Source organism: Pseudomonas frederiksbergensis (assembly GCF_900105495.1).
Taxonomy (GTDB): Bacteria; Pseudomonadota; Gammaproteobacteria; order Pseudomonadales; family Pseudomonadaceae; genus Aquipseudomonas; species Aquipseudomonas frederiksbergensis.
In genome coordinates this window covers 3,795,000-3,852,670 of record NZ_FNTF01000002.1, presented here as the reverse complement: position 1 = coordinate 3,852,670, position 57,671 = coordinate 3,795,000, and the positions used below count along the sequence as shown (strand labels likewise).

Annotated in this window: 50 protein-coding genes and 1 pseudogene (2 of these 51 cut by a window edge); 21 read left to right on the top strand and 30 right to left on the bottom strand. The window is 59.9% G+C overall.

Features of this window, described 5'->3' with window-relative positions:
• Positions 1 to 418, bottom strand: the 5' portion of a protein-coding gene (locus tag BLW70_RS18270) for a winged helix-turn-helix domain-containing protein (RefSeq protein ID WP_074876242.1). The gene continues 290 nt to the left of window position 1, outside the view; only the first 418 of its 708 coding nucleotides appear in the window; its start codon is at positions 416 to 418; its stop codon lies off the left edge, out of view.
• 154 nt (positions 419 to 572) lie between these two features.
• Positions 573 to 1,181 (bottom strand): MiaE family protein, encoded by a 609-nt coding sequence (locus BLW70_RS18265; protein WP_074876240.1) that lies wholly within the window; start codon positions 1,179 to 1,181, stop codon positions 573 to 575.
• A gap of 160 nt (positions 1,182 to 1,341) precedes the next feature.
• Here BLW70_RS18265 and BLW70_RS18260 point away from each other — a divergent pair, with 160 nt between their 5' ends.
• On the top strand, positions 1,342 to 2,205 hold the full coding sequence (locus tag BLW70_RS18260) for a universal stress protein (RefSeq protein ID WP_074876238.1): 864 nt from the start codon (positions 1,342 to 1,344) through the stop codon (positions 2,203 to 2,205).
• Positions 2,206 to 2,326: 121 nt separating this feature from the next.
• Here BLW70_RS18260 and BLW70_RS18255 read toward each other — a convergent pair whose 3' ends face one another.
• Positions 2,327 to 2,797 (bottom strand): DUF1289 domain-containing protein, encoded by a 471-nt coding sequence (locus BLW70_RS18255; protein WP_008149863.1) that lies wholly within the window; start codon positions 2,795 to 2,797, stop codon positions 2,327 to 2,329.
• A 409-nt stretch (positions 2,798 to 3,206) separates the two neighbouring features.
• Here BLW70_RS18255 and acnB point away from each other — a divergent pair, with 409 nt between their 5' ends.
• Positions 3,207 to 5,816 carry a bifunctional aconitate hydratase 2/2-methylisocitrate dehydratase gene (acnB, locus tag BLW70_RS18250; RefSeq protein WP_074876236.1) on the top strand — a complete coding sequence of 870 codons (2,610 nt, stop codon included), beginning with the start codon at positions 3,207 to 3,209 and terminating at the stop codon, positions 5,814 to 5,816.
• Between the two features lie 219 nt (positions 5,817 to 6,035).
• On the opposite strand, the gene BLW70_RS18245 is transcribed toward acnB, so the two are convergent.
• Complete coding sequence (locus tag BLW70_RS18245; protein ID WP_074876234.1) at positions 6,036 to 7,316, bottom strand: serine/threonine transporter; 1,281 nt, start codon at positions 7,314 to 7,316, stop codon at positions 6,036 to 6,038.
• Positions 7,317 to 7,587: 271 nt separating this feature from the next.
• On the opposite strand from BLW70_RS18245, the gene BLW70_RS18240 reads away from it, so the two are divergent.
• The 6 genes and pseudogenes from BLW70_RS18240 to BLW70_RS18215 all read left to right on the top strand — a co-directional run bounded on the left by BLW70_RS18240 (position 7,588) and on the right by BLW70_RS18215 (position 12,730).
• The gene (locus tag BLW70_RS18240; RefSeq protein WP_074876231.1) at positions 7,588 to 7,971 is read left to right on the top strand and encodes a tautomerase family protein; all 384 of its coding nucleotides are present in this window, start codon (positions 7,588 to 7,590) and stop codon (positions 7,969 to 7,971) included.
• 83 nt (positions 7,972 to 8,054) lie between these two features.
• Positions 8,055 to 8,219 (top strand): annotated as a pseudogene (locus BLW70_RS31315) (isochorismatase family protein); the annotation flags it as partial.
• A gap of 163 nt (positions 8,220 to 8,382) precedes the next feature.
• Complete coding sequence (locus BLW70_RS18230; RefSeq protein ID WP_074876229.1) at positions 8,383 to 9,342, top strand: 2-hydroxyacid dehydrogenase; 960 nt, start codon at positions 8,383 to 8,385, stop codon at positions 9,340 to 9,342.
• A 145-nt stretch (positions 9,343 to 9,487) separates the two neighbouring features.
• Positions 9,488 to 10,555, top strand: coding sequence for a phosphotransferase family protein (locus BLW70_RS18225; protein WP_074876227.1), 1,068 nt, complete (start codon positions 9,488 to 9,490; stop codon positions 10,553 to 10,555).
• Between the two features lie 33 nt (positions 10,556 to 10,588).
• Positions 10,589 to 11,356: an SDR family oxidoreductase gene (locus BLW70_RS18220; RefSeq protein ID WP_008149805.1), complete on the top strand. Its 768-nt coding sequence runs from the start codon at positions 10,589 to 10,591 to the stop codon at positions 11,354 to 11,356.
• A gap of 258 nt (positions 11,357 to 11,614) precedes the next feature.
• Complete coding sequence (locus tag BLW70_RS18215; RefSeq protein ID WP_074876225.1) at positions 11,615 to 12,730, top strand: Gfo/Idh/MocA family protein; 1,116 nt, start codon at positions 11,615 to 11,617, stop codon at positions 12,728 to 12,730.
• A gap of 414 nt (positions 12,731 to 13,144) precedes the next feature.
• On the opposite strand, the gene BLW70_RS18210 is transcribed toward BLW70_RS18215, so the two are convergent.
• On the bottom strand, positions 13,145 to 13,393 hold the full coding sequence (locus BLW70_RS18210; RefSeq protein ID WP_074876224.1) for a DUF1652 domain-containing protein: 249 nt from the start codon (positions 13,391 to 13,393) through the stop codon (positions 13,145 to 13,147).
• 129 nt (positions 13,394 to 13,522) lie between these two features.
• Positions 13,523 to 15,019: a helix-turn-helix transcriptional regulator gene (locus BLW70_RS18205; RefSeq protein WP_074876222.1), complete on the bottom strand. Its 1,497-nt coding sequence runs from the start codon at positions 15,017 to 15,019 to the stop codon at positions 13,523 to 13,525.
• Positions 15,020 to 15,323: 304 nt separating this feature from the next.
• Between BLW70_RS18205 and BLW70_RS18200 the strand changes: the two genes are divergently transcribed.
• The 3 genes from BLW70_RS18200 to BLW70_RS18190 all read left to right on the top strand — a co-directional run bounded on the left by BLW70_RS18200 (position 15,324) and on the right by BLW70_RS18190 (position 16,836).
• Complete coding sequence (locus BLW70_RS18200) at positions 15,324 to 15,782, top strand: hemerythrin domain-containing protein (RefSeq protein WP_074876220.1); 459 nt, start codon at positions 15,324 to 15,326, stop codon at positions 15,780 to 15,782.
• Positions 15,783 to 15,985: 203 nt separating this feature from the next.
• Positions 15,986 to 16,420, top strand: a complete 435-nt coding sequence (locus tag BLW70_RS18195) for a YeeE/YedE family protein (RefSeq protein WP_074876218.1) — start codon at positions 15,986 to 15,988, stop codon at positions 16,418 to 16,420.
• 2 nt (positions 16,421 to 16,422) lie between these two features.
• The gene (locus BLW70_RS18190; protein WP_074876216.1) at positions 16,423 to 16,836 is read left to right on the top strand and encodes a DUF6691 family protein; all 414 of its coding nucleotides are present in this window, start codon (positions 16,423 to 16,425) and stop codon (positions 16,834 to 16,836) included.
• Between the two features lie 79 nt (positions 16,837 to 16,915).
• On the opposite strand, the gene BLW70_RS18185 is transcribed toward BLW70_RS18190, so the two are convergent.
• Complete coding sequence (locus BLW70_RS18185) at positions 16,916 to 18,199, bottom strand: Zn-dependent hydrolase (protein ID WP_074876214.1); 1,284 nt, start codon at positions 18,197 to 18,199, stop codon at positions 16,916 to 16,918.
• A gap of 129 nt (positions 18,200 to 18,328) precedes the next feature.
• Complete coding sequence (locus tag BLW70_RS18175) at positions 18,329 to 19,813, bottom strand: NCS1 family nucleobase:cation symporter-1 (RefSeq protein ID WP_074876210.1); 1,485 nt, start codon at positions 19,811 to 19,813, stop codon at positions 18,329 to 18,331.
• A gap of 550 nt (positions 19,814 to 20,363) precedes the next feature.
• On the opposite strand from BLW70_RS18175, the gene hydA reads away from it, so the two are divergent.
• The 3 genes from hydA to preA all read left to right on the top strand — a co-directional run bounded on the left by hydA (position 20,364) and on the right by preA (position 24,603).
• Entirely contained in the window at positions 20,364 to 21,803 is a 1,440-nt protein-coding gene (hydA, locus tag BLW70_RS18170; RefSeq protein WP_074876208.1) for a dihydropyrimidinase, read from the top strand.
• Positions 21,804 to 21,960: 157 nt separating this feature from the next.
• On the top strand, positions 21,961 to 23,328 hold the full coding sequence (locus tag BLW70_RS18165) for an NAD(P)-dependent oxidoreductase (RefSeq protein ID WP_074880661.1): 1,368 nt from the start codon (positions 21,961 to 21,963) through the stop codon (positions 23,326 to 23,328).
• On the top strand, positions 23,329 to 24,603 hold the full coding sequence (gene preA, locus BLW70_RS18160; RefSeq protein WP_074876206.1) for an NAD-dependent dihydropyrimidine dehydrogenase subunit PreA: 1,275 nt from the start codon (positions 23,329 to 23,331) through the stop codon (positions 24,601 to 24,603).
• A 125-nt stretch (positions 24,604 to 24,728) separates the two neighbouring features.
• Here preA and BLW70_RS18155 read toward each other — a convergent pair whose 3' ends face one another.
• Positions 24,729 to 25,349 (bottom strand): TetR/AcrR family transcriptional regulator, encoded by a 621-nt coding sequence (locus BLW70_RS18155; protein WP_008149783.1) that lies wholly within the window; start codon positions 25,347 to 25,349, stop codon positions 24,729 to 24,731.
• A 140-nt stretch (positions 25,350 to 25,489) separates the two neighbouring features.
• On the opposite strand from BLW70_RS18155, the gene copC reads away from it, so the two are divergent.
• From copC to BLW70_RS18130, 5 genes are all read left to right on the top strand, one after another.
• On the top strand, positions 25,490 to 25,855 hold the full coding sequence (gene copC / locus BLW70_RS18150; protein WP_074876204.1) for a copper homeostasis periplasmic binding protein CopC: 366 nt from the start codon (positions 25,490 to 25,492) through the stop codon (positions 25,853 to 25,855).
• 3 nt (positions 25,856 to 25,858) lie between these two features.
• Positions 25,859 to 26,719: a copper homeostasis membrane protein CopD gene (copD, locus tag BLW70_RS18145; RefSeq protein ID WP_074876202.1), complete on the top strand. Its 861-nt coding sequence runs from the start codon at positions 25,859 to 25,861 to the stop codon at positions 26,717 to 26,719.
• Between the two features lie 278 nt (positions 26,720 to 26,997).
• Complete coding sequence (locus BLW70_RS18140; protein ID WP_074876200.1) at positions 26,998 to 28,296, top strand: OprD family porin; 1,299 nt, start codon at positions 26,998 to 27,000, stop codon at positions 28,294 to 28,296.
• A 280-nt stretch (positions 28,297 to 28,576) separates the two neighbouring features.
• Positions 28,577 to 29,395, top strand: coding sequence for an NAD-dependent epimerase/dehydratase family protein (locus tag BLW70_RS18135; RefSeq protein WP_074876198.1), 819 nt, complete (start codon positions 28,577 to 28,579; stop codon positions 29,393 to 29,395).
• 52 nt (positions 29,396 to 29,447) lie between these two features.
• Positions 29,448 to 30,338: an SMP-30/gluconolactonase/LRE family protein gene (locus BLW70_RS18130; RefSeq protein ID WP_074876197.1), complete on the top strand. Its 891-nt coding sequence runs from the start codon at positions 29,448 to 29,450 to the stop codon at positions 30,336 to 30,338.
• A 371-nt stretch (positions 30,339 to 30,709) separates the two neighbouring features.
• On the opposite strand, the gene BLW70_RS18125 is transcribed toward BLW70_RS18130, so the two are convergent.
• From BLW70_RS18125 to pedF, 13 genes are all read right to left on the bottom strand, one after another.
• Complete coding sequence (locus BLW70_RS18125) at positions 30,710 to 32,437, bottom strand: PAS domain-containing hybrid sensor histidine kinase/response regulator (RefSeq protein WP_074876195.1); 1,728 nt, start codon at positions 32,435 to 32,437, stop codon at positions 30,710 to 30,712.
• Positions 32,421 to 33,584 (bottom strand): alcohol dehydrogenase-like regulatory protein ErcA, encoded by a 1,164-nt coding sequence (ercA, locus tag BLW70_RS18120; protein ID WP_074876193.1) that lies wholly within the window; start codon positions 33,582 to 33,584, stop codon positions 32,421 to 32,423. Before ercA ends, BLW70_RS18125 begins: the two co-directional genes overlap by 17 nt.
• A 234-nt stretch (positions 33,585 to 33,818) precedes the next feature.
• Positions 33,819 to 34,961, bottom strand: a complete 1,143-nt coding sequence (pqqE, locus tag BLW70_RS18115) for a pyrroloquinoline quinone biosynthesis protein PqqE (RefSeq protein WP_074876192.1) — start codon at positions 34,959 to 34,961, stop codon at positions 33,819 to 33,821.
• Positions 34,939 to 35,211, bottom strand: a complete 273-nt coding sequence (gene pqqD, locus BLW70_RS18110) for a pyrroloquinoline quinone biosynthesis peptide chaperone PqqD (protein WP_074876190.1) — start codon at positions 35,209 to 35,211, stop codon at positions 34,939 to 34,941. Before pqqD ends, pqqE begins: the two co-directional genes overlap by 23 nt.
• Positions 35,208 to 35,960, bottom strand: coding sequence for a pyrroloquinoline-quinone synthase PqqC (pqqC, locus tag BLW70_RS18105; protein ID WP_074876187.1), 753 nt, complete (start codon positions 35,958 to 35,960; stop codon positions 35,208 to 35,210). Before pqqC ends, pqqD begins: the two co-directional genes overlap by 4 nt.
• A 143-nt stretch (positions 35,961 to 36,103) precedes the next feature.
• Positions 36,104 to 37,018, bottom strand: a complete 915-nt coding sequence (pqqB, locus tag BLW70_RS18100) for a pyrroloquinoline quinone biosynthesis protein PqqB (protein WP_074876185.1) — start codon at positions 37,016 to 37,018, stop codon at positions 36,104 to 36,106.
• A 55-nt stretch (positions 37,019 to 37,073) separates the two neighbouring features.
• A complete protein-coding gene (gene pqqA, locus BLW70_RS18095; protein ID WP_003253598.1) occupies positions 37,074 to 37,145 on the bottom strand; it encodes a pyrroloquinoline quinone precursor peptide PqqA in 72 nt (23 codons plus the stop codon).
• 289 nt (positions 37,146 to 37,434) lie between these two features.
• Positions 37,435 to 38,955 (bottom strand): acetaldehyde dehydrogenase ExaC, encoded by a 1,521-nt coding sequence (gene exaC, locus BLW70_RS18090; protein WP_074876184.1) that lies wholly within the window; start codon positions 38,953 to 38,955, stop codon positions 37,435 to 37,437.
• 275 nt (positions 38,956 to 39,230) lie between these two features.
• The gene (locus tag BLW70_RS18085) at positions 39,231 to 41,006 is read right to left on the bottom strand and encodes a PQQ-dependent methanol/ethanol family dehydrogenase (protein WP_074876182.1); all 1,776 of its coding nucleotides are present in this window, start codon (positions 41,004 to 41,006) and stop codon (positions 39,231 to 39,233) included.
• A gap of 259 nt (positions 41,007 to 41,265) precedes the next feature.
• Positions 41,266 to 42,207, bottom strand: coding sequence for a quinoprotein relay system zinc metallohydrolase 1 (locus tag BLW70_RS18080; RefSeq protein WP_074876181.1), 942 nt, complete (start codon positions 42,205 to 42,207; stop codon positions 41,266 to 41,268).
• 16 nt (positions 42,208 to 42,223) lie between these two features.
• Complete coding sequence (locus BLW70_RS18075; RefSeq protein WP_074876180.1) at positions 42,224 to 42,985, bottom strand: quinoprotein dehydrogenase-associated SoxYZ-like carrier; 762 nt, start codon at positions 42,983 to 42,985, stop codon at positions 42,224 to 42,226.
• Positions 42,982 to 43,860 (bottom strand): substrate-binding periplasmic protein, encoded by an 879-nt coding sequence (locus BLW70_RS18070; RefSeq protein ID WP_074876178.1) that lies wholly within the window; start codon positions 43,858 to 43,860, stop codon positions 42,982 to 42,984. Before BLW70_RS18070 ends, BLW70_RS18075 begins: the two co-directional genes overlap by 4 nt.
• A gap of 3 nt (positions 43,861 to 43,863) precedes the next feature.
• Positions 43,864 to 44,325, bottom strand: coding sequence for a cytochrome c-550 PedF (gene pedF / locus BLW70_RS18065; protein WP_074876176.1), 462 nt, complete (start codon positions 44,323 to 44,325; stop codon positions 43,864 to 43,866).
• Positions 44,326 to 44,579: 254 nt separating this feature from the next.
• On the opposite strand from pedF, the gene exaA reads away from it, so the two are divergent.
• Together exaA and BLW70_RS18055 are read left to right on the top strand one after the other, a co-directional pair.
• A complete protein-coding gene (gene exaA / locus BLW70_RS18060) occupies positions 44,580 to 46,472 on the top strand; it encodes a quinoprotein ethanol dehydrogenase (RefSeq protein ID WP_074876174.1) in 1,893 nt (630 codons plus the stop codon).
• 227 nt (positions 46,473 to 46,699) lie between these two features.
• Positions 46,700 to 47,350, top strand: a complete 651-nt coding sequence (locus tag BLW70_RS18055; RefSeq protein WP_074876172.1) for a pentapeptide repeat-containing protein — start codon at positions 46,700 to 46,702, stop codon at positions 47,348 to 47,350.
• Between the two features lie 488 nt (positions 47,351 to 47,838).
• On the opposite strand, the gene BLW70_RS18050 is transcribed toward BLW70_RS18055, so the two are convergent.
• The 8 genes from BLW70_RS18050 to hemN form a co-directional block, all read right to left on the bottom strand.
• Positions 47,839 to 48,582: an SDR family NAD(P)-dependent oxidoreductase gene (locus BLW70_RS18050; RefSeq protein WP_074876170.1), complete on the bottom strand. Its 744-nt coding sequence runs from the start codon at positions 48,580 to 48,582 to the stop codon at positions 47,839 to 47,841.
• A gap of 110 nt (positions 48,583 to 48,692) precedes the next feature.
• Positions 48,693 to 49,196, bottom strand: a complete 504-nt coding sequence (locus BLW70_RS18045) for a nitrous oxide reductase accessory protein NosL (RefSeq protein WP_074876168.1) — start codon at positions 49,194 to 49,196, stop codon at positions 48,693 to 48,695.
• A gap of 33 nt (positions 49,197 to 49,229) precedes the next feature.
• Positions 49,230 to 50,060, bottom strand: a complete 831-nt coding sequence (locus tag BLW70_RS18040) for an ABC transporter permease (RefSeq protein ID WP_033062172.1) — start codon at positions 50,058 to 50,060, stop codon at positions 49,230 to 49,232.
• Positions 50,057 to 50,980 carry an ABC transporter ATP-binding protein gene (locus tag BLW70_RS18035; protein WP_074876166.1) on the bottom strand — a complete coding sequence of 308 codons (924 nt, stop codon included), beginning with the start codon at positions 50,978 to 50,980 and terminating at the stop codon, positions 50,057 to 50,059. Before BLW70_RS18035 ends, BLW70_RS18040 begins: the two co-directional genes overlap by 4 nt.
• Positions 50,977 to 52,266 (bottom strand): nitrous oxide reductase family maturation protein NosD, encoded by a 1,290-nt coding sequence (locus BLW70_RS18030; RefSeq protein WP_074876163.1) that lies wholly within the window; start codon positions 52,264 to 52,266, stop codon positions 50,977 to 50,979. Before BLW70_RS18030 ends, BLW70_RS18035 begins: the two co-directional genes overlap by 4 nt.
• Before the next feature lie 27 nt (positions 52,267 to 52,293).
• Positions 52,294 to 54,216 carry a TAT-dependent nitrous-oxide reductase gene (gene nosZ / locus BLW70_RS18025; protein ID WP_413037962.1) on the bottom strand — a complete coding sequence of 641 codons (1,923 nt, stop codon included), beginning with the start codon at positions 54,214 to 54,216 and terminating at the stop codon, positions 52,294 to 52,296.
• 53 nt (positions 54,217 to 54,269) lie between these two features.
• Positions 54,270 to 56,450 (bottom strand): transcriptional regulator NosR, encoded by a 2,181-nt coding sequence (gene nosR / locus BLW70_RS18020; RefSeq protein WP_174553767.1) that lies wholly within the window; start codon positions 56,448 to 56,450, stop codon positions 54,270 to 54,272.
• A 299-nt stretch (positions 56,451 to 56,749) separates the two neighbouring features.
• A protein-coding gene (gene hemN / locus BLW70_RS18015) for an oxygen-independent coproporphyrinogen III oxidase (protein ID WP_074876157.1) crosses the window boundary here: on the bottom strand, positions 56,750 to 57,671 show its 3' portion. It continues 467 nt past the right edge of the window; the window shows 922 of its 1,389 coding nt (coding positions 468–1,389); its start codon lies beyond the right edge, outside the window — the gene reads right to left on this strand; the stop codon is at positions 56,750 to 56,752.

Below are 57,671 nucleotides of genomic sequence, written 5' to 3'. Positions count from 1 at the left end.
TCAGATGGCCGAATTCCAGAGCGCTGCACACGCCGCTGTCCGGCATCTGGCGGCGTTGCAAGGCGCGTAACCGGGCGAGCAGAACCGGCGGCTTGATCGGTTTGATCACGTAGTCATCGGCACCGGACTCCAGGCCGAGGATGTGGTCAAGGTCGTCTTCCTTGGCGGTAAGAATGACGATCGGCGTGTCGGACACGCTACGGATCTCGCGGCACACGTGCAGGCCGCTCTGGCCCGGCAGCATCAGGTCGAGCACGACGACTTTCGGTTTGAATTCGAGGAACGCGGCCAATGCGAGGTCGCCGCGGTGCACCTGCCGGACTTCAAAACCATGTTGCGACAGGAAATGCGCGATCAGCCCGGCGAGCTTCTCGTCGTCTTCCACCAGCAGTACTTTGCCAAAACCCAGGCTATCCATAACGACCGTCTGCCAACCCTTGTGAGAAGTGGCCGGCATTATGGCGCCAATCGGTGACCGGACGGTTATCGCAGGCAGCAAAAACCGGCCTCGGGGGCCGGTTTTCGGAGATGTTTCATACTTTTAAGAGTTTTTTACATTTGCCGTCGAAGCGTCAGGCGGCCGCTGGCACACCGCTGTGGAAACGAAACTCCACGTCCGGCGACTCGATCAGCTCTTGCTCGGCGGTGCGAACCCTGTCGATCACCTGGGCGATGTCCTTGGCGTCACCGTACTGGTAGGCCAGTTTCAGGTAACCCTGGAAATGCCGGGCCTCGCTTTTCAGCAGGCCGAAATAGAACTTGCCCAAATCTTCATCCAGGTGCGGCACCAGCGCTTCAAAGCGCTCGCAGCTACGGGCTTCGATAAAGGCGCCGACCACCAGGGTGTCCACCAGTTTGACCGGCTCGTGGCTGCGCACCACTTTGCGCAGGCCCGAAGCGTAGCGCCCGGCGGACAGCTGACGCAGCTCGATCTTGCGCTTTTTCATCAGGCGCATGACCTGTTCATGGTGAACCAGCTCTTCCCGGGCCAGTCGCGACATCAGGTTGATCAGATCGACGTGGGAGTGATACTTGGCAATCAGGCTCAACGCGGTACTGGCGGCCTTGAATTCACAGTTTTTGTGATCGATCAGCAGGGTTTCCTGATCAGCCAGCGCGGCCTGAACCCAGCCATCGGGGGTGCGGCAGCCGAGGAACTCGTGAATTTCGGGAAGGATCATGGGGCTCACGGACAAGAGGTTCAAAATCGAAGGGCGCCGATTATACCGGCCTGCCAGCAGACCACCAGTCGCGACCGTTGATATACATCAAGTCCCGAATGGCCAGCCAGCAACTATAGTTGTCCAACGCAGTATTTTTTACTTCATGGAGATCCCGATCATGCAAGCCATTCGCAGCATTCTGGTGGTCCTCGAACCTGAACACTCGGAAAGCCTGGCGCTCAAACGGGCCAAGCTAATTGCCGGCGTGACCCAGGCTCATCTGCATCTGCTGGTCTGCGACCGCAAGCATGACCACAGCGGCATGTTGGGCGTGCTCAAGGCCGCGCTGATAGAGGACGGCTACAGCGTCACCACCGAGCAGGCGTGGAACGAAAGCCTGCACGAAACCATTGTCGATGTGCAGCAGGCTGAAGGCTGCGGACTGGTGATCAAACAACATTACCCCGACAGCCCGCTGAAAAAAGCCCTGCTGACCCCGGCGGACTGGAAACTGCTGCGTTACTGCCCGACGCCGGTGCTGCTGGTCAAAACCTCGAAACCCTGGACTGGCGGGGTCATTCTGGCGGCAATCGATGTCGGTAATACCGATGCCGAACACCGCACCTTGCACGCTTGTATCGTCGATCACGGTTACGACATCGCCAGCCTGGCGAAGGCCCATTTGCACGTGGTCAGCGCCCATCCATCGCCGATGCTGTCGGCGGCCGACCCGACGTTACAGCTCAGCGAAACCATCGAGGCGCGCTATCGCGAACAGTGCAAATCGTTTCAGGCCGAATTCGATATTGATGACGAGCACCTGCATATCGAGGAAGGCCCGGCGGATGTGTTGATTCCGTTCATGGTCCACAAGCTGCAAGCGGCGGTGACGGTGATTGGTACCGTGGCGCGGTCCGGTTTGTCAGGGGCGTTGATCGGCAATACGGCGGAAGTGGTGCTCGATGCGGTGGAGAGCGATGTGCTGGTGCTGAAGCCGGACACGATCATGGACCATCTGGAGGAGATCGTGACCCAGCATTGATATAGGCAGCGCCAATAAGGACGCCTTCGCGGGCAAGCCACGCTCCCACAGGGTTCGTGTCGATCACAACCATTGTGCACGACACAAACCCTGTGGGAGCGTGGCTTGCCCGCGATGCTTTTCAGCCGCCGAACGCGTCTTTGAGGAAACCGGGCGCAATGTAGCGCTGGTAATGCGCCTCGGAGAGCAAAAAGAATTCCCGATCAATGGCATCCCGCAGTTCCGGCAGGTTCCAGTCGCGAAACTCCGGCATCAGCACCATCCCGTAGGCTTCCAGGTTGTTGATGACCCGCGCGCCCCGGGCGATCAACTGATACGCCCAGCAATATTCCGACTGATGCGGCACAAAGCGGATCTTGCGCTGCTCCAGCTGCAGACGCAGGCGCTGGGGATCGAAAACTTCAAGCTTGCTGGCCATCACCTGGGACAGCAATAGCTCAAGACGCAGCCACACCGCGCGCTTTTCCTCCTCGTTGTAACCATTCCAGTTGATCACTTCATGGTGGAAACGCTTGCAGCCTCGGCACACCAAATCACCGTAAACAGTGGAGCAGAGGCCGACGCAGGGGGTCTTGATGGTCTGATTGGGCATAGGTTGGGAGAGCACGGGAAAGCAGAACAGGTCGGCATGTTAGCCCTTTGTCTAACATTCATCACCCCTCAAAGTTCGAGGGCCAACTTACCTTTAAATTTTTTTTGCCGTAGAATCAGCCAGCCTTTTAAGGCGCCAATGTCCGTTAGAAGCTGTTTTCAAAGCGTCACGAGCACAGTCGTTCCTTCAGAGCGGTGTTGGCGAAGGGTTTTTCCAGCGGGGAAAAGCCCAACGCCAACCCTCATCAGCTCCCCCGTTCTGCAGGCGTAAAACTTTGAAAGCAGCTTCTGTAAGGAATTGTCGGTAATTCTGGCTAAGCGGCCCACAACGCCACGCAGCGCATGAGTACGGCAATTTCGGGATGAGCGTCCCGGACACCCATTTGGGACCACTGATGAGGGTAATAACTGTGCTTGAAGCCTACCGCAAACATATCGAAGAGCGTGCAGCACTGGGTATCGTTCCCCAGCCGCTAAACGCCGAACAAACTGCAGGCCTGGTCGAGCTGCTGAAGAATCCCCCGGCGGGCGAAGAAGCTTTCCTCGTTGACCTGATCACCAATCGCATTCCGCCAGGTGTGGACGAAGCAGCCTATGTAAAGGCCGGTTTCCTGTCTGCCCTCGCCAAAGGCGAAGCAAAATCCCCTCTGATCGACAAGAAACGCGCTGTTGAACTGCTCGGCACCATGCAGGGCGGCTACAACATCGTGACGCTGGTCAATCTGCTGGAAGACGCCGAACTGGCGCCAGTCGCTGCCGAAGAACTCAAGCACACCCTGCTGATGTTCGACGCTTTCCACGACGTCGCTGAAAAAGCCAAGAACGGCAACGTTCACGCTAAAGGCGTGCTGCAATCCTGGGCTGACGGCGAGTGGTTCAAGAACCGCCCTGTCCTGGCCGACAAGATCAGCCTTCGCGTGTTCAAGGTCACCGGCGAAACCAACACCGACGACCTGTCCCCTGCTCCGGACGCCTGGTCCCGCCCGGACATCCCGCTGCACGCCCTCGCCATGCTGAAAATGGCCCGTGAAGGCATCGTGCCTGACGTCCAGGGCGTCACCGGCCCGATGAAGCAGATCGAAGAAATGCGCAACTCCGGCTTCCCGATCGCCTACGTCGGTGACGTGGTCGGTACCGGTTCTTCGCGTAAATCCGCCACCAACTCGGTGCTGTGGTTCTTCGGCGACGACGTTCCTTTCGTACCGAACAAGCGTGCCGGTGGTTTCTGCTTCGGCAGCAAAATCGCTCCGATCTTCTACAACACCATGGAAGACGCGGGCGCACTGCCAATCGAATTCGACGTTACCAACATGCACATGGGCGACGTGATCGACCTGTACCCGCATGCTGGCAAAGTCTGCAAGCACGGCACTGACGAAGTCCTGACCACCTTCGAAATGAAGACTCCGGTGCTGTTGGACGAAGTTCGCGCTGGCGGCCGGATTCCGCTGATCATCGGTCGCGGCCTGACCGATAAGGCCCGTGCCGAATTGGGCCTGGGCCCTACCGACCTGTTCAAGCTGCCTGAAGCACCTGTCGACACCGGCAAAGGCTTCACCCTGGCACAGAAAATGGTCGGCAAGGCGTGCGGCCTGCCAGAAGGCAAAGGCGTTCGTCCTGGCACCTACTGCGAACCGAAGATGACCACCGTCGGCTCCCAGGACACCACCGGTCCGATGACCCGTGACGAACTGAAAGACCTGGCGTGCCTGGGCTTCTCGACCGATCTGGTGATGCAGTCCTTCTGCCACACCGCGGCTTACCCTAAGCCGATCGACGTGACCACCCACCACACCCTGCCAGACTTCATCATGACCCGCGGCGGCGTTTCCCTGCGTCCGGGCGACGGCATCATCCACAGCTGGCTGAACCGTATGCTGCTGCCGGACACCGTCGGTACCGGTGGTGACTCGCACACCCGTTTCCCGATGGGCATTTCGTTCCCGGCCGGTTCCGGTCTGGTCGCGTTTGCCGCAGCCACTGGCGTTATGCCGCTGGACATGCCGGAATCGATCCTGGTGCGCTTCAAAGGCAAAATGCAACCGGGCGTCACCCTGCGTGACCTGGTTCACGCCATTCCTTACTTCGCGATTCAGGCTGGCCTGCTGACCGTCGAGAAGAAAGGCAAGAAGAACGCCTTCTCCGGCCGCATCCTGGAAATCGAAGGCCTGGACAACCTGAGCATCGAGCAAGCGTTCGAGCTGTCCGACGCCTCGGCCGAACGTTCGGCTGCCGGTTGCACCATCAAGCTGTCGAAAGAGTCGATCACCGAGTACCTGAGCTCCAACGTCACCCTGCTGCGCTGGATGATCGGCGAAGGCTACGGCGATGCGCGCACCCTGGAACGTCGTGCTCAAGCGATGGAAGCCTGGATCGCCAACCCTGAGTTGATGGTTGCCGATGCTGACGCCGAATACGCTGAAATCATCGAAATCGACCTGGCCGACATCAAGGAGCCTGTGCTCTGCGCGCCAAACGATCCGGACGACGCCCGTCTGCTGTCCAGCGTTGCTGGCGAGAAAATCGACGAAGTGTTCATCGGTTCGTGCATGACCAACATCGGCCACTTCCGCGCTGCCGGCAAGTTGCTGGAACAGGTCAAAGGCCAGCTGCCAACCCGTCTGTGGCTATCGCCGCCGACCAAAATGGACGCTCACCAGCTGACCGAAGAAGGCTACTACGGCATCTACGGCAAGGCCGGCGCACGCATGGAAATGCCGGGCTGCTCGCTGTGCATGGGTAACCAGGCACGTGTAGAACCGAACTCCACTGTTGTGTCGACGTCGACCCGTAACTTCCCGAACCGTCTGGGTGACGGCGCGAACGTCTACCTGGCTTCGGCCGAGCTGGCGTCTGTTGCTTCCATCCTGGGTCGCCTGCCGACCGTCGAGGAGTACATGGAATACGCTGGCAAGATCGACAGCATGGCGGCCGATGTCTACCGCTACCTGTCCTTCGACCAGATCGCCGAGTTCCGTGAAGCTGCTGCGAACGCCAACATCCCGGTCGTTCAAGCCTAACGCTGCAACGCAATAAAAAACGCCGCCCATCGTGAGATGAGCGGCGTTTTTTTATGCCTGAAGAAATATGGGGCCCACTGCCTGGCTTACCTGAAGAACGAGGCGCCCCCCATCGCGAGCAGGCTCGCTCCCACAGGAACGGGTGCAGAACCTGTGGGAGTGAGCCTGCTCGCGATAGCGGACTCACAGCCCCATAGAAACGTCAGTGGTCGCTCAAATTCAAGCTGTCAGCGAATAGATCAACGCCGAAATCGCCACCAGGCCCACCGCCGTCACGAAGACGTTGGAAGCCTGACCGCGATAACGCGCCATGGCCGGAACCTTGCGGATTGCGTACATCGGCATCAGGAACAGGATCGCGGCGATGATCGGACCACCGAGGGTTTCGATCATCCCCAGAATGCTCGGGTTCAGCGTGGCAACGATCCAGCAGACCACCAGCATGAAGGCGGCAGTCATGCGATCGAGGGTCTTCGGTGCCGGGCGCTTGCCACTCTTCACGATCAGACCTTTAAGGCCTTCGCTGGCGCCGATGTAGTGGCCAAGGAACGACTTGGAAATGGCCACGAACGCAATCAACGGCGCCGCGAAGGCGATGGTCGGGTTGCTGAAGTGGTTGGCCAGGTACGACAGGATCGACAGGTTCTGCGCCTTGGCTTCCGCCAGTTGCGCCGGCGACAGGGTCAGCACGCAACTGAACACGAAGAACAACACCATCACCACCATCAAGAGGTGGGCCCGGGACAGGATCTGCGAGCTGCGCTCTTCGGCGTGATCGCCGTAACGACGCTTCTGGTCCACCGCGAACGCCGAGATGATCGGCGAATGGTTGAACGAGAACACCATCACCGGAATCGCCAGCCACAGCGTATGCAACAGTGCCGAGGGTTCCGGCAGTGTCGATGCGGTGGCGAGAATGCCGCCGTTCCAGTGTGGAATCAGGAACACCGCGAGGAACAGCAGCGCAACAATGAACGGATAAACCATCAGGCTCATCGCCTTGACGATCACCTGCTCGCCGCAACGCACCACCGCCAACAGGCCGAGGATCAGCACCAGCGACAGCACGGCGCGCGGTGGCGGCATGATGTGCAATTGATGCTCGAGGAAACTGCCCACGGTATTGGTCAGGGCCACGCTATAAATCAGCAGGATCGGGAAGATCGCAAAGAAATACAGCAAGGTGATCAGCGCACCAGCCTTGATCCCGAAGTGCTCTTCCACGACTTCAGTGATGTCCGCGCCTTCGCGTCCGGACAACACGAAGCGGGTCAGGCCACGGTGTGCGTAAAACGTCATGGGGAACGCCAACACCGCCAGGACCAGCAACGGCCAGAAGCCGCCCAGACCCGCGTTGATCGGCAAAAACAGCGTGCCGGCCCCGATGGCTGTGCCAAACAGGCCCAGCATCCAGGTGGTGTCATGGCGATTCCAGCTCTCAAGCGTCGCTGGTGCCGTCGATACATAGCGTTCGTCGACGCTATTGGCCTGATCATTCATCCGGTGGGATCTCCGCATTCCGGTCAGTTGCTACCCGGTCAGGACGAGTCGGAAAAATCCGACAGGCAGCGCCCTGGCCGAAACAGGGGCGCGATTGTCCGGGATTAATCAGCAGAAGCAAAGACTTAGCTGAGGAGTGGTTGAACGGATCAGATGCTTGGCATCCCTTTATTGAATAGCTGTTCTAAAAAAATCTATCCAATAAAGGATTGTCGTCCTGTAATTTCGATTCCGACTGCTGGCCGTCAGCCCTTACCTGCGGAGCCCTCTCATGCCACTCGTTCGCGTCGACATCAAGAAGCATCAAGACCCTACTCACGCCAAACGTGTCGGGCAATTGATCTACGCCGCCCTGCACAGCGCCATCGCCGTGCCCGAGAACGATAACTTCCAGATTCTGGCCGAGCACGACGAACAGCATTTCATCTTTGATCCCGGCTACCTGGGCATCAATCGAACCGACAATCTGGTGGTGATTCAGATCACCCTGAGCGAAGGCCGCACGATCGAGCAGAAAAAACTCCTCTACAAAACCATCGCCGAGAGCCTTAACTCGGAACTGGCGGTGCGCCTGGAAGATGTATTCATCAATCTGGTGGAGGTAAAGAAAGAGAACTGGTCGTTTGGCAATGGAATAGCCCAGTACGTCAGCTGATTGCTGGCAGCCCGGATATTTCCCCCCCGGCTACGGCCGTTGACACACCCGCGACGCCGGGTGAACCCAAGGCCCCGCCAGCAATGGACCGGGGTCTTGTCGTTTCATCAGCGCTATTGATCATCGATATGCAGGTCGGTCTGTACCATGGCGCGGAAAAACCCTACGACGGTGAACGGGTACTGGCGAACATCCAGCAACTCATTCGTCAGGCCAGGGAGCGCAACATGCCGAAACGGTGCCTTCGCCAAGGTATTGAACACCGTGGATGTGTGAGCGCCAAGGAACGCTCCTACACTGAGGTCGCAGGCCACAAGCCTGCTATCTTTGGTTAATGCCAGACCGTTGCGCCATCAGCCATCCGAAGCGACGTTCGAGCCTCCGAACTACCGATGCCCACAGGAGCCCAGCATGCCCGCAACCGTTCTGGTACTGGTTGAAACCATCAATGAGTACCTGCCGATTCTCGAACATCAGGGTTTTCACCTGATTCTGGCTCCCACACCTGCCGAGCGCGCCGACGCCATCACGCGCCATGGCGCCCGGATCGATGCGGTGCTGACCCGTGGTCCATTGGGCTTGTATGCCGACGAAATCGCCGCCCTGCCCAATCTCAAGATCATCTGCGTGATCGGTGCCGGTTATGAACATGTCGACCTGCAAGCCGCCGCCAACCGGGGCATTACGGTCACCAATGGCGCCGGAGTCAACGCCTCTTCAGTCGCCGACCATGCCATGGCGATGCTGCTGTCGCTGGTGCGTGACATTCCCCGTTGCGATGCCGCCGTGCGCCGGGGTGAGTGGCCGAAAATCATGCGCCCTTCCCTGGCCGGCAAGCACCTGGGCATCCTGGGGCTCGGTGCGGTCGGCATGGCCATCGCCAAACGCGCCGCCCACGGCTTCGACATGACGATCAGTTACCACAACCGCCAGCATCGCAGCGACGTGCCGTACAGCTTCCGCTCGACGCCCACCGAACTGGCCCGGGAATCAGACTTTTTGATCGTCGCCACCCCTGGCGGGCTAGGCACCAAGCACCTGATCAACCGGCAAGTACTCGACGCTTTGGGCCCCCAGGGGTTCATCGTCAACATCGCCCGAGCCAGCGTGATCGTCACCGCCGACCTGATCAGCTCGCTTGAGCAGCGCAGGATTGCCGGCGCTGCGCTGGATGTCTTCGACACAGAACCCCAAGTCCCCAATGCCTTCAAGGCGTTGGCCAATGTGATCCTCACCCCGCATGTCGCCGGTTTGTCCCCGGAAGCCACTCAAGGCACCGTGGAGCTGGCAGGTCGCAATCTGGTGGCGTTCTTCTCCGGCAACCCGGTTTTGACCCCGATTGCCCTGCCATCGTCGATGAGCATGATCTGATTCACTATTCAAACAGATGTATCAAAAACAATGATTGTCCGGCAACACGCTCACCTATAAGGGCCGTTCGTGGTTGTGGGTGTCGGGTGTGCGCATTAGATTAGCCAATAGTCTCAGGCCTCCAGAATAAGCAGAAGGGATAAGCATGGCGCTTACTGACCAGTCCACCCGTATCCGCACCGGCGAAGAACTCGATGCCAGCCTGATCGATCCATACCTCAAGGCCCACATTCCGGGCCTGAGTGGTTTGCCGCAGATCAGCCAGTTTCCAGGCGGTGCGTCGAACCTCACCTACTTGCTGGAATACCCAGAACAGGAGTTCGTCCTGCGTCGCCCGCCCTTTGGCCACAAAGCCAAGTCCGCCCACGACATGGGCCGCGAGTTTCGCATCCTCAATCAGCTCCGGGACGGTTTTCCGTATTGCCCGAAAGCCTACGTGCACTGCACCGACGAATCGGTGATCAGCGCCGAGTTCTATGTGATGGAACGGGTCAAGGGGATCATCCTGCGTTCCGAACTGCCGCCGGAACTGGGTCTGGATTCGGCGAAAACCGAAACGCTGTGCAAGAGCTTCATCGACAAGTTCGTCGAACTGCACCGGGTCGACTACAACGCCTATGGCTTGGGTGACCTCGGCAAACCCGAAGGTTATGTCGCACGGCAGATCAAGGGCTGGAGCGATCGCTACGAGAAAGCCCTGACCCCGGACGCACCGAAGTGGGAAACGGTCAAAGCCTGGCTCAACGACAAGATGCCGGCCGATCACCCGACCTCCAGCATCGTCCACAACGACTACCGCTTCGACAACGTGATCCTCGACCCGAACAACCCGATGGAGATCATCGGCGTGCTCGACTGGGAACTGACCACCCTCGGCGATCCGCTGATGGACCTGGGCAACACTCTCGCCTACTGGATCGAAGCCGACGACCCGGCCCCGGTGCAATTGATGCGCCGCCAGCCAAGCCACGCCCCGGGCATGCTGACCCGCCGTGAGTTCGTCGATTACTACGCCGAGCGCGCTGGCATCCAGATCGACAACTTCGACTTCTACTACACCTACGGCTTGTTCCGCCTGGCCGGCATCGTGCAGCAGATCTACTACCGCTTCTTCCATGGCCAGACCCAGGACAAACGCTTCGCGCAGTTCATTCACATGAACAAACTGCTGGAGCAGATGAGCCTGCAAGTCATTTCGAAATCCAGCCTCTGATCACGCCACTGGCCCCAATAACAAGGAAAAACCATGTCCAAGACTCAGTTGTTCGACCTCGACGGCAAAATCGCATTTGTATCCGGCGCCAGCCGTGGCATCGGTGAAGCCATCGCCAAACTGCTGGCCCAGCAAGGCGCCCACGTCATCGTCTCGAGCCGCAAACTCGACGGCTGCCAGCACGTAGCCGACGCGATCATCGCCGCCGGCGGCAAAGCCACTGCGGTGGCGTGCCACATCGGTGAAATGGAACAGATCAGCCAGGTCTTCGCCGGCATCCGCGAACAGTTCGGGCGCCTGGACATCCTGGTCAACAACGCGGCGACCAACCCGCAGTTCTGCAACGTACTGGACACCGACCTCAGCGCTTTCCAGAAAACCGTCGATGTGAACATCCGCGGCTACTTCTTCATGTCGGTGGAAGCCGGCAAGCTGATGCGCGAAAACGGCGGCGGCAGCATCATCAACGTCGCGTCGATCAACGGCATCTCGCCAGGGATCTTCCAGGGCATCTACTCGGTGACCAAAGCGGCGGTCATCAACATGACCAAAGTGTTCGCCAAGGAATGCGCGCAGTTCGGCATCCGCTGCAATGCCCTGCTGCCGGGCCTGACCGACACCAAGTTTGCTTCGGCACTGGTGAAGAACGAGGCCATTTTGAACACCGCGCTGCAACAGATTCCGCTCAAGCGTGTAGCGGATCCGAGTGAGATGGCGGGAGCGGTGTTGTATCTGGCCAGTGATGCATCGAGTTACACCACCGGGGTTTCGTTGAATGTGGATGGTGGGTTCTTGTCCTGATCCGATGTAGCGGATGAACAAAAGGCAGCCTTCGGGCTGCCTTCTTTTTTGCGCTTATGATCGTTCCCACGCTCCGCGTGGGAATGCAGCCCGGGACGCTCCGCGTCCCAAAACGCACGCAGAACGTCCATTAAGGCATTCCCACGCACAACGTGGGAACGATCGCACGAAAGAATATTAATTCCACCATTTGCAAATAAGGAATATTTATTCCATAAATAGCCCCTCCTGAAAATAAAATCCAAAAGGACCCCGGCTATGCACGAACTCGGTATCGGACTCATCGGCACAGGTTTCATGGGCCGCGCCCATGCCTTGGCGTTTCGCAACGTCAGTGCGGTTTTCGAACTGCCCCTCAAACTCAAACTCGCCGCCCTGGCCGACGCTGATCCTCAGCGTGCCCGCCACTGCGCCGATGCCTGGGGTTTCGGCACGGCTCATAGCGACTGGCAGCAACTGATCGATGACCCCAAGGTCAATCTGATCGCCATCACCACGCCCAATCATCTGCACTACCCCATGGCCATGGCCGCCCTCGCCGCCGGCAAACCGGTGTATTGCGAAAAGCCGTTGGCCGTGAACCTGGAACAGGCCGACGCCATGCGCCTGGCGGCCAAAGCGGCGGGCGTGGTGACGCGGGTGGGTTACAACTATCAGCACAACCCGATGATCGGGCTGGCCCGGGAGCTGATTGAAAACGGTGACTTGGGTCAGATCATCAGTTTCCAGGGTGAATTCAGCGAAGATTTCATGGCCGATCCCGCATCCCCCTGGTCGTGGCGTTGCGATGCCAATCATGCCGGTGGCGCATTGGCCGATCTGGGCAGTCACTTGCTGGCCATGGCCCGTTATCTGGTGGGCGATGTCGAGGCAGTGAGCGCCGACACCCAGACCGTACACCGGCAACGTCCCGCCACGGCTGGCAGTCCGGAGCAACGCAGCATCGCCGTCGATGATCAGGTCCATGCCTTGTTGCGGTTTGCCAATGGCGCCCGGGGCACGTTCAGCAGCAGTTGGCTCAAGCACGGCTACAAGAATCATCTGAGTTTTGAAATCAGCGGCACCCGAGGAACGTTGGTGTTCGATCAGGAACGCCTGAATGAACTGCGTCTGTTCCGTGCCGGTCAGGACGGTTTCCAGCGCTTGCTGGCAGGTCCCAATCTGCCGGGTTATGCCGCGTTCAGTCCGGCGGCAGGGCATCAGCTTGGATACAACGAGCTCAAGACGCTGGAAGTCCATGAGCTGGTGTTGGCGCTGGCAGGCTTGTCTCAGGGGGGAACGGATTTCGAGCAGGCGTGGGAAGTCGAACGCCTGGCGACAGCGATCCGTTTGGCCGCACAAGAGTCGCGTTGGGTCAGGATCGAGGAAGTTTGAGCAAAACGCACAAATACTCGCCAGCGGCACAGCGCCGCTGGCGGTTCAACGTGAGCAAATACGTGCTTACTGAGTGACGCAACGAGTGAGCGTCGTTTCCCGGGTCACCTGCCCCTCAGCCCTCACATCGCCTTGCACATCAGTGTCTTCAGTGGTTTGGCAGGTGCGCACAGGGGGTGGAGGCGGTGCCGCGGGAGGTGGCGGCGGAGGACTGGCACACCCCCCGAGAATCGCCATGCAGAGTGCGAACGACAGTGTTGTAAAAGTGCGTTTCCCAAGACTTTTCATAGATTGACCCGCGGTAAGTGATCGAGATCTTCCGCGACCCAACATTCTCACCGCGTATCAGCGGACCGGTCACAGAAAAAATACTTTCGTATTCCTCATACGACCGCCGGCAAAACCTGACAGTTCCTAGGACATCTGGCGACAATGCAACGTGCTGCTCTCAAGTTCATAACGCAGCTCGTCGATCAATGCTGCCACCGCCTCCGGCGTTCTGAGGTTGGCCACGTTCAACCCACTGACCACCAGGTCCACCTCACCCGATACGGGATGATAGAGCTTCACCGTCAATGAATGATCACCCGTGACATTGCACTCACAGGCCAACGGGGAAAAGCTCCGCTCCAGTTGCATACGCAATTGCGCCACATGAATCATCCGGCAGTTCCTGTCGCTGTTTTGATAGGGAGGCGATACCCGCAGATCGGTATCGCACCCTCACAGACTAAGAACTGCCGCGCCCGTCCAGAACATGAATTTGCACCCCCTCGAGTAGTGCATTTGCACCTAACGCTGGGCCTTTGGCCGCCACTCGCTGGAGAACAAACCGCGCTCGCGAGCCCAGACAATCGCCTCGCTGCGACTGTGAACGTCGAGTTTGGAATACACCGTCGAGACATGATTGCGCACGGTGTTCGGCGCAAGTTTGAGCCGTGCGGCGATTTCCTTGTCGGCCAGGCCTTCGCAAATGAGGCCGAGCACATCACGCTCGCGGGCAGTCAGGTCGGTGAAAGACACACTAGGCAACAGCGGCGAGTTGACGTTTTTTACGTTAGCGAGTTTCTCGATGAGCGTGCGGCTGAACCAGGAAGCGTCCTTCATGACCTCTTCGATCGCCGACACCAACTCCAGCTCTGTGCGTTTACGTTCGGTGATGTCCATGAACACCAGCAGGTAGCAGGGCCTGTCCTGAATGTTCACGGTGTCGGCCGAGACCGCGCAATCGATGAGCCCGGCGCCTTTCTTGCGTACCCGGACATCGACACGATCCACGCTTCCGTTTTTTTCCAGCGCGGTAAACAGTTGCGCGCGGGCGCCTTTGTCATCGATAAAATCGATCTGCGTGACCGATTTGCCAAGCACTTCTTCACTGGTGTACGCGAGCGTATCGAGGAAGGCTTCATTGACGTCCATCACCACCTGATCGACGGCGTTGCACACCAGGATCGGCACTGGGGTCAGTCGAAAAGCCTTGGCAAAACGTTCCTCGCTCTGGCGCAGGGCGACTTCGGCCTTATGCCGAGGCTCGATGTCGACGAAGGAAAACAGCATGCAGGCTTCATCGTTCAGCTCAAGGGGCTGGCCGGCGACGATCACCTGTTTGCTGCCACCTTCGGCTAACTGCAGCTGCGCCTGCATTTGCGGAATGGTCACCCCTTCGCGCAACCGCTGCTTGGCCAGGTCTCTGTTTTCGGCGCCCTCCAGCACGTCCAGTTCATAGGTCGAACGGCCGATCACCTGATCACGGGTATAGCCGGTCATCTCCAGAAAGCCCGGGTTGACTTTGATATAGCGCAAATCGCTGAGGCGACAGATCACCGCCGGGGCCGGGTTGGCATTGAAGGTTTTTTCGAAACGCTGTTCGGCGCTGGCCCACTCCGTAACATCGTTCATGATCAGCACCAGCGACTCCGGTTTGCCAGCGCTGTCGGCCAACACCATGCTGCGCACGCTGTGAACCCAGGTGCGCTCTTCGTCGGCGGCGGGCGTCACTTCAACCAATACATCGCTGAAGGACTCGCCTCGGGCGACGCGGCTGATCGGATAGTTGTCGGTCTGAACCGGATGATTATTGCGATAACGCAAGGCGAAGCGCTTGGCGTACTCGTTGGCATTCGCCCCCAGCTCGCTGAGTTGCCCGACGCCGTGCATGGCCAACGCGGCGTCATTGGCCCAGAGAAGGGTCTGGTCGAGTTCCAGCAGAATCACCCCGTCGGACAGCCCGGCGATGATCTGCTGCAACTGACGGCGATTGGTTTCGGTGGTCAGGACGTCCTGGCTCATTGGATCTCCACGCGTACGGCGGCGCCTTCATGCGCCGCCCTGTGAAGATTACGACCGCGAGGGGGTGGGATAGTGCAAATGGCTCACCTGCGGGAACTTGCGAACGCGCCCCCTGTAACGAGGACGGCAAATTTCCGGAGGTGAGATCTTTGTGCTCGCCTATACTGAAAAGGGTAAACAGTTCTGCCGAGCTCGATTACTAAATCATTGATAAATATGGTGATTTAATAGCCTTGGTATCCTTGGAGGTTGCTGGTTAAAGATATTTCTCTGTGATGATTGGGTGTCGTAACGAGGATTTGATATGAACGTCTTGTTGAAAGAACTTCAGGCCTATCATCATGAGGTGGCTATAAAAATCACTCGGATCAAAGAGTTGCTGAGAAAAATGAAGCATGAATCCGATGCTGCTGATGACTGCAAGCGGTTGTTCAAGATGCTGGAAGCCTTGCATGGTGATGCAGAGCGACACCACCACGAAAATGAAGAACTGATTCGGCTGGCCTTGCTAACGACTGAGGCACCGATCCACCAACGGGTCAAGGATATCGAGCGAGATCACCAGGCATTTGGGCGCATTGCCGGACAGTTGAAGACATTGGAGGACACAACTCTGGAAACGAGAGTAATTGCTGACACTGTCGATGACTTCATCAAAAAATACTTCGATCATATGGACTCGGAGGAAAATATTTTCTTTCCGTTGGCAGATAAATGGCTGTCAGACGATCAGTGGCAGGAAATAACGCGTCAATGGCATTAGTTGGCGTTCACCGTATACCTTCAATATTGCAAATCCCTTCGCTTTGGCGCGCAACATTGCTGCACTGAGTCACTGCACAGCCTCAATCAGTGCCGCGACAAAAAACTTTGATCTTTTGGTCGTAGCGCCCTCTCGCCGCGGCTGCCCTAAACTCGCGTAAACAATTGATTTAATGCTGTCCCTTATCTGCCTGGAGAGTTTCCATGATCCTGGATACGTTACATTTCACGCCTTGGTCCGCGTTGGCAGGCGGTGCGTTGATCGGCTTGGCGGCGAGCGTGATGGTCGTGGCCAACGGACGGGTCGCCGGGATCAGCGGATTACTCGGCAGTCTCCTATCGCCAGGTGATTCGGGACGGGGCGAAAAAGCCTTATTCATCCTCGGGCTTCTGGCGGCGCCCCTGTTGTGGGCGCTGTTTGAGGTATGGCCGGCCATTGAATTCAAGACCGGCACCGTGGGGCTGATCATCGCCGGGTTGTGCGTCGGGATCGGCACCCGTTATGGCTCCGGTTGCACCAGTGGCCACGGGGTGTGCGGTATCTCGCGGTTGTCCCCGCGCTCCATCGTCGCGACGTTGTGCTTCATGTTCGCGGGCTTTGTGACCGTGTTTGTGCTGCGCCATCTGCTGGGGTTTTGAACATGAAAAAACTCACGGCTTTCCTCGCAGGCCTCTTGTTCGGCATCGGCCTGCTGTTGGCCGGCATGGCCAATCCGGCCAAAGTACTGGCGTTCCTCGATATCACCGGTCTGTGGGATCCCTCCCTGGCGCTGGTGATGATCGGGGCGATTGCCATGGCCTGGGTGCCGTTTCATTGGGCCATGAAACAATCCAAGGCGTTGCTGGGAGGGCCGATGCAGTTGCCGGTCAGTCGTGAACTGGATCGGCGCTTGATCGGTGGTAGTTTGCTGTTCGGGGTCGGTTGGGGCATTGCGGGGATCTGCCCCGGGCCGGCACTGGTGCTGTTGCCGACGGGGCATTGGCAGGCGTGGGTGTTTGCGATTGCCATGCTGGCGGGAATGTTGATGTTCAGCGTGTTGCAAGCGCGTCGATAAATCGCCTCGCCTGGTTCAATGTCCAGAGGTCGTAACCTTCGGCGGCGCAGTCATTGCCGAAGGCTACGATTTTTGCGTTTCAGGCTGCCGATGCTCCGCTGGCAATCGCCGCCGACGCCGCCAGCATCGCCCGCAACAACACCGCACACCCGGCCGCCAGGTCATCCGGCGCGGCATTTTCGATTTCGTTGTGGCTGATCCCGCCTTCGCACGGTACGAAAATCATCCCGGCCGGGCCGAGCTCAGCGAGGAAGATTGCGTCGTGCCCGGCTCCGCTGACGATGTCCATGTGTGACAGGCCCAAGCCTTGAGCGGCGCCACGTACCGCTTCGACGCAGCCTTTGTCGAAGTACAGCGGCGGGAAGTCCGCAGTGGGTGTGAGTTCGAAGGTCAGGCCGTGTTCCTCGCAGGTGGTTTCGATGACTTCGCGGACCTCGGCGATCATCGAGTCCAGTCGCGCCGGTTCCAGATGCCGGAAGTCCAGGGTCATGCGCACTTCGCCGGGGATGACGTTGCGTGAGCCGGGATAGGCTTGCAGGCAGCCGACAGTGCCGCAGGCGTGGGGTTGATGACCGAGGGCGGCGCGGTTGACTGCACCGACGATCACCGCGGCGCCGACCAGGGCGTCCTTGCGCAGGTGCATCGGCGTCGGGCCGGCGTGGGCTTCGACGCCGCGCAGTTTCAGGTCGAACCATTTCTGGCCGAGGGCGCCCATCACCACGCCGATGGTTTTGTGTTCGTCTTCGAGGATCGGGCCTTGTTCGATATGGGCCTCGAAATAGGCACCGACGGCATGCCCGCTGACCTTGCGCTCGCCAGCATAGCCAATGGCGTTCAAGGCTTCACCGACAGTGACACCCTCGGCATCGACCTTGGCCAGGGTTTCTTCGAGGGTGAATTTTTCCGCGAACACGCCGGAGCCCATCATGCATGGCGCGAAGCGTGAGCCTTCCTCATTGGTCCAGACCACGACTTCCAGTGGCGCTTCGGTTTCCACGCCCAGGTCATTGAGGGTGCGCAGCACTTCGACCCCGGCCAGTACGCCAAAGCAGCCGTCGAACTTGCCGCCGGTGGGTTGGGTGTCGATGTGGCTGCCGGTCATCACGGGTGGCAGGTTCGGGTTGCGGCCCGGACGGCGGGCGAAGATGTTGCCGACAGCGTCGATGCTGACGGTGCAACCGGCCTCCTCGCACCAGTTGACGAAAATGTCCCGGGCCTGACGGTCGAGGTCGGTCAGGGCCAGGCGACAGACGCCGCCCTTGACCGTGGCGCCGAGCCTGGCCAGGTCCATGAGCGACTGCCACAAGCGGTCGCGGTTGATGTGCTGATGGGTGGACTGCAGAACGTCTACGGCAGCGTTCATGATGATCTCCTCAGTTTTTCTTCTGATAGTTCCCACGCTCTGCGTGGGAATTCATCCATGGACGCTCTGCGTCCGCTTCAGGGACGCGGAGCGTCCCGGGCTGCATTCCCACGCAGAGCGTGGGAACGATCAAACCGTGGATTTTGCGATTGATGGGCTGGGGCGCATCGAGCACAACCCGTAATAAATCAGCCCACCCAGCACCGAGCCGGTGAACCAGCCATAGTCGTAGAACCAGCTGAATGCATCGCTGCCGAGCGACAGCAGCGTCAGCGCCACCGGCACTCCAAAGGCAATGAACCCGAACCAGTTCCACGCCGGGTAAACGTCATCGCGATAGAGGCCAGCCAGGTCCAGTTGCTGTTTCTTGATCAGGAAATAGTCCACCACCATGATTCCGGCGATCGGGCCCAACAGGCTCGAATAGCCCAGCAACCAGTTGGAATACACCGTCTCCAGGCTTAAATCCGAGACGATCAAACCGAGCTTCTTCAACAGCTCATGGGCCATCAGCGCCAAACCGACCAGGCCGGTGAGCATCACCGCTTTGGTGCGGTTGATGAATTTAGGTGCAACGTTCTGGAAATCATTGGTCGGCGAAACGATGTTGGCCGCGGTGTTGGTCGACAGCGTGGCGATGATGATCAGCGCCATGGCCAGTGCCACCCAGACCGGGCTCTGGATATGCCCGATCAGGGTGACCGGATCGGAGACGGTGACGCCCACCAGTTTTACCGAGGCGGCGGTCATCACCACGCCGAGGGAGGCGAACAGAAACATGGTCAGGGGCAAGCCGATAATCTGCCCGACGATCTGGTCCTTCTGGCTTTTCGCAAAGCGGCTGAAATCCGGAATGTTCAGGGACAAGGTGGCCCAGAACCCGACCATGGCGGTCAGCCCGGCGGCAAAGTAACTGGCCACGCTGGCCCCTTCCGGACGCTTGGCCGGGATCGCCATCAACTCGGTCATCGACACGTTCGGCATCGCCCACACCAGCAGCCCCACGCCCACCAGCACCAACAACGGTGCCGAGAGGGTTTCCAGCCATTTGATCGAGTCCGCGCCGCGAATCACCACCCACAGGTTCAAGGCCCAGAACACCATGAAGCCGATCACTTCACCGGTACCGCCGAGGGATTTCCAACCGTCGAACACCGAGCCGAGAAACAGGTGAATGGCCAGCCCGCCGAACATCGTCTGAATGCCGAACCAGCCACACGCCACCAGCGCCCGGATCAGGCACGGAATGTTCGAACCGAGGATGCCGAAGGACGAACGCAACAACACCGGAAACGGAATGCCGTACTTGGTGCCGGGAAAGGCGTTCAGGGTCAACGGGATCAAGACGATGATGTTGGCGAACAGAATAGCCAGCAGCGCTTCGCCGACGCTCAGGCCGAAATGCGCAGTGAGCACACCGCCGAGGGTGTAGGTCGGCACGCAAATCGCCATGCCCACCCATAACGCGGTGATGTGCCATTTGTTCCAGGTTCGTTCGTGCACCTTGGTCGGTGCCATGTCGTGGTTGTAACGGGGGCTGTCGAGGACGTCACTGCCGGCTTCGAGCTCAAACAAGCCGTCGCGCTCGGTCACTTGCGATCTGATCTGTTGCATGGCCGCTCCACTGTTCTTTTGATTATTGTTGCTCATCAGGGGCTGACGGGATCAATTAACGTGCCGGTTACCCCGTTTGCGCATCGGGCAGTTCCATAAACGCTTCATAACCAACTGATGTTTATCAGTTTTATTGATTTAGCCGATGAGTCATCGGTTACTTGCCTGTTCACTCAGGCCGAATGCCAGGCAAGTTGTCCGAACAGTCAGGACTCAATCTGGTGCATACCACTTTTTTTCAATGTCGCGCATCAACCATAGACCATTCTCAAGCGGCTGATTTCACATAAGAAATCTCGTCTATTTTTACAACCTGTCAAGTGCGTCAAAATGGTGAGAGGCCTCACCATTTTGGTGATTTTTACAATTAATCTTTAATTATCAATAACTTATAAAAGTTATAAGCATATAAAAATATTCTTGCTCAATCCTCAAACTCAGACTAGCGTTTATTCCTGACAGCGCTGACAGGAATACACCTGTTTGCGCAGGCTTCCTATAAAACATTTAGAACCGGCACAAGTCGGTCATTGCCTGCGAGGAACTCGGAATGTCTCTGTTGATCCGTGGCGCCACCGTTATTACCCATGATGAGAGTTATCGCGCCGACGTCTATTGCGCCGACGGCGTGATCAAAGCCATCGGTGAAAATCTTGATGTTCCGGCGGGTGCCGAAGTGCTCGACGGCAGTGGCCAATACCTGATGCCCGGCGGCATCGATCCGCACACGCACATGCAACTGCCCTTCATGGGTACGGTGGCCAGCGAAGACTTCTTCAGCGGCACCGCGGCGGGACTTGCCGGTGGCACGACGTCGATCATCGACTTTGTGATTCCCAACCCGCAGCAATCCTTGATGGAAGCGTTTCATCAGTGGCGCGGTTGGGCCGAGAAGTCGGCGTCGGATTACGGTTTCCATGTCGCGATCACCTGGTGGAGCGAACAGGTGCGCGAGGAAATGGCCGAGCTGGTCAGCCAGCACGGGGTCAACAGCTTCAAGCATTTCATGGCCTACAAGAACGCGATCATGGCCGCCGACGACACCCTGGTAGCGAGTTTCGAGCGCTGCCTGGAGTTGGGCGCGGTGCCGACCGTGCATGCGGAAAACGGTGAGCTGGTCTATCACCTGCAACGCAAGTTGATGGCCCAGGGCATGACCGGCCCGGAAGCGCATCCGTTGTCGCGCCCTTCGCAGGTGGAAGGTGAAGCGGCCAGTCGGGCGATCCGCATTGCCGAAACGTTAGGCACGCCGCTGTACCTGGTGCACGTCTCGACCAAGGAAGCCCTCGACGAAATAACCTACGCCCGCAGTAAGGGCCAACAAGTCTACGGCGAAGTCCTGGCCGGGCATTTACTGCTGGACGACAGCGTCTACCAACACCCGGACTGGCAGACCGCCGCCGGTTACGTGATGAGCCCGCCCTTCCGTCCGCGCGGCCATCAAGAGGCGCTTTGGCACGGCTTGCAATCGGGCAACCTGCACACCACCGCCACCGACCATTGCTGCTTCTGTGCCGAACAAAAAGCGGCTGGCCGTGACGACTTCAGCAAGATCCCAAATGGCACGGCCGGTATCGAAGACCGCATGGCAGTGCTCTGGGATGAAGGAGTGAACACCGGGCGTTTGTCGATGCAGCACTTCGTGGCGCTTACCTCCACCAACACCGCAAAAATCTTCAACCTCTACCCGCGCAAAGGCGCGATTCGCGTCGGTGCGGACGCAGACCTGGTGCTGTGGGATCCAGAAGGTACGCGGACGATTTCAGCGCAGACTCACCATCAGCAAGTGGACTTCAACATCTTCGAAGGCAAGACCGTACGCGGTGTGCCGAGCCACACCGTCAGCCAGGGCCGGGTGGTGTGGGCCGATGGTGATTTGCGCGCCGAGCGCGGTGCCGGGCGGTATGTCGAGCGGCCGGCATATCCGGCGGTGTTTGATTTGCTGAGCAAGCGGGCTGAGTTGAACAAGCCTGTTGCCGTGAAACGCTGAGATCGAGGCCTTCGGCCATCGCGGGCAAGCCACGCTCCCACAGGGGAATGCATTTCAAATGTGGGAGCGTGGCTTGCCCGCGATGGCGGCAGTCCTGACAACACAAAAACCAATGCCCATCAGAGGCAGCACCTCAAATAACCGTGAGGCCAACACCGTGATCAAGACCCTGAACCACCTCCCGCATCCGCACGAGAATGCGGCCGCCCTCGCCGGCCATTTCACCGATCTGGCGCCACCGCTCAACGACCGCCAGGCCCATCTGGAAGCCTCGCGCTGCCTGTATTGCTACGACGCGCCATGCGTGAATGCCTGTCCGAGCGAGATCGACATTCCGTCGTTCATCCGCAATATCCACCAGGAAAACGTTCAGGGTGCCGCGCAGAAAATCCTCTCGGCGAACATCCTCGGCGGCAGTTGCGCCCGGGTGTGCCCGACGGAAGTGCTTTGCCAGCAAGCCTGCGTGCGCAACAACGACCATGAATGCGCACCGGTGCTGATCGGCCTGTTGCAACGTTACGCCGTCGACAATGCCCACTTCAGCGAACACCCCTTCACGCGTGCGGCCTCAACCGGCAAGCGCATCGCCGTGGTGGGCGCCGGCCCGGCCGGTTTGTCCTGCGCTCATCGCAGTGCCATGCACGGTCATGACGTGGTGATTTTCGAGGCACGGGAAAAGGCTGGCGGCCTCAACGAATACGGGATCGCCAAGTACAAACTGGTGGATGACTACGCGCAGAAGGAGCTTGAGTTCCTATTGGAAATCGGCGGGATCGAAATCCGCCACGGGCAGAAACTTGGAGAGAACCTGACGCTCAGCGATCTGCATCAGCAATTCGATGCGGTGTTCCTCGGCCTCGGCCTGGCCGCCAGCAAACAGCTGGGTCTTGCTCATGAAGATGCACCGGGCCTGCTCGCCGCTACTGACTACATCCGCGAACTGCGTCAGGCCGATGACCTGACTCAACTTCCCCTCGCTGACCGTTGTATCGTTTTGGGCGCCGGCAACACCGCCATCGACATGGCCGTGCAAATGGCACGTCTGGGGGCACGCGACGTCAATCTGGTGTACCGCCGCGGTGTCGATGAAATGGGCGCGACAGGTCACGAACAGGACATCGCCAAGGCCAATCAGGTGCGGTTGTTGACTTGGGCTCAACCGGAAGAAGTGCTACTCGATGATCAAGGCAACGTGCGCGGCATGCGCTTCGCCCGCACTCACCTGGTAGACGGTCGCCTGCAAACCACCGGCGAAACCTTCGAACTGGCCGCAGATGCGATCTTCAAAGCCATCGGCCAGGCCTTCGACGCCAGCGCCCTCGCCGACCCGCTGGCCCGTGAACTCAAGCGTCAAGGCGAGCGGATTCAAGTGGACGAAAACCTGCGCACCAGCATCCCCGGCGTGTACGCCGGCGGTGACTGCACCAGTCTCGATCAGGACCTCACCGTGCAGGCCGTGCAACACGGCAAACGGGCCGCCGAGGCGATCAACACCCAACTCATGCTCAACGTGGAGGCTGCGTAAATGGCCGATCTCTCGATTGTCTTCGCCGGCATCAAAGCCCCCAATCCGTTCTGGCTGGCCTCCGCGCCACCCACCGACAAGGCCTACAACGTGGTCCGCGCCTTCGAGGCCGGCTGGGGTGGCGTGGTCTGGAAAACCCTGGGTGAAGACCCGGCGGCGGTTAACGTGTCGTCGCGTTACTCGGCACACTTTGGTGCCAATCGCGAAGTGGTGGGCTTCAACAACATCGAACTGATCACCGATCGCTCGCTGGAGATCAACCTGCGGGAAATCACTCAGGTCAAAAAAGACTGGCCGGACCGCGCGCTGATCGTGTCGCTGATGGTGCCCTGCGTCGAAGAATCCTGGAAAACCATCCTGCCACTGGTGGAAGCCACCGGCGCCGATGGCATCGAACTGAACTTCGGTTGCCCGCACGGGATGCCGGAGCGCGGCATGGGCGCGGCGGTCGGCCAGGTGCCGGAGTACGTCGAACAGGTCACCCGTTGGTGCAAGACGTACTGCTCGCTGCCGGTAATCGTCAAGCTCACGCCGAACATCACCGACATTCGCGTCGCCGCCCGCGCGGCCCATCGCGGTGGTGCGGATGCGGTGTCGTTGATCAACACGATCAACTCGATCACCAGCGTCAACCTGGAGCGCATGGTCGCCAATCCCGCCGTGGGCAGTCAAAGCACCCACGGCGGATATTGCGGTTCGGCGGTCAAGCCCATTGCGCTGAACATGGTCGCCGAAATTGCCCGCGACCCACAGACCCAAGGCCTGCCAATCTCCGGCATTGGCGGCATCGGCAGCTGGCGCGACGCGGCGGAATTCATTGCGCTGGGCAGCGGCTCGGTGCAGGTGTGCACGGCGGCGATGCTGCATGGCTTTCGGATTGTCGAGGAGATGAAGGACGGTTTATCGCGCTGGATGGACAGTCAGGGCTATGCCAGCGTGTCGGAATTTTCCGGGCGTGCGGTGGGCAACACCACGGACTGGAAGTATCTGGACATCAACTATCAAGTGATTGCCAGGATTGACCAGGAGGCCTGCATCGGTTGCGGTCGTTGCCACATTGCTTGCGAAGACACTTCGCACCAGGCGGTTGCGAGCCTTAAGCAGGCGGACGGGACGCATAAATATGAAGTGATTGATGATGAGTGCGTGGGGTGCAATCTGTGTCAGATCACGTGCCCGGTGCAGGATTGTATCGAGATGGTGCCGATGGAGAATGGGAAGCCGTTTCTGGATTGGAATCATGATCCGCGCAATCCCTACCATGTCAGCCCTTGAGGTCAGAGGCGCCTGAACCGACGCCATCGCGAGCAGGCTCGCTCCCACATTGGATCTTCAGTGTTCAGTAGAACCCTGTGGGAGTGAGCCTGCTCGCGATGAGGCCAGCAGCAACACCGCAAAAGTTAGGGCTCCAACCCAATCCCCCGCAAGATCACACTCGTCACCGTCTGCACCGCCCGCTCGAACTGCATGTCCGACAATGGCTGGTGGTCATTCAGAATATTCACCTGATGATCAAAGTCGGCGTAGTGCTGGGTCGACGCCCAGATCATGTACAGCAGGCTCGAAGGTTCCACCGGCAGGATGCGTTTGTCGTCTACCCACTGGCGAATTTTCGCTTCTTTCATCTTGGCCCAGTCGTACAGACTGACGTCCAGTTTCTCACCCAGCGTTGGCGCACCATGGATGATTTCGTTGGCCCAGACTTTGGAGCCGTAAGGCCGGCTGCGGGAGTGGTTCATCTTGGCGCGGATGTAGCTGCTGAGCACCACGCGCGGGTCGTCGAACATCTCGAAGCACAGGGCGTCCTGTTTCCACACTTCCAGCAGACCCAACAGCACAGCGCTGTACAGCTCGCTCTTGGTGCTGAAGTAGTAATGCAGGTTGGAGCGCGGCAGTTGCACTTCGGCAGCGATGTCGGCCATGGCAGTGCCGCCGAAACCTTTTTCGGCGAAAACCTTTTCGGCTCCCAACAGAATTTTCTCGACGTTACTGCGACGAATCTCGATCTTGTGATTGCCCATGAGGGCTCCCTGACAACAGCGTTGCTCAAGACTAGCATCCGCTCTACCTCGCGGCGACAAGGGAAAACGAAACTTCGTACACCCAGCTACACGCAGGTAAACTGACCGCCTTTTCGAACCCGCCTCAGAGGTATTCCACGATGCTGTTCAAGAAAACCCTGACCACCGTCGCCCTGCTCGGCTCGCTGTTCGCCGCTTCATCGGTGTTTGCCCACGCCCATCTGAAAGACCAGACCCCGGCCGCCGACAGCACGGTGAGCGCACCGTCGGAACTGCGCCTGGTGTTTTCCGAAGGCGTTGAAGCGACCTTTTCCAAGGTCTCGATCAGCAAGGACGGCAGCGAAGTGCCGGTGAAGGGCCTCGCCACCGAAGGCAGCGACAAGAAAACCCTGATCGTCACCCCGGCTGCACCGTTGGCAGCGGGGGCCTACAAAATCGAATGGCACGCGGTGTCGGTCGATACCCACAAAAGCGAAGGCGCCTATAGCTTCAAGGTTGGCCAGTAATTCATGACGAGCGCGCTGGTGCTGTGCCGCTTTGTGCATTTCACCGTCGTGCTGTTGCTGTTCGGGACGTGGGTGTTCAGGCCGCTGCTGGTCAATGGCAACCCTGGACATCTGGATCAGCGACTGACGAAAACAACCCGCTGGCTGGCGGTGACGGCGCTGGTCACTGGCGTCAGCTGGTTGCTGCTGATCACCGCCAGCATGGCCGGCTCATGGGACACGGCATTCGATCCGTCAACCCTGCGACTGGTACTCGGCAATACATTTTTCGGTCAGGTCTGGCGCTGGCACTTGTTTCTCAATGGGCTGTTGATCGCGCTGCTGATGTCGCCCTTGCGTGCAAACCTGCCCCTGCGAATCGGCCTCGCCAGCCTGCTGCTGGCCACCCTCGCCCCGGTCGGCCACGGGGCCATGCTCGACGGCCTCTACGGCCAATTGCTGATCCTCAATCAAATCATTCACCTGACGTGCGTCGGTGCCTGGCTCGGCGGTTTGATGGTGTTGGTGCTGATCCTGCGGCAGCCGGCAGAGCATTCTATCAAGGCGACCTTGCAACGCTTCAGCGGCATTGGTTACGTCTTGGTGGCGGGGTTGGTGATGACCGGTTTGATCAACGTGCGGGTACTAACCGGGCAATTCTGGCCTACGCCATTGCTATCCGGGTTTGCGCTGATTCTGTTGATCAAGGTTGTGCTCGTCGCGGCGATGCTGGGGCTGGCGTTGTTCAATCGGCTGCGGATCAAGCATTGCGAGCAACGACTGCCAATGCTGAAAACCAGCGTGATCATGGAATGGTTTCTGGGGATTGGCGCGGTGGCGGCGGTTTCCCTGCTGGGGACCATGCCCCCGATGATCGTGAGCTAAAACACAAAACCCTGTGGGAGCGAGCCGGCTCCGGGCGGCGTTCCGACGATGACGGTAGAACAGACACCACTGCAGTGAATGTCAGACCGCTATCGTCGGAACGCCGCCCGGAGCCGGCTCACTCCCACAGGGGTTCTTCGACATACCTTAAAATCGCGCCAAGTCATCGTACAACTTCTGATTGACATTCCCCGTAACACTTGTAAATAATCCGCCCCAACGTTGTACGACGACGTATAACAAAAAATAAAAACAACAAGAAACACGGGAGCGTCACTGTGAGCAAGCTCGTCCGCAATTCCTCCGTCAGCACCCCTCGCCCAACCTTCGCACGCCGTCACACCCTGAGCCTGATCGGTTGCAGCAGCCTGGCCCTCGCCCTGCCCATGACTAGCCATGCCGAAGGTTTCGTCGATGACGCCAAAGCCACGCTGAACCTGCGCAACTTCTACATCAACCGCAACTTCACCAACCCGGCCTACCCGCAGGGCAAGGCGGAAGAGTGGACGCAAAGTTTCATCCTCGATGCCAAATCCGGATTCACCCAAGGCCCCGTCGGTTTCGGCTTGGATGTGCTGGGCCTGTATTCGGAAAAACTCGACGGTGGCAAAGGCACGGGCGGCACCTCGTTGCTGCCGATTCATGACGACGGCCGCCCGGCCGACAATTACGGGCGCCTGGGTGTGGCGTTGAAAGCTAAAGTCTCGAAAACCGAATTAAAGGTCGGCGAATGGATGCCGGTGTTGCCGATCCTGCGCTCCGACGACGGCCGCTCCCTGCCGCAAACCTTCCGCGGTGGTCAGTTGACGTCCACCGAGATCAGTGGCCTGACGCTCTACGGTGGCCAGTTCCGCGCCAACAGCCCGCGCAACGATGCGAGCATGGAAGACATGTTCATGAACGGCAAATCCGCGGCCTTCACCTCGGACCGCTTCAACTTTGGCGGCGGTGAATATGCCTTCAACGAGAAGCGCACCCAGGTCGGCGTCTGGTACGCGCAACTCAGCGACATTTATCAGCAGCAGTATTTCAACCTGAGCCACAGCCAGCCCATCGGCGACTGGACCCTCGGCGCCAACCTTGGCTACTTCATCGGCAAGGAAGACGGCAGCGCCCTGGCCGGCGACCTCGACAACAAAACCGCGTTCGCCATGCTCTCGGCCAAATACGGCGGCAACACCTTCTTTGTCGGCCTGCAAAAACTCAGCGGCGACGATGCCTGGATGCGGGTCAACGGCACCAGCGGCGGCACCCTGGCTAACGACAGCTATAACTCCAGCTACGACAACGCCAAGGAACGATCCTGGCAGCTGCGTCACGACTACAATTTTGTGGCACTCGGCATTCCCGGCCTGACGATGATGAACCGCTACATCAGCGGCGATAACGTGCACACAGGCACCATCACCGACGGCAAGGAATGGGGCCGCGAATCAGAACTGGCTTACACCGTACAGAGCGGTGTGCTGAAGAACCTCAACGTCAAATGGCGTAACGCGTCGATCCGCAAGGACTTCAGCACCAATGAATTCGACGAAAACCGCATTATCATCAACTACCCGCTTTCGTTGCTGTAAGCCGGATCTTTGTAGCAGCTGGCGAAGCCTGCGTCCGGCTGCGAAGCAGTCGTAAACCCTGCGAGCGTGATTTTCCTGATGCACCGCGTCGGCTGATTTTACGACTGCTTCGCAGCCGGACGCAGGCTTCGCCAGCTGCTACATCGATTGCGGGGCGACCGGACCCTTCGTCAACTTCAATTGATGTGTCGTTGACAACTACCAGAAAGGCTAACGATACTTCGCCACAGTCATACGACAACCTACAACAACTAACAATAACTGCGTATCAGGGACTTCCATGACCACTACTCCCCCAGCCCCTTTCAATCGTCTCCTCCTGACCGGTGCCGCCGGTGGCCTCGGTAAAGTCCTGCGCGAACGCCTGCGGCCCTACGCCAATGTGATTCGCCTGTCGGACATCGCCGACATCGCCCCGGCCATCGATGACCGTGAAGAGGTCGTGCCCTGCGATCTGGCAGACAAGCAGGCAGTCCATCAGTTGGTTGAAGGCGTGGACGCGATCCTGCATTTCGGTGGCGTGTCGACGGAGCACTCGTTCGAAGAGATCCTCGGCGCCAACATCTGCGGCGTGTTCCACATTTATGAAGCCGCTCGCCGCCATGGTGTGAAGCGAGTGATTTTCGCCAGTTCCAACCACGTGATCGGCTTCTACAAGCAGGATGAAGTGATCGACGCCCACTCTCCTCGCCGCCCGGACAGCTACTACGGTTTGTCCAAGTCCTATGGCGAAGACATGGCCAGTTTCTACTTCGACCGCTACGGCATCGAGACCGTCAGCGTGCGCATCGGCTCCTCGTTCCCGGAACCGCTGAATCGCCGAATGATGAGCACCTGGTTGAGCTTCGGCGACCTGACGCAATTGCTCGAATGCGCGCTGTACGCCCCTGATGTCGGCCACACCGTGGTCTACGGCATGTCCGACAACAAGAACGTCTGGTGGGACAACCGTTTCGCCACCTGCCTGGGTTATGAACCCCAGGACAGCTCCGAAGTGTTCCGCGAAAAAATCGAAGCCCAACCAATACCAGCCGCTGATGACCCGGCACGGGTCTACCAGGGGGGTGCGTTTGTCGCGTCCGGCCCGTTCGGCGACTGAACCCGCGCACATCATTGATCCCGACAACAAAAACCCGAGGGAATGAGCTGTCATGCAAGCCGAATTGATCGTCGATGCCCGCAACGCAGTCGGTGAATGCCCGGTCTGGGTGCCCGAGGAAAACGCCCTGTATTGGGTCGATATTCCTGCCGGTGGACTTCAGCGCTGGAGCGCCGAAACCGGCCATGTCCACGCCTGGAGAGCACCGCAGATGCTTGCCTGCATTGCACGTCACCGCGATGGCGGTTGGGTTGCAGGGATGGAAAGCGGGTTCTTTCACCTGCACCCGCATAACGATGGCAGCCTCGACAGCAATCTCCTGGCGCCGGTCGAACACGCCCGCACAGACATGCGCCTGAACGACGGTCGCTGCGATCGTCAGGGGCGTTTCTGGGCCGGCAGCATGGTGCTGAACATGGGCGCCAACGCTGCCGACGGCGCGCTTTACCGCTACAGCGCCGGGCAACACGGGCCGCTCGAGGTGCAACTCGGCGGGTTTATCGTGCCCAACGGTCTGGGTTTCAGCCCGGACGGGCGGACGATGTACCTGTCTGACTCTCATCCTCTGGTCCAGCAAATCTGGGCCTTCGATTACGACACCGACAGTGGCACACCGTCCAACCGACGGCTGTTTGTCGACATGCATCAGTTCGCTGGTCGTCCCGATGGCGCAGCGGTCGATGCCGAAGGCTGCTACTGGATTTGCGCCAATGACGCCGGGTTGATTCACCGTTTCACTCCCGACGGCCGGCTGGACCGTTCCCTCGCCGTGCCGGTGAAAAAACCAAGCATGTGCGCCTTCGGCGGCAGTCGCCTGGACACCCTGTTCGTAACCTCGATCCGACCCGGCGACGACCATGACGAACAGTCACTGGCCGGCGGTGTGTTCGCCCTAGATCCCGGCGTCAAAGGCTTGCCGGAGCCGTTGTTCAACGATTGCTGATCACCCAGCTTTGAATGATGTGACTTGGCTGGCGAGGTCTCCCTGTGGCGAGGGAGCTTGCTCCCGCTGGGTCGCGCAGCGGCCCCCTGCAATTTTTCAGACAGTCCGAGTTTCCTGTATTTGCGACTGCTTCGCAGCCGAGCGGGAGCAAGCTCCCTCGCCACAAAAGCCTTTCAATGAGCTAGTAAAAATCAACATGACGCCAATAACTCTGGAACTCGAAGACGAATTCACCCACCTCACCCTCGCCCCGAACTCGGTGGCAGCGTCGTCAACTGGAGCATGCGCGGCACGGCTCTGCCACTGGTGCGAGGATTGCGTTTGCTGAAGCAAGGCGAGTCAGCCGAGCTCGGTTTCAGCCTGCACTATCGCTACCCCAGCAACTGACTCAGCACCGCGCGCAACTTGCCGGGTTTCACCGGTTTGTTCAGCAGTGGCGCATCGAGTCGCTGCAATGAGCGCCGACACTGATCCGTGCGGTCGGCAGTGATGATCACTGCCGGAATGGCCTGGTGGTAATGCTCGCGCAAATGCCTGACCACATCGCAGCCCACCACGCCGTGATCGAGATGGTAGTCCGCCAGAATCAATTCCGGCGCTCGCCCCTGCAACGCAGCCAATGCAGAGAACTCATCGGTGGCCGTGACCACCTCGCAGCCCCATTGCCCGAGCAGCGCGCTCATGCTTTCGAGGATGCTCACTTCATTGTCCAGTACCAGCAAACGCCGGCCAGGCAATGGATTTCCGGTGCCGGGTTGTGGTGCCGCCAAACTGATCGGCAGCGGAACCTCATGGGAAATCGGCACGTCGATGCTGAACATCGAGCCGCGCCCCGGCAACGAATGAACCCCGACTTTGTAGCCGAGGATCTTGGCGATGCGCTCAACGATGGCCAGCCCCAGGCCCACACCCTTGCGGTCGGCGGCGCGGCCGACGTCCAGTTGGTTGAACTCGAGGAAGATCGAATCCAGTCGGTCCGCCGCGATCCCGCGCCCGGTGTCCCAGACTTCCAGGCGCAGCATTTCACCCCGGCGCCTGGCCCCCAGCAGGATGCTGCCTTCGTCGGTGTAGCGACAGGCGTTGCTGAGGAAGTTGCGCAGAATCCGCGTCATCAGCCGCAGGTCGGTGCTGATGGCGTAATCGCCCATGTGCACCCGCAGGTTCAACCCTGCGGCCTGGGCCACTGACTGGAACTCCGACACCAGCGGCGCGAGCAATTCATCGAGGCGATACAGCGCAATATCCGGTTTGACCGCGGCCTGATCGAGCCGGGAAATATCCAGCAAATCGGTGAGCAGATCCTCCGCCCCTTCGAGCGCCTGGTGAGTCCGCTCCACCAGCACCTGTTCGACGTCGGGCAGCTTGCGTTCGCGCAGGGTCGAGATCAGCAAACGCGCGGCATTGAGCGGTTGCAACAGGTCATGACTGGCGGCGGCGAGGTATTTGTCCTTGCTGCGATTGGCGGCCTCGGCGGCGTCCCGGGCATCGCGCAAGGCTTGGGCGATCTGTTTACGCTGGGTGATTTGCTGTTGCAGGTTACGGTTGGCTTCCAGCAATTCGTCGGTGCGCGCGGTGACCCGCTGCTCCAGTTCATCATTGAGTTGTTGCAGACGCTGCTGGGCGAGTTTGCGTTCAGTGATGTCGGCGACAAAACCTTCCACCAGCCCTTCCTGATCAGGTTTGAGCAACAGGTTCATCAACACGTCGACGCTGCTGCCATCCTTGCGCCGCAATTGGGTTTCGTAGCCAAGCAGACTGCGCTCGCGCTTGAGCATTTCACCGATGTTTTCCAGCTCTTGCGCGCCGTTGACAAACAGGTTGCTCGCCAGATCAGCCAGCGAAAACAGCACTTCCTGGGGATTGTCGTAGCCGAGCATCCGCGCCAGTGCCGGGTTGGCGGCGCGCATGCCTTCCAGGAGGCTGGCCTGGAAGATCCCGTGGACCGCGTTTTCGAACAGCCATTTGTAGCGATTGCGCTCGGCTTCCAGCTCGTCGAGGCGCGCGGCCAGTTCCGGGTAATGACTCTTGCGCGCCGAGTGGCTGCCTAATCCCAGTAACCCCGCCAGCGCCCGTTGCTGTTCGTCAGAGGGCTTCGCCATAGACGACCTCGACATCACGCTGACTGGACTCGCGCGGGTTGGTCAGGATGCACGGGTCGTGCATGGCGTGTTGCGACAGGAACGGAATGTCCGCGGTGCTGACCCCGTGCAATCCGAGGGTTTCGTGGAAGCCGATGGCGTGTTTCAACGCAATCAGGTGTTCGACCAGACGCCCGCAAATCTGACGGTGATTCAAGCCACGGCAATCGATGCCAAAGGTCTCGGCGATCACCTTGAAGCGCTCGGGCGCCGAGCTGTAGTTGAACGCCACCACGTGTTCCACCAGCACCGCGTTGCACAGCCCATGAGGCAAGTCGAGAAAGCCACCGAGGCTGTGGGACATGGCGTGCACCGCGCCGAGGATCGCGTTGGAGAACGCCAGCCCGGCCTGCATGCTGCCGAGCATGATTTTCTCGCGCAAGGCAATGTCGTGCGGGTTGGCGATCATCTGCACCAGGTTGCCGTTGATCAGGCGCATCGCTTCAAGTGCGTGGGGATCGGTCAACGGCCCGTGACCGGTGGATACAAACGCTTCGATGGCATGCACCAATGCATCGATGCCGGTACAGGCCGACAGGAACGGGTCCATGCTCAACGTGGTTTCCGGGTCGATCAGCGACACGTCCGGCACCACCGCCTTACTGACGATGGAGAATTTCATGCGTTCTTGCTGGTTGGAGATGATCACGAATTGCGAGACATCGGCCGAGGTCCCGGCGGTGGTCGGAATCAGGATCAGCGGCGGGCTCGGGACGCGGATGGTGTCCACGCCTTCGAATTCGAGAATGCTGCGCCCATGGGCGACGACAATGCCAATGCCTTTGCCGCAATCCATCGGGCTGCCGCCACCGACGGCCACGATCACATCGCAATGGTTTTCCCGGTACAGATCGGCGCCGAGCATCACTTCTTCGACCCGCGGGTTGGGCGAGACCGCGCTGTACAGGACGTACTCGATGCCCTGGGCCTGCAGGCTGGCCTCGACATCAGCGACCCAACCGGCGGCAATCACACCGGGATCGCTGACCAGCAGCACCTTGCGGGCACCAAAGGTTTTGGCGCAATTGCCGACGTTGTGCCGGCAGCCGGCACCAAAGATGATTTCAGGCGAAACGAATTTACGCAGTTGACTGAGACTCTGGCTCATTGGAAAGCCTGTTTTTATTGTTTTGGAAGGTAATGCCCACACTAAACCATCCGGCAGTGAATGCAATCAGACCAATGGGTAGCACGGCTGGTGTACTCAAATCCTGTGTCCACCGCAAATCCCCTGAGGGAGCGAGCCTGCTCGCGATGACGGAGTGTCAGGCAGCATCAATGGTGGCTGGAAGACCGCTATCGCGAGCAGGCTCACTCCCACAGGGGATTTGTGTTGTTTGATTCATCCGCGGTAGATCAATCGAGAAGCCTTCTCGTTGCGTAACGTCAGGTGTTCCATGCCCAGCCCCGGCGCCTCGGCTTCCTCGCGGGCCTTGAGAATCACACCGTGGTGCGGGGATTTGCTGCACACCGGGTCAGCGTTGGCGGCGTCGCCGGTCAGCATGAATGCCTGGCAGCGGCAGCCGCCCAGATCCTTGTGCTTTTCATCGCAGGAGCGGCACGGCTCCTTCATCCAGTCATCGCCACGAAAGCGATTGAAACCGAAAGAATCAGTCCAGATGTGCTCGATGCTGTGCTCGCGCACGTTGGGAAACTGCACCGGCAACTGGCGGGCGCTGTGGCAAGGCAATGCCGTGCCGTCGGGGGTGATGTCGAGAAACAGATTGGCCCAGCCGTTCATGCAGGTCTTGGGGCGTTCTTCGTAGTAATCCGGGGTGACGAAGATCAACTTGCACGGGTGGCCCTGTGCTTCAAGACGCTCGCGGTATTCGTTGGTGATGCGCTCGGCACGCTGCAATTGTTCACGCGTGGGCAACAGGCCGACGCGGTTGAGCTCGGCCCAACCGTAAAACTGGCACGTCGCCAATTCGACGAAATCGGCCTCCAGCTCCAGGCACAAGTCGATGATCTGCGCGATCTGGTCGATGTTGTGCCGATGGGTTACAAAGTTCAGCACCATCGGATAGCCCTGGGCTTTCACCGCTTGGGCCATGGCGAGTTTCTGGGCGAAGGCCTTGCGCGAACCGGCGAGCATGTTGTTCACCGCTTCGTCGGCGGCCTGGAAGCTGATCTGGATATGGTCCAGGCCCGCGACCTTGAAATCGCGGACTTTCTGTTCGGTCAAGCCAATGCCCGAGGTGATCAGGTTGGTGTAGTAACCCATGTCCCGGGCGGCCTTGATCAGTTCGGCCAGGTCCTGTCTTACCAACGGCTCGCCGCCGGAAAAGCCCAATTGCGCGGCGCCCATCTCTCGGGCTTCGCGGAATACCCGGATCCATTCTTCGGTGCTCAACTCTTCGCCTGATTGGGCAAAGTCCAGCGGGTTGGAGCAATACGGGCATTGCAGCGGGCAACGGTAAGTCAACTCCGCCAACAGCCACAGCGGCGGACCCGGACGCGAGTCACTCGATCCAGAATTGAGCATGGGCCACCTCCAGAAACGCCAGCACATCTTCGTCGATCCCCGGTACGCCGGGGAAATTCGCGGACAGTTGATCAATGATCGCCGCAACGCTGCGCTGGCCGTCTACCAGATCGAGGATCTGCCCGGCACTGTCGTTAAGTTTGATCATGCCTTCGGGGTACAGCAGCACGTGACAGTCCTGACGCGGCTCCCATTGCAGGCGAAAGCCCTGGCGCAGCGACGGTGATTGTTCGCGGTTGATCAGGCTCACAGGGCAATCCCCCGATGCCAGACCTGTTCCGTGGTGACGGTGTGATACGGCGGGCGCTCCAGTTCGTAGGCCATGCTCATGGCGTCGAGCATGCTCCACAGCACGTCGAGCTTGAATTGCAGGATTTCCAGCATGCGTTGCTGGCCTTCGACCGTGACGTAGTGCGCCAGGGTGATGCGTAAACCATGCTCGACATCCCGTCGCGCCTGACTCAGGCGAGTACGGAAATAGTCGTAACCGCCGACGTCGATCCACGGGTAATGGGTTGGCCAGGCATCGAGTCGCGATTGGTGGATCTGTGGCGCAAACAGCTCGGTCAGCGAACTGCTGGCGGCTTCCTGCCAACAGGCGCGACGGGCGAAATTGACGTAGGCGTCGACGGCGAAACGAACACCGGGCAGCACCAGTTCCTGCGAGAGGATTTGCTCGCGATCCAGCCCCACCGCTTCGCCCAGCCGCAGCCAGGCTTCGATGCCGCCTTCGCTGCCGGGTGCACCGTCGTGGTCGAGAATTCGTTGCAGCCACTCCCGGCGCACGTCGCGGTCCGGGCAGTTGGCGAGAATCGCCGCGTCCTTCAGGGGGATGTTCACCTGGTAGTAGAAGCGATTGGCGACCCAGCCCTGAATCTGCTCGCGGGTTGATCGGCCGGCGTACATGGCTTGGTGGAATGGATGATGGATGTGGTAATAGGCGCCTTTGGCGCGCAGGGCTGCTTCGAATTCGGCGGGGGTCATTGGGGTGGCAGTCATTGCGGTTCTCCGGGGAATCTGCGGTGTCTGGTCTGGCCCCATCGCGAGCAGGCTCGCTCCCACATTGGGATTGTGGTGTATACAAAATCTGTGTTCACACCGATCAACTGTGGGAGTGGGCTTGCTCGCGAAGAGGCCCTCCGCTACAGCTCAATACTCATGCCGTCATAGGCCACTTCGATCCCGCGCCGCTCAAGCAGCGCTCGCTCGGCGGAGTCTTCATCGAGGATCGGGTTGGTGTTGTTGATGTGGATCAGCACCTTGCGCTGGCGGGTGAAGCCCTCAAGGATTTCGAGCATGCCGCCGGGGCCGCTTTGCGACAGGTGACCCATTTCACTGCCCAGGTTCTGGCCGACCTCGCAGACTCGCATCTCGTCGTCGCGCCACAAGGTGCCGTCCAGCAACAGGCAATCGGCGCGTTGCATCCAGCTCAGCACCTCATCGTCGACCTGTCCCAGGCCCGGCGCGTAGAACAGCGAAGCACCACTGCGTCGATCTTCGATAAATAAACCAATGGTGTCGCCCGGCTGCGGATTGCCGCGATTGGGCGAGTACGGCGGTGCGTTGCTGACCAAGGGGATCGCGCGAAATCTCAGGTGTGCACACGCCGGGATGCTGAAGGGCTCGCGGTCGAGCCCGACCGGTTGCCACTGCAACCCGCCGTTCCAGTGCTTGAGCATGGTGAACAACGGGAAGCCGCTACTCAGGTCTTCATGGACCCGTTCGGTGCACCAGACCTGATGCGGGCAGCCTTCGCGCAGACTCAACAGGCCGGTGCAATGGTCGATCTGGCTGTCCAGCAGGACGACGCCGGCAATTGCGGTATCGCGCAACCGGCGCGCCGGTTGCAGCGGCGCGAAACTCTCGAGTTGCGCGCGAATGTCCGGTGAAGCATTGCACAGCACCCAATCCACACCGTTGTCGCTCAGGGCAATCGAGGACTGGGTGCGGCGTTGGGCCCGCAGGCTGCCATTGCGCATCGCGGCGCACTGGCGGCAGTTGCAATTCCATTGCGGAAAACCACCGCCAGCGGCGGATCCGAGAACGCGAATGTGCATGGGCAATGCTCCAGAAGGCAGGCCCGGCCAACGCAACAGCTGGCCGGGTGAACAATCAGCGGTTGGCGAAATACATCGTCACTTCGAAGCCAATGCGCAGATCGGTAAACGCGGGTTTAGTCCACATGGGTCAATCCTCTTCTTATGCCGGACGATTCCGGTAAAGCCATTAATGCACGGGGCGCCAGGCACTCGAATGCTACTTTCGAACGAGGTGGCGGCGTGCATTGGTAGGGGGTGTTAGAAGGTGCAGGCATTACACAAAACAGTGTGGCGAGGGAGCTTGCTCCCGCTGGGTCGCGAAGCGACCCCATTCCCGACAACCCGGTGCATCAGGCACACCGGGGGTTCCGGGATTGCGACGGCTGCGCCGTCGAGCGGGAGCAAGCTCCCTCGCCACAGGTACCGGAGTAGGACTAGAAGAACCCCATCGGGTTGATGTCGTAGCTCACCAGCAGGTTTTTGGTCTGCTGATAGTGGTCGAGCATCATCTTGTGGTTTTCACGGCCGACACCGGACTTCTTGTAGCCACCGAACGCGGCGTGGGCCGGGTACAGGTGGTAGCAGTTGGTCCAGACACGCCCGGCCTTGATCGCCCGGCCCATGCGGTAGGCGCGGTTGATGTCGCGGGTCCACAGACCGGCGCCGAGGCCAAACTCGCTGTCGTTGGCAATCGCCAGGGCTTCGGCTTCGTCCTTGAAGGTGGTGATACCCACCACCGGGCCAAAGATTTCTTCCTGGAACACGCGCATTTTGTTGTGGCCCTTGAGCAGGGTCGGCTGGATGTAATAACCCGTCGACAAGTCGCCCTCAAGACGCTCGGCCGCGCCGCCGGTGAGCAGCTCGGCGCCCTCCTCCTGGGCAATTGTCAGGTACGAGAGAATCTTGTCGTATTGCTGCTCGGACGCCTGGGCGCCGACCATGGTTTCGGTGTCCAGCGGGTTGCCGCGCTTGATCTTGACGATCTTCTTCATCACCACTTTCATGAAGTCGTCGTAGATCGACTCCTGCACCAAGGCGCGGGAAGGACAGGTGCAGACTTCGCCCTGGTTGAAGAACGCCAGCACCAAGCCTTCGGCAGCCTTCTCGATGAACTGCGGCTCGGCTTGCATGATGTCTTCGAAGAAGATGTTCGGCGACTTGCCGCCCAGTTCAACGGTGCTTGGAATGATGTTCTCGGCCGCGCATTTCATGATGTGCGCGCCAATCGGAGTGGAACCGGTGAAAGCAATCTTGGCGATGCGCTTGCTGGTGGCCAGCGCCTCACCGGCTTCGCGACCGAAACCCTGAACGATGTTCAGCACGCCAGGTGGCAGCAAATCGGCGATCAGTTCAGCGAAAACCATGATCGACAGCGGCGTCTGCTCGGCAGGCTTGAGTACCACGCAGTTACCGGCGGCCAGGGCCGGGGCGAGTTTCCAGGCGGCCATCAGCAGCGGGAAGTTCCACGGGATGATCTGTCCGACCACGCCCAGCGGCTCGTGGAAGTGATAGGCGGTGGTCAGCTCGTTGATCTCGGCGGCGCCGCCCTCTTGAGCGCGGATGCAACCGGCGAAGTAACGGAAATGGTCGGCGGCCAATGGCACGTCGGCATTCAGGGTTTCGCGCACGGCCTTGCCGTTGTCCCAGGTTTCGGTGACGGCAAGGATTTCCAGGTTCTGCTCGATGCGGTCGGCGATTTTCAGCAGCACCAGAGAGCGGTCCTGCGCCGAGGTCTTGCCCCAGGCGTCAGCGGCGGCATGCGCGGCGTCGAGGGCTTTCTCGATGTCGGCGGCGCTGGAGCGAGGGAATTCGGCGATCACTTCACCGGTAACTGGCGAAGAGTTGGTGAAGTACTCACCATTGACCGGGGCAACGAACTCGCCGCCGATGAAATTGCCGTAGCGCGGTTTGAACGTAACGACGGCGCCAGGTGTGCCAGGTTGTGCGTAGATCATGGTGGGCCTCTGTCTGGGTCGATGCCTGTCGGGCAAACAGGCGATGAACCGATAGTAGAGAGCCCTGCGCGCCAGACGAATGCGCCGTTGGCAGGAGGACTCTCGTTATTTGGTAGTAGGAGCTGAGCTTGCTCGCGATTGGAGCGCCACAGTCTTGATCGTTCCCACGCTCTGCGTGGGAATGCCTCTACGGACGCTCTGCGTTCGGCTCTTGGGACGCAGAGCGTCCCGGGCTGCATTCCCACGCGGAGCGTGGGAACGATCAGTGGCAGGTATCAGTGCTTGGCCACCAGGTCTTTCGGCAGCTTGAACGTCCAGAGCATGCCGCCCTGGTTGAAGTCCTTGATGCGCTTGGCCACTTCGCCGCCCCACAGCGGTACAGCACCGCCCCAGCCGGACAACACCGAGACGTACTGTTCACCGTCCATTTCCCAGGTCACAGGCGAGCCGAGTACGCCGGAACCGGTCTGGAATTCCCAGACTTTCTCGCCGGTCTTGGCATTGAACGCCTGCAGGAAGCCTTCAGGCGTGCCGGTGAACACCAGGTTGCCCTTGGTGGTCAGCACCCCGCCCCACAGCGGCGCGAAGTTCTTGTGGCGCCAGACTTCCTTGCCGGTTTTCGGGTCGATGGCGCGCAACACGCCTATGTAGTCTTCATTCAGCGGTTTGATAGTGAAACCGGCACCGAGGAACGCCGCGCCTTTCTTGTAGGCGATGCCTTCGTTCCAGATGTCCATGCCCCATTCGTTGGACGGCACATAGAACAATCCGGTGTCTTTGTTGTAAGCCATCGGCATCCAGTTTTTCGCGCCGAGGAACGCAGGGGCTACGAACACCGAACTGCCTTTGGCTTCGGTGCCGGGAGCACCTGGGCGGCTGGCTTCGTTGTAGATCGGCCGTCCCTCTTTATCCAGGCCGGTGGCCCAGGTGATCTTGTCCACGAACGGGAAGCCGCGAATGAATTTGCCGTTGGTGCGGTCCAGCACGTAGAAAAAACCGTTGCGGTCAGCGGTGGCGGCGGCTTTGATCTCTTTGCCGCCTTCGGTGTAGTTGAACGAGACCAGCTCGTTCACGCCGTCATAGTCCCAGCCGTCGTGAGGCGTGCTCTGGAAGTGCCACTTGATGGTGCCGTCGTCCGGGTTGAGCGCCAGACGCGACGACGAGTAGAGGTTGTCGCCAGGACGCAGGTGCGAGTTCCACGGCGCCGGGTTGCCGGTGCCGAACAGCAGCAGGTTGGTTTCCGGGTCGTAGTAACCGCCCAGCCAAGGAGCGGCGCCGCCGGTTTTCCAGAGATCGCCGGGCCAGGTCTTGCCTGCTTCACCGCCGGAGATGCCGTTCTCTACCGCTTTGCCGTCCTTGTAGGTGTAGCCCATGTGGCCTTCGACGGTGGGACGGCTCCACAGCAGGCTGCCGTTTTTCGGGTCGTAGGCTTCGATTTTGCCTACCACCCCGAACTCGCCACCGGCGACACCGGTGATCAGTTTGCCGTTGATCACCAACGGCGCGGCACTGATGGAGTAGCCTTCCTTGTGGTCGGCGACTTTCTTGCTCCAGACAACTTTGCCGGTGTCCTTGTTCAAGGCCACAAGCTTGGCGTCGAGGGTGCCGAAGATCACCAGGTCGCCGTACAGCGCGACACCCCGGTTGATCACGTCGCAGCAAGGACGGATGTCATCGGGCAGGCGTGCATCGTATTGCCAGAGCTTCTTGCCGGTGCGCGCATCCACCGCAAACACCCGCGAGTAGGAACCGGTCAAGTACATCACGCCGTCCTTGATCATCGGCTGTGCTTGCTGACCGCGTTGTTTTTCACCGCCGAAGGAGAATGCCCAGACCGGCCGCAAGTCCTTCACGTTGTTGACGTTGAGCGTGTCCAGCGGGCTGTAACGCTGACCCTGGACGCCCAGACCGTTGGTGACGATCTGCCCCGGGTTCTTGGGATCCTGGAGGATGTCTTGATCAGTGACGCCGGCCAATGCCGAGCCAGACAACAGCATGGCACTGAGCAGCACACTCAAGACGAAGGGTTGGCGACGTGCGGGTTGGGTCATGACGGCTACCTCTGCAGTTTTTGTTATACCCGGGAAATTTTCCCGGTCTGGTGCAGATTCTTGGGCGCCGCCGCCCTTGGAACAATTGCCCGCAGTGCTGAGATTGCTAGTTCCTTAGTACCGGGTCGGATGAGATGAGTGCTGACTGATCGTTCCCACGCTCTGCGTGGGAATGCAGCCCGGGACGCTCCGCGTCCCTTTCGAAAGCTGGAACGCGGAGCGTCCCTTGAGGCATTCCCACGCGGGAGCGTGGGAACGATCATTGCCTGTTCGCGGCGGAATCGACACGGGTCATTTGTGCGCGCTCGTAGCGCGGATACAGATGGCTGACGCTGCGGATCAGTTCGTAGCGGCTCAGGCTGATCCCGGCAAACCGTTCGGGAATGGGGCTGCGGATCATCTCGGCCATATCACTGCCATTGGCGGCGCCGTCGCGCATGAGCTGGTCAAGCCAGGTCAGGTAGTCGCGCATCTGCTCGAACGGCTGTTGATCCCTGGCGACCGGTCCATGGCCGGGGACGATCAGCGTCCACGGCAGGCCTTGGAGGGTGGCGATGTCCGCCAGCCATACCGACAGCCCCGGACTGTTGGGCGTGGTCAGTGCCCGCTGGTAAAACACCAGGTCCCCGGCAAACAGCACGCCGGTTTTCTGGTCGAGAATAGCCAGATCCGCGCCTGTGTGCCCACCCAGGTCCAGCAGGCGCAGATCGTGATTCCCAAAACTTTGCACGCCCGGTGTCAGCGTCCGGGTCGGCAACACCACTTCGGTGCCACGCATCCAGTCGCCCACCAGGCGATACATGTTCTCGGCCATGGCATCGCCCTGCTGATGCAACAGTTCGGTGGTGCCGGCCAACGCGCTGATTGGCACATCACTGAAGGCCTGGTTGCCGAGCACATGATCAGGATGATGATGGGTCAGCAGCACCTCGATCACCGGTTTGTCGGTGGTCGCTGCGATTGCCTTGCGCATCGCTTCGCCGTAGCGTTTGGACGGCCCGGTGTCGATCACCACCACCCCCTGCTCGGTGACGATGAACCCGGTATTGACGATGTTGCCGCCATTGGCCTTGGCGAAATTATCGGTGCTGCCCTCCAGCAGCCAGGTGTCTTCGGCGATCTGCCGGGGCTTGAGTGAGTAGTCAAGTTCGGCCAGAACCGGCAGGCTCAAGCTCATGAACAACAGCAGCATCCAGCGCATCACGCGCTCCTTTGGGTCAGGGTATGGCCGCATCGAATTGATTGCCGCTGTTGTCGCGCAGCATCAGGCGCGTCTGCCCTGCCCCTTCGATATCGAAGGCCAGGTTGGGGTTTTCACTGACCGCGGGAAACAGCTCAAGACGGGCCAGCAATTGATCGTTCTGATCCCGCAGTTCGGCATGACTGATGAAGAATTCCGGGATGCCGCTGACCATGCCATTGTCCATCGGGTGCGCCACCTGCATGCGCACTCGGCTGAACTCACCACGGGGATATCGACCGCCGAGCACTTCGCCGATGTGCTCCTCCCAGCCCGGCTGAGTGCGTACCACGCTCGGCGCCGTGCAACCACCGCCCGCCGCATCGATCAGCGTCGAGCCGACGTGCCACACCCCATCACGGGTCAGTACCGCCGCACGCAACGGCGTGGCCTGCTCAATGCGGATACGAATCGACAGCCAGGGCAGCACGCGGTCCAGCGGCTGGAAATCGACGATTTTCGGCAACGGGTTGAGCTCGGCCCAGGCGAGGATTTTCACCACTTCGCCCTTGAACGCCCGCGCGTCAATTTCCAGTGGCACCTGCCGGGAGTCTTCGGCGAACGGCGGCGCCAGCAGCTTGACCCGATCGTCGAACACGAACGGCGCATCCCCGAGCATTTGCTTGTGATAAAAGGCCCACATCACCGACGGCACCGGGTCTTTTCCCGGATCGATGTCCACCGCGTGCGCGGCGATGGGTAACCAACAGGCCAACAGACAAGCCGCTCGCCAGTTCACTGTTGATACATCTCAGGCACGTCATAGCGCAGGCCGTAATGGCCATAAATGGTCTTGACCGAGCCCTCGCGAATCAAGGTTTCCAGCGCCTCTTCCACGGCATAGGCCAGTTGACGGTTGCTTTCATGCACCGCCATGCCGATCTCCCACAGCTGCTTGCCCATGTTCGGGTAGGCGTTTTCCGCCAGCGCCACTTGCGGGTCGTTGGCTTCATGAACCTGCCAGTCGATCTCCCCGCGCATGGCCATGACGGCATCGACTTCACCGGCCTTCATGGCGGCAAAAGCCTGGGGTACGCCGGGATAGTGGTGGGTTTTGCCGGCGAGCATGCCGTTGAACACCGAGGTCAGGTAGAACGACGGCACGCTGTCGACTTCGACGCCGATCGGGTGGTGCTCGAACACCGCGACGCTAGCGACTTTGTCCAGTCGGCGGCGATCATAAGCAACCTGCCATTGTTCGTTCTGGTACGGGCCGAACATCACCACATGGCCGTTTTCCAGCTCGCCCAGTTCATTGCGCTTCTGCGCGTAGGCGCGATCGTATGGCACGCGCATCATCAGGTCGGCCAGTTGCAGATCGTGCAACTGACTGGCACGCCAGATGTAATCGCGCAGGTCGTCATCGAGCTTCTCGCCGGCCGGCGCCCAAATCAACCTCAGGCGCACGCCAAGGGCCTTGGCCAACGCCTCGGCAAGTTCGACATCAACGCCCCGGGCCTGGCCGTCGTGTTCAAAACTGTAAGGGGCGAAGTCCTTGTAGACCGCCACTTTCAGTTCCCCGGCGGCGATCATTTCGTCATAGGTACGGACCTGCGCCTGCACCGACTGGCAGCACAGCAACACAGCGCTGATCAAGACAGCGAACAGGCGCATGGGTTATTCCTCGACGCGAACGGTGTCCAGGTAAGTGCGGACCGCCCACAAAGCTTCCTGACTCAGGTAATCGGCCATCTTCGGCATGTAGACCCGGCCATCACGCACCGCGCCGTGGCGCACGCGTTCGACGAACCATTCATCACCCGCCTCGCCGACATCGAGCAGGCGCAAATCGGGGGCGATGCCGCCGGACTTGGCTTCCAGGCCATGGCAGGCCGCACAGTTCTGGTTGTACGCCGAAGAGCCGATTTCCACGGCCTTATCGTGTTCCGGGGTGGTGCGATAAGGGTTCACCGCAGCCCAACCATCGGCATCAACCGGTACGCCAGCGTCCTTGATCGGGGTCAGGCCCGCGGTGGCGACAGCCTGTGGGACCACGTTGCCATGGGCCCAGACAGAACCTGCACTGATAAAGCCGGCCAGCAAACCGGCAACGAGCAAGGCGTTGCGTCTTGTTGTCATTGTTATGCCCTCTTGATTGCACGCAAAACCTCTTTGAAGAGGCTATGGCACCCATCTTAGGAACGGCTTCGCGCAAGCCCCATGCTGCTTTGGTGGCCGCCGTCTAGTTCCTTGGTAGTAGGGCTTGTGGCGCACACCTAAATCAGGTGCCGTACGGGAAGTATTCCCGGCAACAGCGGGACTTTTTCCGTATCCGCCAACACGTCGGGCACACCACCCTGTGCAGGCCAAAACCTCCACTGGGAACTGCAACCATGACAATAAGATCGCTACCCGCCCTTTCCCCGCTGTCTATCGCCGTGCAGGCTTTTCTGCTGGTGGGCAGCCTGTCCCTGAGTGCTGTCAGCTACGGCGCGACGGCACCGGCCACTCCCACCCGCAATGTGAGTTGGGAAGACATCGCCAACGATCACCTGACCACCAAGGACGTGCTGCAATACGGCATGGGCACCAACGCCCAACGCTGGAGCCCGTTGGCCCAGATCAATGACAAGAACGTGTTCAAGCTGACCCCGGCCTGGTCCTACTCGTTTGGCGATGAGAAGCAGCGCGGCCAGGAATCCCAGGCCATCGTCAGCGACGGCGTGGTGTACGTCACCGGTTCCTATTCGCGGGTATTTGCCCTGGACGCCAAGACCGGCAAGCGCTTGTGGACGTACAACCATCGCCTGCCGGACAACATTCGTCCGTGCTGCGACGTGGTCAATCGCGGCGCGGCGATCTTTGGCGACAAAATCTACTTCGGCACCCTCGACGCGCGGCTGGTCGCCCTGGACAAGAACACCGGCAAAGTGGTGTGGAACAAGAAATTCGGTGATCACGCCGCCGGCTACACCATGACCGGCGCCCCGGTGCTGATCAAAGACAAAACCACCGGCAAAGTGCTGCTGATTCACGGCAGCTCCGGTGATGAGTTCGGCGTGGTCGGGCAACTCTTCGCCCGCGATCCCGACACGGGTGAAGAGGTCTGGATGCGGCCCTTCGTCGAGGGTCATATGGGCCGGTTGAACGGCAAGGACAGCACCACGACCGGCGACGTCAAGGCTCCATCCTGGCCTGATGACCCGACCACCGAAACCGGCAAGGTCGAAGCCTGGAGCCACGGCGGCGGTGCCCCTTGGCAAAGCGCCAGTTTCGATCCGGAAACCAACACCATCATCGTCGGCGCCGGCAATCCTGGCCCTTGGAATACTTGGGCTCGGACCTCCAAGGACGGCAATCCTCACGATTACGACAGCCTCTACACCTCGGGCCAGGTCGGCGTCGATCCGAGCACCGGCGAGGTGAAATGGTTCTACCAGCACACCCCGAACGATGCCTGGGATTTCTCCGGCAACAACGAGCTGGTGCTGTTCGACTACAAGGACAAGGACGGCAAAACGGTCAAGGCCACCGGCCATGCGGACCGCAACGGTTTCTTCTACGTGGTCGATCGCAACAACGGCAAATTGCAGAACGCATTTCCCTTCGTCGACAACATCACTTGGGCCAGCCACATCGATCTCAAGACCGGCAAGCCGGTGGAGAATCCGGGCCAGCGTCCGGCCAAACCGTTGCCCGGTGAGACCAAGGGCAAGCCAGTGGAGGTTTCGCCGCCGTTCCTCGGTGGCAAGAACTGGAACCCGATGGCCTACAGCCAGGACACCGGGCTGTTCTACATTCCGGGCAACCACTGGAAGGAGGAATACTGGACCGAAGAGGTCAACTACAAAAAAGGCTCGGCTTACCTGGGCATGGGTTTCCGCATCAAGCGCATGTACGACGATCACGTCGGCAGCCTGCGCGCGATGAACCCCACCACCGGCAAAGTGGTCTGGGAGCACAAAGAAGCACTGCCACTGTGGGCCGGCGTGCTGGCAACCAAGGGCAACCTGGTATTCACCGGTACCGGCGACGGTTTCCTCAAGGCCTTCGATGCGAAAACCGGCGCGCAGCTGTGGAAGTTCCAGACCGGCAGCGGCATCGTCTCGCCACCGATCACTTGGGAACAGGACGGCGAGCAGTACGTCGGTGTGACCGTCGGTTACGGCGGCGCGGTGCCGTTGTGGGGCGGTGACATGGCCGAGCTGACCAAACCGGTGGCTCAGGGCGGATCGTTCTGGGTGTTCAAGATCCCGAGCTGGGATAACAAGACGGCGCAGAAGTAATCCGCCACCTCCTGTGGTGAGGGGGCTTTTGTGGCGAGGGGGTTTACCCCCGTTGGGTCGCGAAGCGGCCCCCTACATTTTCCAGGAACACCGAGTTGCCTGGATTAACGACTGCTTCGCAGCCGAACGGGGTGGTGCGGCATTCCGATAAACCCCCTCGCCACAAAAGCTCCCTAGCCACAGGTTTTGTGTGTATCCAGCTGCCCTCCATATTTCGAGGACCTGCAATGAAATACCTTCCCTTATTCCTTATGTTGACACTGCCTTTGGCTCACGCCACCGACGACGGCGAAGACACCCCGCTCATCATCAACGGCTGCACCGTCGCCCAACACAGCCAATGCCCCGGCGCCGATCTCAAAGGCGCGAACCTGAGCAATCAGGACCTGCGCAGCATGAACCTCAGCGGTGCCGACCTGCGCAATGCCGACCTGCGCCACGCCCGACTCGATCTCGCCAACCTGGAAAAAGCCCGATTACAGGGCGCCAACCTGACCCGCGCCAGCCTGCAACAAAGCAACCTGCGCCTGGCCGACTTCACCGGGGCAACCCTGATGGCGATTCAGGGCTGGGGGATGTTCGCCCAGGGTGCACAATTTCAGGATGCCAACCTTGGTGGCGCTTACCTGCAATTTGCCCGCCTGTCCGGGGCCAAAATGCACAACGCCAATCTGCGGGCTGCGGATCTGGAGATGACCTGGTTGAGCAAGGCCGACCTCAAGGGGGCCAATCTTAGTGATGCCAATCTGCAAGAGGCCAAGTTGGGGGAAAGCAATTTGGAACAGGCGAATCTGAGCGGCGCACGGCAGCACTATGCGAATTTTCAGGACGCGAATATGGAGGGGTGCACCGGTTGCCCGACGACGTGGGGCAAATGAGGCGATATACCGGATGATTGTTCCCAGTCTGCCTAATGGTTGGACACAACTGATGGGGTGTTTCACGCACTCCCCTGTGGGAGCGAGCCTGCTCGCGAAAGACGTGAACGATAACGCGTGCTGTCTGAATGAACGCGGTGTCCAGACATCTTTCGCGAGCAGGCTCGCTCCTACAGGTACAACGCCAGGCTGTTGATCTTGCTGTTGATCTTGATCTGCCCCGTCGGAAGGCCGAGCGCAGGTTCTGCGCAGTGGGCACCGCGGCAAGGATGCCGCGGTAGCCGCCCCCGGCCATGGATGGCCGATGGCGGCGGGCCCACGGAGCAGGACCGGAGCGAGGGTATGGCGAGCCTAGGCGAGCCACCGTACGTCAGGGGCAAGAGCGCTTGGTTACTTGGCGCTTCTCCAAGTGACCCGCCGTAAGGGCGGAACCGCAAGCAGCCGTTACCGCAGCAACGGATATGCACCCCGAAGTAAATATTTACCCTTCAGCCCAACGTGTACCCGTTATCAACCTTCCAATCCTGCCCATAAACACCCCGAGCCCCCTGCGACAGCTGAAAAACAATCACATTAGCCACCGCCGCCGCATCAAGAAAATGCCCCGGCAACAGACGTTTACCCAGCGTGTCGGCAACATCGCCAAGCTCCCCATCGCTCAACCCCAGGTTGTCCCACATCGAGGTCGCCGTCGGCCCCGGCGAAACCAGATTAATCCGCACATCAAAACGCGCAAACTCCACCGCCAACGTCCGCGCCTGAGCCGCCAAGGCAGCCTTGCTGGCAATGCACGCAGCCAACCCCGGAAAACTCGAACCGGTCAGAAAACTCCCGACAAACACCACCGACGCCGGGTTCGCCAATTCACCGCGCAACGCCGCCAGCGTATTCAACGCCCCGGCACCGTTAACCGCCCACTGACGCTGAAAGGCCTGCATATCCAGGCTGTCAGCCATTTCGGCGATGCCCGCGTTGGGCACCAGATAATCCACCGGGCCAATCGCCGCCGCGCACTCGGCCAGCTCGCGCAGGTCCTGCTGACTCGTGACATCCCCGGCAAACCACTGCAACCGCTCGCCGTAGATATGCTGCAACGCCGGCAATTCACCGAGGGTCCGAGACATCGCCAACACCTTGACCCCGCGCGGCAACAGCGCGGCGCACAGTGCCAGGCCAATCCCGGAGCTGGCACCCGTGACCACCGCCAAACGATCCTGAAACTCGGTTTTCATCATTTACTCCTGGGCATCACGGATGCCAGCACTGGGGGACATTGCCAGCCCCTATCTTTGAGCAGGAGGAAAAAAAACGACTTGACGGCGATCAGGATTTTTCGACGGCGTTAGTGCTGCTGCAACAGCGCCGGAGTGATCTCGCTGAATCGCAGCAAGCGACCGCCCTGTTCAGCGGCAAGTTTCTCAGCGGCCTCGCGATTGGAGAACGACGCCAGCACTACGCCCATGGCGCCCTTGAGTTGGGTGCCGACCACGTAGAACGCATCCTTGGCATCGATCAGCTGAGCGTCATCCGGCGCGTTCCATGGACTGCGGCCCATGTCGTGGACATACAGTCTTGCATCGCCATGATGATTTTCCGGCTGCAACCACCAACCGATCATTTCCGCCGTGGAGCAGAACTTCTTGACCCCGGACCGCTCGACCACTTCGCCCTTGGGCCCGGGGAATCCGTCGATGATCATCCCGCAGACATGGCATTCATCACTGGGATGAAAGGCCGTGGCCGCGTCGCTGTAAGTGGCTTGCGCCGGGTTGTCGCAAGCCGTCAGAAACAGGCACATCATCAGGCCCGCCACCGCGCGCATCGTCGTCAGATAAAACCCATTCATCGTCAACTACTCCCAAAATACCAAAGTAAAAATTCATGTCGCCCGGCGACGAAACAACAGCCAAGCCGAGCCCAATGGCACCGCCACCCACAGCGACAGGCACAGCCAGAGCATCGAGCCCGGCATCGGCAAATCGCTGCCCAGCGTCAGCACACCCGCGGTACTGGCGCCGGGCTCGAAACCGGAGAGGTTGATCAGGCGATAGATGTCGGCGGGGTTGAGCAGCAGTAACCAGGGCAGCACTTTGGGGTTGAACTGCCCTTCGCTGAGCACCAACAGCGCCAGCAGTGCGAGGTCGAACACCAGCACGAAGAAGAACCACACGCCCAGCGCCAGACCGGCTGCGGTGGACTTCTCGGCCGACACACTGCTCAACACATAGGCCAATCCCAGAAACCCCCAGCCCAGCAACGTCGACGACGCCATGAACCGGCCAAAGGCCCAAAGCAACAGGCTCAGTTCGACATCGTCCACCAGCACCGCGATGGCCAGCATGGCGCAGCCGAAACCGATCAATGTCGCCAGCGCCAGGATCAATCCGTGGCCGACAAACTTGCCGAGCAAAATCTGCCCGCGACCCAACGGGTAGGTCAGCAACAGCAGCAACGTGCCGCTCTCGTCCTCGCCGACGATGGCGTCATACGCCAGCAGCAACGCAATCAACGGCATCAAAAACGTCGCCAGACTGGCGAGGCTGGCGATGGTGGCCGGCACCGAGGTGAACCCCAATTGCCCGGAGGCTGCCGCGCCCAGCCAGGCGATGCCGATGGCCAGCACGGCGAACAACACACTGATCGCCAGCAACCAGCGATTGCGCAAGCCATCGCTGAATTCCTTGCGGGCCATGTTCCAGACAGCGTTCATACGGCCTCCCCAACGGGCGCCGCACCGGCCCGGCTCATGTAGTAGCGGTAAATATCTTCCAGAGACGGCTGATGGATTTCCACGTCGGCCGGTTCGTCGTCATTGAGCAGTTGGCGCAACAGCCCGAGCTTGCTGCCATTGAGCGCGGCCACTTCAAGCCCTTCGACGCCCCAGCGTTCGGTGACGTGCCCGGCGTTGTTCCAGCGTTGCTGCAACGGCCCGGCGTGCTTCAGGCCGTTGGCGCGAATCAGCGTCGGTAACCCGGCTTCCTCGCGCAAACTGTGGAGACTGCCGAGGGCCAGCAGGCGGCCCTGGGTCAGAATCGCGGCGCGGTTGATATGCGCCTCGACACCCGGCAAGACGTGGGAGCAGAGAATGATGCTGGTGCCCTGGCTGCGCAGGCGATCGAGCAAGCGATAAAGATCCTGGGTCGCAATGGGATCGAGGCCGACCGTCGGCTCGTCGAGCAGCAACAAACGCGGTTCGCCAAGCAGCGCCTGCGCCAGCCCCAGGCGTTGGCGCATGCCTTTCGAGTAAGTCTTGACCCGTCGATGCGCCGCACCGGCCAGGCCGACTTCCTCCAGCAGCACGTCCACCTGAGCGGGTGCGGCGCCTTTGAGTCGCGCGAAATGGCGCAAGGTCTCAACACCGCTCAGCTGCGGGTAAAACGTCACGTTTTCCGGCAGATAACCGAGCAGGCGCCGCACGTGGGGATCGCTGGGCAAACGGCCGAACACCCTGACCTGCCCTTCGCTGGGCTGGAGCAGGCCAAGCACCAGTTTCATGCTGGTGGTCTTGCCCGCGCCGTTATGCCCGAACAAGCCCAGCACTTCGCCTTCAGCGAGGCTTAGGTTGAGCTGATGCAACACGGTGGCATGCCCATAGCGCTGGCTGACGCCTTCGATGTCGATGACGTTCATGAGGTGGGCTCCTGGGTCAGGGTTTGAGTGGATGACTTCATCAGCGGATGACTGTCGAGCACCCCAGGCGATTTCATCACCGGAAACGCTCGTTGCACCCAGCGCAGCAACTCGATACCGGGGCTGTTCATCAACAGCCGTACCTGCGGGTACAGCCACAACAAACGGTCGACGTTGTCATTGGGTTCATAGGCGATATCGCCGAGGCCATCGTTGTTGCGGTCCCAGCCCAGGTAATCGCTCCAGTAATTGCCCCGGCCATCCGCCGACCATTCCTGCAAGCGGGTAGCGACGTACTTGACCTGTCGCTGGTTGCCGACAAAAGCGTTGTCGGCGATGCGGTTGTCCTCCGAGCCGGCGGTGAGATGAATACCCACGGCGCTGTGCTCGAAGTGGTTGTGTTCGATGCTGTTGAACAGCGAGTTGTAGATGAACAGCGCCTTGCCCTCGGCACCGCTGATCATGCTGTCGCCGGTCGAGCCGTCGCGCACGTCAGTGACGAAGTTGTCACGCAAGGTTGAATAGGTGATGTAGTTCATCAGGATCCCGTAGTTCTGATCCTGTTCGGAGCGATTGCCGATCACCGTGAGCTTGCGGCTTTGCATCAAGGCATAGCCGGTGCGGGTGCGGCGGGTGGTGTTGCCGATCAACCGGTTATCGTTGGCGAACATGTAATGCACGCCGTAGCGCAGGTCTTCCAGGGTATTGCCCTGCAGCAGGTTGCCGTTGGAGGTGTCGATGTAGATGCCATCGCGAGTGTCGCGCACCTGGTTGCCAATGACCTTGGCGCCATGCACGGCATACAAGTGAATGCCATTGCCGCGGTCCTGGGAGCGCATCGTCGGATCACCCTGAATGCGGTTGTCGATCAGGCTCACATCCTGAGTGCCATCGACCCAGATACCGAAGCCCTTACCCTGCAGGCGATTGCCTTTAATCACCGCGCCATGGGCCTTGGGCTGGATGAACACCGCCGCATTCATGGCGGTGAGATCGTGCCCCCAGTCGAGAAAGGTGCAGCCTTCGATGCCGACATCCGGCGCACTGATGATCAAGCCGTTGCCCTGCCCCTCGCCCTGAAATACCGCGCCCGGCTCGCAGACAATCTGCATCGGCTGATCGACGCTGAACGAGCCACGGTATTCCCCGGCCGGCAGGTGCCAGCGTTGATCGGCGCCCACCGTCAACGGCAGCGTGGTGACGGGTTGCACCGCCAGCGCGCCGCCGGACATCAGCAGGAGCGCAAGCGCAATGACCTTCACCGGGTTTCCCTTGCTGTCAGTCATTGCCTCGCTCCTGTCGATGGTCAACGGTCAGGCCTTCTCGACCTTCATGCGGCCGACCATTTCCATGTGCAGCGCATGGCAGAACCAGCTGCAGTAGTACCAATGCAGGCCAGCCTTGTCGGCAATGAAGGTGATCGATGAAGTCTGCTGCGGGCTGATCTCCATGCTCACGCCATGGTTGGTCATCACGAAGCCGTGGGTCACGTCTTCAATCTGGTCGATGTTGGTGATGGTCACTGTGACCTCGTTGCCCTGCTTGACGGTGAACTCCGGCAAGCCGTAGGCCGGGGCCATCGAGGTCATGTAGACGCGGACTTTGTTACCGTCGCGGATGACCTTGTTGTCGGTCTCCAGCTTGATCCCGTCCTTCGCGGCGATGACCACGGTTTCGGCAAAGAACGGGTCATTGCGGTCCCAGATTTTCTTGGTCTTGATCTGGTCGCGGCGGGCCATGACGCAGTCGTGGGGTTCGGCAAAGGCCGGGCCGTCGTGCACCAGTTTCATTTCCTCGCCGGAGATATCGATCAGTTGATCGTTTTCCGGGTGCAGCGGGCCGGTCGGCAGGAAGCGGTCCTTGGAAAACTTGCTGAGCACCATCAGCCACTGGCCGTCGGCCTCACTGGTTTCGGTCAGCGAGGCATGGTTGTGCCCCGGCTGATACTGCACATCGAGTTTCTGCTTGATGTAGTTGACCTTCTCCCCGGTGTAGGCGCGAATCGCCTCCTCGACGTTCCACTTCACCACCTGGCTGTCGATAAACAGCGTGGTGTAGGCATTGCCGCGGCCGTCGAAAGTGGTGTGCAGCGGGCCCAGACCGAGCTCGGGCTCACCGACCACCACGTCACGCGGGTCCTTGAACTTGTCGTCGAACAGATCGTCGAGCTTGGCGATGGCGATGATGGTGCAGGTCGGCGAAAGCTTGCCGTTGGCAATGAAGTACTTGCCATCGGGCGAGGTATTGAGGCCGTGGGGATTCTTCGGCGTCGGGATGTAACGGGTGAACGCGCTGTCCTTGCCGTCGGTTTTACGACCGTCGACCACCGGCACTTTCGAGCCGTCGAGGGTGATGAACTTGCCGGCCTTGATCGCCGCTTCGATGCGCGGGATGTTGAACACCACCACCCAGTCGCGCTCGTTGCGCATCATGCCGCCCAGGTCGTAGGCCTTCTCCGAGTTGTAGCAGGTCGACGCCGCGTATTTGCCGGTGTAGTCGGCATCAGTGTTGTCCAGGTTACCGTCGACGATGACCTGGAACGCCATCTCCATTTTCTCGGCATCGATGGCGTTGAACAGGGTGTAGCTGTTCTTGTCCTGCAGGTCGAAGGTGCTGCCGTCATTGGGGTGCGGAATCACGAATTCGGCATTGGCGAACACGTACTTGGTGTGCGGCACTTTTTGCAGGCGCAGCCCGTGAACCGCCTGCACATTGGGCACGGTGAGCATCTTGTCGCACTTCATGATGTCCAGGCGGATACGCGCAACGCGGCTGTTGGCCTTGTCGTTGATGAACAGGTATTTGCCGTCGTACTTGCCGTCGGTCATCGACAAATGCGGGTGGTGGCAGTCGCCATTCTGGAAATGCGCGCTGTCGCCCATGATCCGTTTGCTTTCATTGGTCAGGCCCCAACCGGTGGCGGAATCGACGTTGAACACCGGAACACGCAGCAACTCGCGCATTGACGGAATGCCCATGATCCGCACTTCACCCTGATGGCCGCCGCTCCAGAAACCGTAGTACTGATCCAGTTCACCCGGCCCGACGTGGGTTTTCAGTTGTGCGTCCTTGGCCGCTGCCGCCCAGGTCTCACGGGTGAACACTGCGCCACCAATGGCCGTGGCGCCGGCCAGTACCGCACCGGTCACCGCACTGGTGCCCAGGAAGCCGCGACGACTGAGGCCGGTCGGTTCCGACGCTTCAGTGGTTTTTTTGGATTCTGTGTCGTTCATCAGGTGTTTTCCTTGAAGGGATAAAAACGGTCACTGCGGACAGGCGCTCGCGGGGTTCATTCCAGAGCGGTCACTTCCACGACAGGTATCAGTTGCACAGGAGCGGGCGTCGCTTTGTCGCGCTTCTTGCGCTTGTTGATCAGCGGCGGGCATTTGTTGTCGTTCTGGTACGTCATCTGGCAATCGAGGCAGTAGTGGCACTCGTTGGCGTTGATCCGGCCATCAGGATGAATCGCCTGGATCTCGCATTCCTTGGCGCACAGTTGGCAAGGTGTGCCGCACTCTTTGCGGCGTTTGAGCCAGTCGAACAGGCGAAATTTGCTCGGAATCGCCAGCGCCGCACCCAACGGGCAGATGTAGCGGCAATAGACTTTGCGCGTGAAGAGGTTGATGACCAGCAGCGCCACCGCGTAGAGCACGAACCACCACTGGCGGTCGAACCTGAGGGTGATGGCGGTCTTGAAGGGTTCCACCTCGGCGAACAGTTCGGCGGTGGACATCGACTCCAGGGAGATACCGAACAGCAGCAGCAAAATGATGTATTTGATCGCCCATAAGCGTTCATGCACGGCGAACGGCAATTCGTACTGGGGGATTTTCAGCTTGCGCGCAGCCTCGTTGATCAACTCTTGCAAGGCGCCAAACGGACACAGCCAGCCGCAGAACACGCCACGGCCCCACAGCAGAATACTGGCGGCGGCGAAGACCCAGAGCATGAAGATCAGCGGATCGGTGAGAAACAGCTCCCAGCGAAAGTGATCGAACAGCGCATGGGCGAAGGTCAGGACATTGACCACGGACAACTGCCCCAGCGCGTACCAGCCGATAAACACCACGGTAAAGACCAGATACCCGCGACGCAGCCAGTGCAGAAAATGCGGGCGACGGGTGAAGGTGTCCTGCAAAAACAGGATCGCTGTCAGCAGCAGCAACGCAGTACCGAGCACGGCAATCTGAAAGGATTTCTGGTACCAGATGTTCAACCACATTGGCCGACTGGCTTCCTCGAGGGCCGCCAGTTCTTCGGCGCTGGGCAGTGGACGTTCAAGGTAAGGCTCGGGCAATTGATAGGCCAGCTCGAAGCTGCTGAACATGCCACTGACCGGGCCGGTCTGGCGACGTACCAATAGCTCCAGGGACCAGGGCGATCCCGGATCGAACTTCGCCGGTTCGCGCACAATGAAAATCGACATCTCGGTGAACTCGGGCATGCCTTTGGCAAACACATCCGAGAGCCGCTGATGGTCCATGTCGCGAAAGCTGATGACGTTGCCGAACTGGCGCAGTTGCACCCGATCGAAAATCCCGCCGCGCACGTATCCCGAGCCTTTATAGGAAAACAGCCCACGACCCAGCACCGCGATGGCTTGTTCGCCAGGCTTGAGGTCTTGCATGAGGAAGCGATATTGGTTGTCGCCCAGCAGCGCACGGCCGATGGTTGGCGGATTCAGGTCGGCGGTATAGAGCTCGATGAAGGTCTCATCAACCTGATCGGCACTGGCGTTGTCGATGCCTTCGGCTTCAGTGCCCTTGAAGGCAGCGTCGACCTGGCCACGGGTCAGGTTCAAACGGCGGATGGCGCCGTTACCGGTCAGTTGTTCCCAGGTGGCAGGTTCGAAAAAGTCCCGGCGTACGGTGGCGGCTTTGCGTGCCACACCGCCCGTGTCTTCGATCAGCTTGAGTGAGACCGCCACTTCATGGGCGGCGCGCATGATGACCTCGTTGACCACCATGGCGGTGACGGTTGCGCCGGCGATGGCATCGACGGTCACCGCATTCGGGTCGCTGGAATGGCCGACGACGACTCGCTGGCTGACCTTGACGCCTTTGTACTTGGCGCTGAAGCCGTGAAGTTTTGCCTCAGGAATGCCAATCAGCAGAATCGGCTCGTGATGCTCCAGCACATAGGCGTCCTGAATCATGCCGGTCGTGTCGAGAATCACCTGGGTGTTGATCGGTTTGCCTGAGTAGGCCGGAATATCCACCACGTCCAGGCTCTGGAACACATAACCGATGACCTTGCCGGCAGCGGACAGCGTGCGCACCTTGAACCGGCCTTCGGGGGCGGAAACGGAATCGGTCTGAGGGAAGGTTTTTTCGATGCGCTGCTGCTCGATGTCGCCGTATTGCTTGGCCTGTACCGTCTCGAAGGTGGCGAACATCAGCATCAGCAGGACCACCAGACCGACACCCCAGGCGCGCAGGTTGCCGAGTATCGAAGGCTGATGGATTGTCATGGGCTCGCTGATTTTGAAAGGGCTTGCGGTCATGTTAGGGAGAGTTGCGCCCCCTGCCCTTGATTGAAATCAACTTAAGAAGTCAGCCCCGGGAGCCAAGCTCCAAAGTAATGCCGAGCAGCCAAGCCTTTTCACCCGCAACGCAAACCTTTGTAGCAGCTGGCGCAGCCTGCGTTCGGCTGCGCAGCAGTCGTAAAATCAGCCAACGCGGAGTGTCAGTCTCACCGTGCATTCCGGTTTTACGACTGCTGCGCAGCCGAACGCAGGCTGCGCCAGCTGCTACAGGGTTTGCGTGTGGCTTAGACCGTGCGTGAAAACTGGCCTTTTTGCTCACCACCGAGATAGGCATCGAACGCCATCGCGGCACTGCGCATCATCAAATGCCCTTGTGGCAGCAGCACCAGTTGGTCGAGGTGAATCTGCAGCAATCCATCGCGCACATGCTCGCCCAGCTGCGTCAGCGCCTCGGCAAAATACTCGGTGAAGCGAATGCCATGCCGCGCCTCGTACTTGTCGAACGCGATACGGCCATGGCACATCAGGTCGCTGATCACCTCGCGGCGCAGCAGGTCGTCGGCGCTCAGGCGGTAACCGCGATGCACCGGCAACAGCCCTTGATCGATACGCGCGTAGTACTGCGAAAGCTCCTTGACGCTTTGGCTGTAGCTGTCGCCGACCTTGCCGATCGACGACACCCCAAGGCCGATCAAATCGCAGTCGGCATGGGTGGAATAGCCCTGGAAATTACGCTGCAGGGTGCCATTGGCCCGGGCCAGCGCCAGCTCGTCATCCGGCAAGGCGAAATGATCCATGCCGATATAGACGTAACCGGCCTCGGTCAGACGGCGGATGGTCAGCTCCAGCAGTTCCAGCTTGCGCTCCGGTGGCGGCATGTCGGCGGGGCGAATCAGCCGTTGCGCGCGGACCATTTCCGGCAGATGCGCGTAGCTGTAGGCGGCAATCCGGTCTGGGCGCAGCGCGATGATCTTGCTGAGGGTGATGTCGAAACTCTGCACGGTTTGCAGGGGAAGACCGTAGATAAGGTCGACGCTGATCGACTTGAAGCGCGCCTCGCGCGCCGCCGCCACCAGCGCATAAATCTGCTCTTCACTTTGCTGGCGATTGACCGCTGCCTGCACGTCGGGGTCGAAATCCTGCACACCGAAGCTCAGGCGATTGAAGCCCAACTGGCGCAGTGACTGAATCTGCTCGGTGCTGATG

Excerpts from the sequence above, each read along its gene's own strand:
- BLW70_RS18135 (WP_074876198.1), top strand. The coding sequence starts at position 28,577 with ATGACCACTACTCCCCCAGCCCCTTTCAATCGTCTCCTCCTGACCGGT.
- BLW70_RS18255 (WP_008149863.1), bottom strand. The coding sequence starts at position 2,797 with ATGCCCAATCAGACCATCAAGACCCCCTGCGTCGGCCTCTGCTCCACT.
- BLW70_RS18215 (WP_074876225.1), top strand. The coding sequence starts at position 11,615 with ATGCACGAACTCGGTATCGGACTCATCGGCACAGGTTTCATGGGCCGC.
- BLW70_RS18220 (WP_008149805.1), top strand. The coding sequence starts at position 10,589 with ATGTCCAAGACTCAGTTGTTCGACCTCGACGGCAAAATCGCATTTGTA.
- BLW70_RS18240 (WP_074876231.1), top strand. The coding sequence starts at position 7,588 with ATGCCACTCGTTCGCGTCGACATCAAGAAGCATCAAGACCCTACTCAC.
- pedF (WP_074876176.1), bottom strand. The coding sequence starts at position 44,325 with ATGACAACAAGACGCAACGCCTTGCTCGTTGCCGGTTTGCTGGCCGGC.
- BLW70_RS18210 (WP_074876224.1), bottom strand. The coding sequence starts at position 13,393 with ATGATTCATGTGGCGCAATTGCGTATGCAACTGGAGCGGAGCTTTTCC.
- BLW70_RS18085 (WP_074876182.1), bottom strand. The coding sequence starts at position 41,006 with ATGACCCAACCCGCACGTCGCCAACCCTTCGTCTTGAGTGTGCTGCTC.
- BLW70_RS18225 (WP_074876227.1), top strand. The coding sequence starts at position 9,488 with ATGGCGCTTACTGACCAGTCCACCCGTATCCGCACCGGCGAAGAACTC.
- pqqB (WP_074876185.1), bottom strand. The coding sequence starts at position 37,018 with ATGCACATTCGCGTTCTCGGATCCGCCGCTGGCGGTGGTTTTCCGCAA.
- BLW70_RS18260 (WP_074876238.1), top strand. The coding sequence starts at position 1,342 with ATGCAAGCCATTCGCAGCATTCTGGTGGTCCTCGAACCTGAACACTCG.
- exaC (WP_074876184.1), bottom strand. The coding sequence starts at position 38,955 with ATGATCTACGCACAACCTGGCACACCTGGCGCCGTCGTTACGTTCAAA.
- hydA (WP_074876208.1), top strand. The coding sequence starts at position 20,364 with ATGTCTCTGTTGATCCGTGGCGCCACCGTTATTACCCATGATGAGAGT.
- BLW70_RS18230 (WP_074876229.1), top strand. The coding sequence starts at position 8,383 with ATGCCCGCAACCGTTCTGGTACTGGTTGAAACCATCAATGAGTACCTG.
- BLW70_RS18155 (WP_008149783.1), bottom strand. The coding sequence starts at position 25,349 with ATGGGCAATCACAAGATCGAGATTCGTCGCAGTAACGTCGAGAAAATT.
- BLW70_RS18045 (WP_074876168.1), bottom strand. The coding sequence starts at position 49,196 with ATGAATGGGTTTTATCTGACGACGATGCGCGCGGTGGCGGGCCTGATG.
- BLW70_RS18070 (WP_074876178.1), bottom strand. The coding sequence starts at position 43,860 with ATGCGCCTGTTCGCTGTCTTGATCAGCGCTGTGTTGCTGTGCTGCCAG.
- BLW70_RS18050 (WP_074876170.1), bottom strand. The coding sequence starts at position 48,582 with ATGAAAACCGAGTTTCAGGATCGTTTGGCGGTGGTCACGGGTGCCAGC.
- pqqE (WP_074876192.1), bottom strand. The coding sequence starts at position 34,961 with ATGCTCAATTCTGGATCGAGTGACTCGCGTCCGGGTCCGCCGCTGTGG.
- BLW70_RS18040 (WP_033062172.1), bottom strand. The coding sequence starts at position 50,060 with ATGAACGCTGTCTGGAACATGGCCCGCAAGGAATTCAGCGATGGCTTG.
- BLW70_RS18030 (WP_074876163.1), bottom strand. The coding sequence starts at position 52,266 with ATGACTGACAGCAAGGGAAACCCGGTGAAGGTCATTGCGCTTGCGCTC.
- BLW70_RS18055 (WP_074876172.1), top strand. The coding sequence starts at position 46,700 with ATGAAATACCTTCCCTTATTCCTTATGTTGACACTGCCTTTGGCTCAC.
- BLW70_RS18185 (WP_074876214.1), bottom strand. The coding sequence starts at position 18,199 with ATGAACGCTGCCGTAGACGTTCTGCAGTCCACCCATCAGCACATCAAC.
- BLW70_RS18080 (WP_074876181.1), bottom strand. The coding sequence starts at position 42,207 with ATGCGCTGGATGCTGCTGTTGTTCATGAGCTTGAGCCTGCCGGTTCTG.
- BLW70_RS18245 (WP_074876234.1), bottom strand. The coding sequence starts at position 7,316 with ATGAATGATCAGGCCAATAGCGTCGACGAACGCTATGTATCGACGGCA.
- exaA (WP_074876174.1), top strand. The coding sequence starts at position 44,580 with ATGACAATAAGATCGCTACCCGCCCTTTCCCCGCTGTCTATCGCCGTG.
- preA (WP_074876206.1), top strand. The coding sequence starts at position 23,329 with ATGGCCGATCTCTCGATTGTCTTCGCCGGCATCAAAGCCCCCAATCCG.
- BLW70_RS18175 (WP_074876210.1), bottom strand. The coding sequence starts at position 19,813 with ATGCAACAGATCAGATCGCAAGTGACCGAGCGCGACGGCTTGTTTGAG.
- copC (WP_074876204.1), top strand. The coding sequence starts at position 25,490 with ATGCTGTTCAAGAAAACCCTGACCACCGTCGCCCTGCTCGGCTCGCTG.
- BLW70_RS18125 (WP_074876195.1), bottom strand. The coding sequence starts at position 32,437 with ATGGCGAAGCCCTCTGACGAACAGCAACGGGCGCTGGCGGGGTTACTG.
- nosR (WP_174553767.1), bottom strand. The coding sequence starts at position 56,450 with ATGACAATCCATCAGCCTTCGATACTCGGCAACCTGCGCGCCTGGGGT.
- BLW70_RS18130 (WP_074876197.1), top strand. The coding sequence starts at position 29,448 with ATGCAAGCCGAATTGATCGTCGATGCCCGCAACGCAGTCGGTGAATGC.
- pqqC (WP_074876187.1), bottom strand. The coding sequence starts at position 35,960 with ATGACTGCCACCCCAATGACCCCCGCCGAATTCGAAGCAGCCCTGCGC.
- BLW70_RS18265 (WP_074876240.1), bottom strand. The coding sequence starts at position 1,181 with ATGATCCTTCCCGAAATTCACGAGTTCCTCGGCTGCCGCACCCCCGAT.
- BLW70_RS18205 (WP_074876222.1), bottom strand. The coding sequence starts at position 15,019 with ATGAGCCAGGACGTCCTGACCACCGAAACCAATCGCCGTCAGTTGCAG.
- ercA (WP_074876193.1), bottom strand. The coding sequence starts at position 33,584 with ATGAGCCAGAGTCTCAGTCAACTGCGTAAATTCGTTTCGCCTGAAATC.
- copD (WP_074876202.1), top strand. The coding sequence starts at position 25,859 with ATGACGAGCGCGCTGGTGCTGTGCCGCTTTGTGCATTTCACCGTCGTG.
- BLW70_RS18035 (WP_074876166.1), bottom strand. The coding sequence starts at position 50,980 with ATGAACGTCATCGACATCGAAGGCGTCAGCCAGCGCTATGGGCATGCC.
- BLW70_RS18190 (WP_074876216.1), top strand. The coding sequence starts at position 16,423 with ATGAAAAAACTCACGGCTTTCCTCGCAGGCCTCTTGTTCGGCATCGGC.
- BLW70_RS18195 (WP_074876218.1), top strand. The coding sequence starts at position 15,986 with ATGATCCTGGATACGTTACATTTCACGCCTTGGTCCGCGTTGGCAGGC.
- BLW70_RS18200 (WP_074876220.1), top strand. The coding sequence starts at position 15,324 with ATGAACGTCTTGTTGAAAGAACTTCAGGCCTATCATCATGAGGTGGCT.